The organism is Lysinibacillus sp. NPDC096418 (genome assembly GCF_044762775.1).
Classification (GTDB): domain Bacteria; phylum Bacillota; class Bacilli; order Bacillales_A; family Planococcaceae; genus Lysinibacillus.
Map to the genome: position 1 here is coordinate 1 of NZ_JBIWEY010000028.1, position 57,671 is coordinate 57,671.

Annotated in this window: 53 protein-coding genes and 2 pseudogenes (1 of these 55 running past the window's edge); 34 read left to right on the top strand and 21 right to left on the bottom strand. The window is 37.6% G+C overall.

Annotation, left to right across the window (positions count from 1 at the left end; translation table 11 throughout):
- Nucleotides 1-159 precede the first annotated feature (159 nt).
- Entirely contained in the window at nt 160-1,074 is a 915-nt protein-coding gene (locus ACIQZG_RS17780) for a C40 family peptidase (RefSeq protein WP_402756805.1), read from the bottom strand.
- Nucleotides 1,075-1,510: 436 nt separating this feature from the next.
- Between ACIQZG_RS17780 and ACIQZG_RS17785 the strand changes: the two are divergent.
- The 8 genes and pseudogenes from ACIQZG_RS17785 (at nt 1,511) to ACIQZG_RS17820 (ending at nt 9,002) form a co-directional block, all read left to right on the top strand.
- Nucleotides 1,511-2,059, top strand: a pseudogene (locus ACIQZG_RS17785) (isocitrate lyase/phosphoenolpyruvate mutase family protein).
- A 53-nt stretch (nt 2,060-2,112) separates the two neighbouring features.
- On the top strand, nt 2,113-2,640 hold the full coding sequence (locus ACIQZG_RS17790; RefSeq protein ID WP_402756856.1) for a bifunctional transcriptional activator/DNA repair enzyme AdaA: 528 nt from the start codon (nt 2,113-2,115) through the stop codon (nt 2,638-2,640).
- A 12-nt stretch (nt 2,641-2,652) separates the two neighbouring features.
- Nucleotides 2,653-3,570 carry a DNA-3-methyladenine glycosylase 2 gene (locus tag ACIQZG_RS17795; RefSeq protein WP_402756806.1) on the top strand — a complete coding sequence of 306 codons (918 nt, stop codon included), beginning with the start codon at nt 2,653-2,655 and terminating at the stop codon, nt 3,568-3,570.
- The gene (locus tag ACIQZG_RS17800; protein WP_402756807.1) at nt 3,554-4,036 is read left to right on the top strand and encodes a methylated-DNA--[protein]-cysteine S-methyltransferase; all 483 of its coding nucleotides are present in this window, start codon (nt 3,554-3,556) and stop codon (nt 4,034-4,036) included. Before ACIQZG_RS17795 ends, ACIQZG_RS17800 begins: the two co-directional genes overlap by 17 nt.
- Nucleotides 4,037-4,484: 448 nt before the next feature.
- Nucleotides 4,485-5,753, top strand: a complete 1,269-nt coding sequence (locus ACIQZG_RS17805; protein ID WP_402756808.1) for an alpha/beta hydrolase — start codon at nt 4,485-4,487, stop codon at nt 5,751-5,753.
- Between the two features lie 46 nt (nt 5,754-5,799).
- Nucleotides 5,800-5,934 carry a hypothetical protein gene (locus tag ACIQZG_RS17810; RefSeq protein ID WP_402756809.1) on the top strand — a complete coding sequence of 45 codons (135 nt, stop codon included), beginning with the start codon at nt 5,800-5,802 and terminating at the stop codon, nt 5,932-5,934.
- Between the two features lie 97 nt (nt 5,935-6,031).
- On the top strand, nt 6,032-7,048 hold the full coding sequence (locus ACIQZG_RS17815) for a hypothetical protein (RefSeq protein WP_402756810.1): 1,017 nt from the start codon (nt 6,032-6,034) through the stop codon (nt 7,046-7,048).
- A gap of 283 nt (nt 7,049-7,331) precedes the next feature.
- Nucleotides 7,332-9,002, top strand: coding sequence for a sensor domain-containing diguanylate cyclase (locus ACIQZG_RS17820; protein WP_402756811.1), 1,671 nt, complete (start codon nt 7,332-7,334; stop codon nt 9,000-9,002).
- Nucleotides 9,003-9,090: 88 nt separating this feature from the next.
- Here the strand turns inward: ACIQZG_RS17820 and ACIQZG_RS17825 are convergent, their stop codons facing one another.
- Complete coding sequence (locus ACIQZG_RS17825; RefSeq protein ID WP_402756857.1) at nt 9,091-9,492, bottom strand: GNAT family N-acetyltransferase; 402 nt, start codon at nt 9,490-9,492, stop codon at nt 9,091-9,093.
- A 158-nt stretch (nt 9,493-9,650) separates the two neighbouring features.
- On the opposite strand from ACIQZG_RS17825, the gene ACIQZG_RS17830 reads away from it, so the two are divergent.
- Nucleotides 9,651-10,082 carry an NUDIX hydrolase gene (locus ACIQZG_RS17830; RefSeq protein ID WP_402756812.1) on the top strand — a complete coding sequence of 144 codons (432 nt, stop codon included), beginning with the start codon at nt 9,651-9,653 and terminating at the stop codon, nt 10,080-10,082.
- Between the two features lie 3 nt (nt 10,083-10,085).
- Nucleotides 10,086-10,829 carry a hypothetical protein gene (locus ACIQZG_RS17835; RefSeq protein ID WP_402756813.1) on the top strand — a complete coding sequence of 248 codons (744 nt, stop codon included), beginning with the start codon at nt 10,086-10,088 and terminating at the stop codon, nt 10,827-10,829.
- Nucleotides 10,830-10,848: 19 nt separating this feature from the next.
- Here the strand turns inward: ACIQZG_RS17835 and ACIQZG_RS17840 are convergent, their stop codons facing one another.
- The 3 genes from ACIQZG_RS17840 to mscL form a co-directional block, all read right to left on the bottom strand.
- Nucleotides 10,849-12,009, bottom strand: a complete 1,161-nt coding sequence (locus tag ACIQZG_RS17840) for an aminotransferase class I/II-fold pyridoxal phosphate-dependent enzyme (protein WP_402756814.1) — start codon at nt 12,007-12,009, stop codon at nt 10,849-10,851.
- Nucleotides 12,010-12,011: 2 nt separating this feature from the next.
- Nucleotides 12,012-13,127 carry a methionine biosynthesis PLP-dependent protein gene (locus ACIQZG_RS17845; protein WP_402756815.1) on the bottom strand — a complete coding sequence of 372 codons (1,116 nt, stop codon included), beginning with the start codon at nt 13,125-13,127 and terminating at the stop codon, nt 12,012-12,014.
- Between the two features lie 619 nt (nt 13,128-13,746).
- On the bottom strand, nt 13,747-14,136 hold the full coding sequence (gene mscL / locus ACIQZG_RS17850) for a large conductance mechanosensitive channel protein MscL (RefSeq protein WP_402756816.1): 390 nt from the start codon (nt 14,134-14,136) through the stop codon (nt 13,747-13,749).
- A 176-nt stretch (nt 14,137-14,312) separates the two neighbouring features.
- Between mscL and ACIQZG_RS17855 the strand changes: the two genes are divergently transcribed.
- On the top strand, nt 14,313-15,005 hold the full coding sequence (locus tag ACIQZG_RS17855; protein ID WP_402756817.1) for a lytic transglycosylase domain-containing protein: 693 nt from the start codon (nt 14,313-14,315) through the stop codon (nt 15,003-15,005).
- Nucleotides 15,006-15,063: 58 nt separating this feature from the next.
- Here the strand turns inward: ACIQZG_RS17855 and ACIQZG_RS17860 are convergent, their stop codons facing one another.
- Both ACIQZG_RS17860 and ACIQZG_RS17865 read right to left on the bottom strand, forming a co-directional pair.
- A complete protein-coding gene (locus tag ACIQZG_RS17860) occupies nt 15,064-15,321 on the bottom strand; it encodes a GlsB/YeaQ/YmgE family stress response membrane protein (protein WP_402756818.1) in 258 nt (85 codons plus the stop codon).
- Nucleotides 15,322-15,441: 120 nt separating this feature from the next.
- The gene (locus ACIQZG_RS17865; RefSeq protein WP_402756819.1) at nt 15,442-15,987 is read right to left on the bottom strand and encodes a cysteine hydrolase family protein; all 546 of its coding nucleotides are present in this window, start codon (nt 15,985-15,987) and stop codon (nt 15,442-15,444) included.
- Between the two features lie 424 nt (nt 15,988-16,411).
- Here ACIQZG_RS17865 and ACIQZG_RS17870 point away from each other — a divergent pair, with 424 nt between their 5' ends.
- The 18 genes from ACIQZG_RS17870 to ACIQZG_RS17955 all read left to right on the top strand — a co-directional run bounded on the left by ACIQZG_RS17870 (nt 16,412) and on the right by ACIQZG_RS17955 (nt 39,146).
- Nucleotides 16,412-17,587 carry an amino acid deaminase/aldolase gene (locus ACIQZG_RS17870; RefSeq protein WP_402756820.1) on the top strand — a complete coding sequence of 392 codons (1,176 nt, stop codon included), beginning with the start codon at nt 16,412-16,414 and terminating at the stop codon, nt 17,585-17,587.
- Nucleotides 17,575-18,897: a D-arabinono-1,4-lactone oxidase gene (locus ACIQZG_RS17875; RefSeq protein WP_402756821.1), complete on the top strand. Its 1,323-nt coding sequence runs from the start codon at nt 17,575-17,577 to the stop codon at nt 18,895-18,897. Before ACIQZG_RS17870 ends, ACIQZG_RS17875 begins: the two co-directional genes overlap by 13 nt.
- A 346-nt stretch (nt 18,898-19,243) precedes the next feature.
- On the top strand, nt 19,244-20,914 hold the full coding sequence (ilvD, locus tag ACIQZG_RS17880; RefSeq protein ID WP_402756822.1) for a dihydroxy-acid dehydratase: 1,671 nt from the start codon (nt 19,244-19,246) through the stop codon (nt 20,912-20,914).
- Nucleotides 20,915-21,329: 415 nt separating this feature from the next.
- Entirely contained in the window at nt 21,330-23,093 is a 1,764-nt protein-coding gene (gene ilvB / locus ACIQZG_RS17885) for a biosynthetic-type acetolactate synthase large subunit (RefSeq protein WP_402756823.1), read from the top strand.
- The gene (gene ilvN, locus ACIQZG_RS17890) at nt 23,090-23,605 is read left to right on the top strand and encodes an acetolactate synthase small subunit (RefSeq protein WP_402756824.1); all 516 of its coding nucleotides are present in this window, start codon (nt 23,090-23,092) and stop codon (nt 23,603-23,605) included. The genes ilvB and ilvN overlap by 4 nt, the downstream gene beginning before the upstream one ends.
- Nucleotides 23,606-23,709: 104 nt before the next feature.
- Nucleotides 23,710-24,744, top strand: a complete 1,035-nt coding sequence (ilvC, locus tag ACIQZG_RS17895; protein WP_402756825.1) for a ketol-acid reductoisomerase — start codon at nt 23,710-23,712, stop codon at nt 24,742-24,744.
- Nucleotides 24,731-26,272, top strand: coding sequence for a 2-isopropylmalate synthase (locus ACIQZG_RS17900; RefSeq protein ID WP_402756826.1), 1,542 nt, complete (start codon nt 24,731-24,733; stop codon nt 26,270-26,272). The genes ilvC and ACIQZG_RS17900 overlap by 14 nt, the downstream gene beginning before the upstream one ends.
- A 232-nt stretch (nt 26,273-26,504) precedes the next feature.
- Nucleotides 26,505-27,605, top strand: coding sequence for a 3-isopropylmalate dehydrogenase (gene leuB, locus ACIQZG_RS17905; protein WP_402756827.1), 1,101 nt, complete (start codon nt 26,505-26,507; stop codon nt 27,603-27,605).
- Between the two features lie 16 nt (nt 27,606-27,621).
- Nucleotides 27,622-29,031 (top strand): 3-isopropylmalate dehydratase large subunit, encoded by a 1,410-nt coding sequence (leuC, locus tag ACIQZG_RS17910; protein WP_402756828.1) that lies wholly within the window; start codon nt 27,622-27,624, stop codon nt 29,029-29,031.
- A gap of 33 nt (nt 29,032-29,064) precedes the next feature.
- A complete protein-coding gene (gene leuD / locus ACIQZG_RS17915; protein WP_402756829.1) occupies nt 29,065-29,655 on the top strand; it encodes a 3-isopropylmalate dehydratase small subunit in 591 nt (196 codons plus the stop codon).
- 364 nt (nt 29,656-30,019) lie between these two features.
- Nucleotides 30,020-30,997 (top strand): LacI family DNA-binding transcriptional regulator, encoded by a 978-nt coding sequence (locus ACIQZG_RS17920; RefSeq protein WP_402756830.1) that lies wholly within the window; start codon nt 30,020-30,022, stop codon nt 30,995-30,997.
- Nucleotides 30,998-31,001: 4 nt separating this feature from the next.
- The gene (rbsK, locus tag ACIQZG_RS17925) at nt 31,002-31,883 is read left to right on the top strand and encodes a ribokinase (RefSeq protein WP_402756831.1); all 882 of its coding nucleotides are present in this window, start codon (nt 31,002-31,004) and stop codon (nt 31,881-31,883) included.
- Nucleotides 31,880-32,269 (top strand): D-ribose pyranase, encoded by a 390-nt coding sequence (rbsD, locus tag ACIQZG_RS17930; RefSeq protein WP_402756832.1) that lies wholly within the window; start codon nt 31,880-31,882, stop codon nt 32,267-32,269. Before rbsK ends, rbsD begins: the two co-directional genes overlap by 4 nt.
- Nucleotides 32,270-32,360: 91 nt before the next feature.
- Nucleotides 32,361-33,857 carry a sugar ABC transporter ATP-binding protein gene (locus ACIQZG_RS17935; protein WP_402756833.1) on the top strand — a complete coding sequence of 499 codons (1,497 nt, stop codon included), beginning with the start codon at nt 32,361-32,363 and terminating at the stop codon, nt 33,855-33,857.
- Complete coding sequence (gene rbsC, locus ACIQZG_RS17940) at nt 33,844-34,785, top strand: ribose ABC transporter permease (protein ID WP_402756834.1); 942 nt, start codon at nt 33,844-33,846, stop codon at nt 34,783-34,785. Before ACIQZG_RS17935 ends, rbsC begins: the two co-directional genes overlap by 14 nt.
- A gap of 15 nt (nt 34,786-34,800) precedes the next feature.
- Nucleotides 34,801-35,721 carry a ribose ABC transporter substrate-binding protein RbsB gene (gene rbsB, locus ACIQZG_RS17945; RefSeq protein WP_402756835.1) on the top strand — a complete coding sequence of 307 codons (921 nt, stop codon included), beginning with the start codon at nt 34,801-34,803 and terminating at the stop codon, nt 35,719-35,721.
- A 229-nt stretch (nt 35,722-35,950) separates the two neighbouring features.
- Complete coding sequence (locus tag ACIQZG_RS17950) at nt 35,951-37,810, top strand: dynamin family protein (protein ID WP_402756836.1); 1,860 nt, start codon at nt 35,951-35,953, stop codon at nt 37,808-37,810.
- A gap of 109 nt (nt 37,811-37,919) precedes the next feature.
- Complete coding sequence (locus ACIQZG_RS17955; RefSeq protein ID WP_402756837.1) at nt 37,920-39,146, top strand: RtcB family protein; 1,227 nt, start codon at nt 37,920-37,922, stop codon at nt 39,144-39,146.
- Between the two features lie 91 nt (nt 39,147-39,237).
- Here ACIQZG_RS17955 and ACIQZG_RS17960 read toward each other — a convergent pair whose 3' ends face one another.
- Nucleotides 39,238-39,921 (bottom strand): DNA alkylation repair protein, encoded by a 684-nt coding sequence (locus ACIQZG_RS17960; protein WP_402756838.1) that lies wholly within the window; start codon nt 39,919-39,921, stop codon nt 39,238-39,240.
- 137 nt (nt 39,922-40,058) lie between these two features.
- Between ACIQZG_RS17960 and ACIQZG_RS17965 the strand changes: the two genes are divergently transcribed.
- Entirely contained in the window at nt 40,059-40,568 is a 510-nt protein-coding gene (locus ACIQZG_RS17965; RefSeq protein ID WP_402756839.1) for a sigma-70 family RNA polymerase sigma factor, read from the top strand.
- A complete protein-coding gene (locus ACIQZG_RS17970; RefSeq protein WP_402756840.1) occupies nt 40,569-41,885 on the top strand; it encodes a DUF4179 domain-containing protein in 1,317 nt (438 codons plus the stop codon).
- Nucleotides 41,886-42,024: 139 nt separating this feature from the next.
- On the opposite strand, the gene ACIQZG_RS17975 is transcribed toward ACIQZG_RS17970, so the two are convergent.
- The 3 genes from ACIQZG_RS17975 to ACIQZG_RS17985 form a co-directional block, all read right to left on the bottom strand.
- A complete protein-coding gene (locus ACIQZG_RS17975) occupies nt 42,025-43,005 on the bottom strand; it encodes a DUF4030 domain-containing protein (protein WP_402756841.1) in 981 nt (326 codons plus the stop codon).
- A gap of 151 nt (nt 43,006-43,156) precedes the next feature.
- Entirely contained in the window at nt 43,157-43,666 is a 510-nt protein-coding gene (locus tag ACIQZG_RS17980) for a ferritin (RefSeq protein ID WP_402756842.1), read from the bottom strand.
- Between the two features lie 140 nt (nt 43,667-43,806).
- Entirely contained in the window at nt 43,807-44,442 is a 636-nt protein-coding gene (locus ACIQZG_RS17985) for a Bax inhibitor-1/YccA family protein (protein ID WP_402756843.1), read from the bottom strand.
- Between the two features lie 354 nt (nt 44,443-44,796).
- Here ACIQZG_RS17985 and ACIQZG_RS17990 point away from each other — a divergent pair, with 354 nt between their 5' ends.
- Nucleotides 44,797-45,555: an alpha/beta fold hydrolase gene (locus ACIQZG_RS17990; protein WP_402756844.1), complete on the top strand. Its 759-nt coding sequence runs from the start codon at nt 44,797-44,799 to the stop codon at nt 45,553-45,555.
- Between the two features lie 45 nt (nt 45,556-45,600).
- Here ACIQZG_RS17990 and ACIQZG_RS17995 read toward each other — a convergent pair whose 3' ends face one another.
- Complete coding sequence (locus ACIQZG_RS17995) at nt 45,601-46,359, bottom strand: TerC family protein (RefSeq protein WP_402756845.1); 759 nt, start codon at nt 46,357-46,359, stop codon at nt 45,601-45,603.
- A 466-nt stretch (nt 46,360-46,825) separates the two neighbouring features.
- Between ACIQZG_RS17995 and ACIQZG_RS18000 the strand changes: the two genes are divergently transcribed.
- Nucleotides 46,826-48,580, top strand: coding sequence for an ABC transporter ATP-binding protein (locus tag ACIQZG_RS18000; protein WP_402756846.1), 1,755 nt, complete (start codon nt 46,826-46,828; stop codon nt 48,578-48,580).
- Between the two features lie 173 nt (nt 48,581-48,753).
- On the opposite strand, the gene ACIQZG_RS18005 is transcribed toward ACIQZG_RS18000, so the two are convergent.
- The 7 genes from ACIQZG_RS18005 to ACIQZG_RS18035 all read right to left on the bottom strand — a co-directional run bounded on the left by ACIQZG_RS18005 (nt 48,754) and on the right by ACIQZG_RS18035 (nt 55,295).
- Nucleotides 48,754-49,908, bottom strand: a complete 1,155-nt coding sequence (locus ACIQZG_RS18005; protein ID WP_402756847.1) for a Ger(x)C family spore germination protein — start codon at nt 49,906-49,908, stop codon at nt 48,754-48,756.
- Complete coding sequence (locus ACIQZG_RS18010) at nt 49,901-51,364, bottom strand: spore germination protein (RefSeq protein ID WP_402756858.1); 1,464 nt, start codon at nt 51,362-51,364, stop codon at nt 49,901-49,903. Before ACIQZG_RS18010 ends, ACIQZG_RS18005 begins: the two co-directional genes overlap by 8 nt.
- Nucleotides 51,364-52,488 carry an endospore germination permease gene (locus ACIQZG_RS18015; protein ID WP_402756848.1) on the bottom strand — a complete coding sequence of 375 codons (1,125 nt, stop codon included), beginning with the start codon at nt 52,486-52,488 and terminating at the stop codon, nt 51,364-51,366. Before ACIQZG_RS18015 ends, ACIQZG_RS18010 begins: the two co-directional genes overlap by 1 nt.
- Nucleotides 52,489-52,655: 167 nt before the next feature.
- Nucleotides 52,656-53,546, bottom strand: coding sequence for an anti-sigma-V factor RsiV (rsiV, locus tag ACIQZG_RS18020; protein ID WP_402756849.1), 891 nt, complete (start codon nt 53,544-53,546; stop codon nt 52,656-52,658).
- The gene (locus tag ACIQZG_RS18025) at nt 53,539-54,057 is read right to left on the bottom strand and encodes an RNA polymerase sigma factor SigV (RefSeq protein WP_402756850.1); all 519 of its coding nucleotides are present in this window, start codon (nt 54,055-54,057) and stop codon (nt 53,539-53,541) included. Before ACIQZG_RS18025 ends, rsiV begins: the two co-directional genes overlap by 8 nt.
- Nucleotides 54,058-54,304: 247 nt before the next feature.
- The gene (locus ACIQZG_RS18030; protein ID WP_402756851.1) at nt 54,305-55,072 is read right to left on the bottom strand and encodes a TSUP family transporter; all 768 of its coding nucleotides are present in this window, start codon (nt 55,070-55,072) and stop codon (nt 54,305-54,307) included.
- Nucleotides 55,062-55,295, bottom strand: a complete 234-nt coding sequence (locus ACIQZG_RS18035) for a hypothetical protein (protein WP_402756852.1) — start codon at nt 55,293-55,295, stop codon at nt 55,062-55,064. The genes ACIQZG_RS18030 and ACIQZG_RS18035 overlap by 11 nt, the downstream gene beginning before the upstream one ends.
- 150 nt (nt 55,296-55,445) lie before the next feature.
- Between ACIQZG_RS18035 and ACIQZG_RS18040 the strand changes: the two genes are divergently transcribed.
- Complete coding sequence (locus tag ACIQZG_RS18040) at nt 55,446-55,871, top strand: hypothetical protein (RefSeq protein WP_402756853.1); 426 nt, start codon at nt 55,446-55,448, stop codon at nt 55,869-55,871.
- Nucleotides 55,872-56,006: 135 nt separating this feature from the next.
- On the opposite strand, the gene yfkAB is transcribed toward ACIQZG_RS18040, so the two are convergent.
- Nucleotides 56,007-57,119, bottom strand: coding sequence for a radical SAM/CxCxxxxC motif protein YfkAB (yfkAB, locus tag ACIQZG_RS18045; RefSeq protein ID WP_402756854.1), 1,113 nt, complete (start codon nt 57,117-57,119; stop codon nt 56,007-56,009).
- A 537-nt stretch (nt 57,120-57,656) separates the two neighbouring features.
- Nucleotides 57,657-57,671: pseudogene (locus tag ACIQZG_RS18050) on the bottom strand (MerR family DNA-binding transcriptional regulator) (its annotated part continues 90 nt past the right edge of the window); the annotation flags it as partial.

Genomic DNA, 57,671 nt, shown 5'->3' on the forward strand with positions numbered 1-57,671 from the left:
CCGTCCTTTAATCTTGAAAGTCTAGTATATAAAAAATACCGGCAGTTAGCACACTCTTTTTCAAGTGTCCTAACTACAGGTACCATATTAAATAGGGAAGTCCCTTATTTTAGTTTTATGTGAAATATTGAATCTATAAAGAATGGTTTAATAGAAGAACTATTTAGTCAAACGATCTAAGAAGACGTTTAAATGTTTTAATGTAACTTTGTCGTTAACCCCAAATGTTCCATCTTCTTTTCCTGTCGTAATCTTATTAGATGAAAGAATTGCTATATAATTACTTGCCCAATGAGAGCTAGGAACATCTTTGAATGTTGCTGCTTTCCCTTGTAAACGCAAATCAAAAGCTTCAACTAAAACTTTTGCTAGTTGAGCACGTGTAAGTGGAGAGCCTGGATTGAATTTTCCATTTTGGTCTCCGTTAAAAACACCAAGTTTGTTTAGTGCTACAACAGCACCAGCATATTTAGAGGATGGTTTGACATCTGGGAAAGGTGAATTCGTGTTACTTGTGTCTACTCCTAAAGCTTTAGCAAGCTGAAGAGCTACTTCGCCACGTGATGCGTATATTCTAAAATCAATTCCTGCATCTTTAACTTCTTCTATATCCTCTTCAGTGAAGTTTGCAACTCGCTTTGCACCTATATAACGAGATCCCCAATAATATGGGTCGTTTATGTTATCTTCTACAACACCAGCACTTGTTGTAGAAGATATAAATTTACCACTACCTATGTAAACTCCAACGTGAGAAACACCAGCTCCCGTAGTATTAAAAAATACTAGGTCACCTTCTTTTAAATTATCTTTTGATACAGCAGTACCCTGTTGATATTGTGTACCTGTTGTGCGATTTAATGAAATTCCTAATTTAGAAAATACTATTTGTGTATATGCTGAGCAATCTATGCCCGTACTAATATCTGTACCACCGTATTTATACGGAGTTCCGATAAATGATTTTGCAGTATTTGTTACTTCTGTAATAGTTGCTGCTTCTGCATTATTTACACCTACTCCTGTGAAAATCACGAAGGATGCGAAAACTGGAAGTAAAAACTTTTTTTTCACTGGAAATGTACTCCTCTCGAAAATCTAGTACTTTTTTGACTACTGTAATATTATCACAGAATAATGGTGATTGATTTTTCATTTATGTTACTTAGTGACAGAAAAGTGAAAAATGATTTATTGTTTTAAGATAGAAAATTTGTGTTTAAGATAGAAAATTTGTGTTTTGTTATTTAGAGTGTAATATCTCTGTAATATTGTTGGATTATAATTACCAAGTTATCGCCTAATAAATTGTTGATATTTATAAAATTTGGATAAACATAATTTTTAATTAAGAGAAAGCTCGATAGAATTTATCAGCAGAAAGATTAAGTGCCATCAAGTCCAGAGTTTTTTTCTGGGCTTTTTTAGACCATAAGCGCAAGAATGAGGACGAAACAAATATAGACTCCCTGTTAATATAATGACTAATAACTGCTAGGGAGGAATCAATGTGACGAACATTCAGAAATTCAATTAACTACATGCAGCACAAGAACTATTATTTATAGGAAAAGCTTGGGATCTATTATCTGCACTGACTCTGGAAAAGGCAGGGTTCAAGGCAATGGGGACAACAAGCTGGGGAATAGCCAATTCGCTAGGGTATGTAGACGGCGAATTAATTGATTTTGATAGACATTTAGCAATCATCAAAACGATTACGGAGAATGTAAAAATCCCTGTTTCAGCTGCTATTGAGGCGGATTACGGAAGTGACAAGAAAAATATAGTAGAGAATGTGTTAAGAACTGCAGATGTTGGCGTTGCAGGAATCAATATTGAGGATTCGCTCAAAAAACAGAAAGTCACGTTGAATGTAGATGCTCCCATTAATGTCCTATCTTTTTCTGGACTAACGAATTGTAATGAACTTAAAAAATTAGGGGTTAAACGTTTTAGCTTTGGTAATGCATTGTCAGATAAAATTATTTCCGATCTAACAAAGAATGCTACACTATTAATGAAGTTGCAGGATACTTCATTTTTATATAAAGACTAACTAAAAAGAAGGTGAATTCGTTGGTTGGTAACATCAATCTTTCATTTGATGAAATGTGGGATAAAATCATTGCTTGTGATGAGAAATACGATGGGCTCTTTTTTACGGCAGTGAAAACCACTAAAATTTTCTGCCGTCCTTCATGCAAATCAAGAAAGCCGAAAAAGATTAACGTTGAATTCTATCATGATATTCATAAAGTTGAAAATGCAGGTTTTCGTGCTTGCAAAAGATGTCAGCCTAAAGTGGAACATTCACCGCACACACAACTAATTAGAAATGTAACTTCCTTTTTAATTAATGAATATAAACAAAATCTAACACTCCAGGATATCGCCAATCATGTTGGAATTAGCCCGTTTCATCTTGAACGAGTATTTAAAGAAGAAACTGCTGAAACACCCCGAATGTATTTAGAAAAAATAAGAATTGATAAAGCCGCAAATCTTCTTAAAAATACAGATCAAACAAACCTTGAAATTTGTTATGATAGTGGATTTCAAAGTCCATCAAATTTTTATAAAGTATTTCGACGATTAAAAAATTGTTCACCTAGTGAATATCGAAACCTTCATAGATAAGGAGTTGCAGATATGAAATACTTTGATTATGAATCGTATATTGAAGTTTGGACTCCTGTAGAATTCGATTTTTCGGAGTGCTTAAAGTTTTTAGCCAGGTCTGATCAGGAAGTACTACATAAAATAGATGATGACAATTTATATAAATTGTTAAAGATAAATGAAGAATCAATTTTATGTAAAATTAGCAGTAATCGAACTTTTATTCAAGTTGACTTTCCATTAGGTACACCGACCAATAGCGTTCGTGGGAAAATTGCAGCTTACATTTGTGAATGGTTTGACTTAGAAAGGGACTTGAGTCGTTTTTATGAAATGGCTAGTAATGATAAAATTTTGCAACCTCTGGCTCAAAAATATTACGGACTACGAATGATTTGTATGCCTGATTTATTTGAAGCTCTGGTATGGGCGATAATGGGACAACAAATAAACCTAACATTCGCATACACGTTAAAGAAACGCTTTGTAGAACATTATGGAGAATGTTTAACTTTTGAAGGGGAAACCTACTGGCTATTTCCTTCATTTGAAAGGATTGCTTCTGTTAATGTGGATGATTTAAGAGAACTTCAATTTACTGGTAGGAAGTCTGAATACATCATAGACATCGCAAAGAGGATGGCAAATGGTGAACTGACAAAAGAAATGTTGCTGCAAAAAGAAAATATTCACCAAGTCAAAAAATTATTAATGGGGATTAGAGGGGTAGGTGCGTGGACTGCCGATTATGTAATGATGAAAAGCTTCTATGATCCAAATGGCTTTCCGATTGCAGATGTCGGTCTTCATAACGCATTAAAAACTCAATTAGGGCTAGAGCGTAAACCAACAATAGAGGAACTTAAAGAAATAGAAATACATTGGGAAGGTTGGCAGGCATATGCTACCTTTTATTTATGGAGGTCTTTATATGACGACACAGTATAAATTAGATTACGAATCTCCAATTGGTGTAATAGAGATCATAGGTACAGATGCAGCTATTAGTTCAATTATGTTTTCTGAACGAGATGCTTTAGTTAACGTTAAGCAAGATGAAACACTTAAGGTTTTAGTAGACTGCAAGAAGCAACTTCATGAATATTTTAAAGGTGAGCGCTATGAATTCACATTTCCATATATTTTAGAGGGAACCGATTTTCAAAAAAAGGTTTGGACTGCATTGACATTAATACCTTACGCTGAAACAGGCTCTTATAAGGAAATTGCGGCTTTAATTCAAAATGAAAAAGCTATCAGAGCCGTAGGAAGTGCAAATGGAAAAAATGTATTAAGTATTGTCATTCCATGTCATCGAGTTATTGGCTCTAATGGAACATTAACGGGTTATACAGGTGGTTTGTGGAGAAAAGAATGGCTACTTCAGCATGAAAAAAACTATAACAAATCTTAAGTTAATGCATTTTTCGGTAACTAGTGAACGGCAGAATCAGGAGTCTCCTATCCCTTCTCATTCGTCACAAAACAAAGTTTCGTAGCGCTCCATGCAGTGTCTCGGTTTACTTGTAATTTTCCATATGAACACAGCTGTTGCCATGAATTTATATGTTTTCTAGATAAGCATGAGATGAATGATAAGACTATGTTTAAAGGGAGCTGTTTAAACAATGCTCTTATAAATTATTGAAAAATTTGACTTTCAAAACACATCTGTAATACTATTTATATAACAGATGTGTTTTAGTTGTGGAAAAATCAGTTTGGAGGCTATGTTCTTATCTGAAATGTAATAAACGTTTTGACACCATACATATATACGAACCATTACAGCATACTTCTCGATAAATTACTTATGTTATTGTTGGTAGTATTTGTTATTTTTGCGTAAAGGGTGGAGATTTATGAAAAGAATATTACTTCTATGTGTAGTTGCGTTGTTACTAACGGCATGTACAAAAAAGGAGGAAGAAATCAAGATGAATGAAATGAATACAGATTTTGTAGGGAAGTGGTCTGGGAATATTGAAATTCCAAATACACCACTACCAATTATTGTGGAGTTAACAAAAGATGCTGGAACTCTTTCAGTGCCGGCACAAGGTTTGAAATATCTTCCTTTTCAAAGCATTACGTACGATGGAGATAAGGTAAACATTTCAATAGATTTAAAGGGCATGCTTATTAAAATTACTGGCGAGTTAAAGGATGAAGAAATTAAGGCGACATTCACACAGAATGGAGGCACATTCCCACTTACATTGACTAGATATGAGGAACAGCCTGTAACTTATGAAACAATTAGTATACCCGTTGAAAATGGGGATCTAAAAATAGCGTTAGAAAAGCCTACTGAGGAAAAACCTTCGCCAGTTGCACTGATTATTGCAGGTTCTGGTCCAACAGATAAGGATGGCAATTCAGTTATAGGTGGGAAAAATGACAGTTACAAAATGTTAGCAGAAGAGTTAGCAAAAGAAGGCATTGCGACAATTCGTTATGATAAACGTGGAGTAGGTGATAACACAGAGTTATTCACGAAGGAAGAGGATGTTTCATTTGAACTGTTTGTAGATGACGCTGTCCAAATTATTCAGTATCTCCAATCAAATGATGCATTTACAAGTGTACATGTCATTGGTCATAGTGAAGGTTCTTTAATTGGTATGCTAGCAGCGCAAAAAACAGATGTAGATTCTTTTGTATCTCTTGCAGGTGCGGGTAGAGCGATAGATGAATTACTACTCGAACAGTTAGCAGGTCAATTATCACCAGCACTAACAACTGAAGCAAAGAACGCGCTAGCTATATTAAAAAAAGGGGAACTTGTTGAAAAAGTATCACCTGAGTTACAAGGACTGTTTAGACCATCCGTCCAACCATATATGATTTCATGGTTAAAATATAATCCTGCGAGCATTATTCAAAAACTCGAGAAGCGTACATTGATTGTTCAAGGAACTAATGATATACAAGTGACAGTTACTGATGCAGAGATATTAAAAAAAGCTAAAAAAGATGCGACACTTCTAAATGTAGAAGGCATGAATCATGTTTTAAAAGATGCCCCAACAGACCGCGCAGGGAACTTAGCAACATATGCAAATCCAAAACTGCCTTTACATCCAGAGTTACTGCCAGCTATTAGTGATTTTATTAAGAATGATCAATAACCGAAAAATAGGGAGTTTCAATGATTTTTCCATCAAGGAGAGATTTATGGATGGGGATAGAAGCCAGTCCTTGTTTATTTTAGGTAAAGGAATGTTCGATTTGCATAGCGAAGCAATCTTTTTAGTTCTTATCATTTGTATGATGTTATCTGTATTTATTGGTAATTTAAAGTTCATCTAGCATGGATTGCAGGCGGAATATTCAAAAAATATTCAATAAATGGATAAAATTACCGATGTTATATGTAGTACATATATACAAGGGGGATTTGAATGCTATGAGAGTCACATCACATACAAACGTAGTAACTCTTTATCAATCAATGAATGTAACGTCGCACGCCAAAGAAACCAACGGGTCATCAATTACAGAAAATAATGATGCAGTAACAATAGGACAAGAGGCACGTGATTTATTTGGCGAGCAATCTCAACTCAAGGAAGTTCCTGAGGAGATGGCTCAAATAATAGCATCTCTCTTTACGAATGGAGGCAAACTAGACTATGTTGAAAGTGAAAAGGAACTTGCTATTCGTGCAGAGAAGCAGGCTGAGTTTGAGGCATCAATCCATCATAAAGTTGGTACACTAATTATTCCTCATATCCAAACAAATAGTAAATTGCAAGATAGTTTAGAAGGAGCAAGTCAACAAGTACGTGATGCTACCTTTACTACAATTTCTAAAAACTTTTTACTTCGAGATGTTGGGGACATGACCGAAGAGCAACGCCAAGCTATGATTTCACTAGGCATAGAAAAAGCACAGTATATTGCGGATAATTATCTAAATGGTCAACAAGCAAGAGACTATATGGAAGCCATGACCACTATTGCAAAATTTGCTGTTAATGGTGTGAAAGACGAGAATGGGAAATATTCTTTTGCTATTGAAAAAGGTCCGCTTAACAGTGCACCAGATGATAACGTTAATATGAGTGAAATTCTAAAAGAAGCATATCCAGAAGAATGGGAAGGCAATAGAGCAAAAAGGCAGGCAGCGCTTGAAAGTAAAGATTACGATGCATTGATAGCTGCTTTTAAGGAATATGATGATTTATTAAAAAATGTATTTAAAAATCAACAACATTTGGTGCAACAAAAGATTAGTAATTATAGTGAGTGGAAAAAAATGATTGAAAATACGACAGTTCCAAATCATTTTAGTAATCTAGATAAAACATCACTTTCTAACTTTATAGAAAATATTAAAACAGCCAATACATCATTATCCAACGCATTTTTAGAGGATGATTTAAAACAATTCCAAAATTTTCTCACTAGAAATAGTATCTAAGTGAAAGAGGGGCACTAGTAGTATCATTACTAGTGCCTTTTGTAATTAAATGAGAAAAGCAAATTGAGTACATATCGGTGAGAAAGTTAGACCATCAACATTGGATAGCTCATGACATTTTGCTGGAGCACATGAATAAATCAAAATTCAGCTTATTTGTTAACAAAATTGTTATAAAGGAATCACTCGTATCAATCCTAAAGTAGAGTACAATAAAATATAGTGCTTGTAAGGTTATAGATTAATATGAAAATATAGGTATTTGCTCTAGTGGGGTGATTTTTTGAAAATCTTTATAAATTTGAATTTCGAAAATACTATTAAAAGTCATTTGCGTAGATGGCTGATTGTTATTACGATTATTATAAGTTTATTTATTTTTATTCCTACACTTTATATTGAATATCGTCAAACGATGGAGCAGCAAGATGGAGAAATGACGAATTATTTAGATGCTCAAGCCTACTTTTTTGACAGTTGGGTAACTGAGCGTGCAATGGATATACATATGATTGCTAGTTTGGATTTTATCAAAAACTATAATTATGATGAATCGATAACATATTTCAAGGAGTTTAAAAAAAATACGGAGTTTACAGATTTAGTGTTTGTTAATAAAGAGGGAATTGTTCAGTTTGATACGGCTACTGAATACAGTAAAAATGGTGTTGGTGTCGATGTAACGGATAGGGAGTATTTCCAAGTGGCCAAAAAAACGAAAGAGCCACATATTACGGATATTATTATAAGTAAAGTTACAGAGCAGCCTATTGTTGCTTTTGCATCACCTATTCTTAATGAGGAGCAGCAGTTTAACGGAGTTATTTTTGGAACAATTAACTTAAATACGGTTGATCATTTACTGCATGAGTCGAGAGTAGGCTTTTTAGGACGTGCTTACGTTGTCAATCAGGATGGATTACTATTAACAGAGGTCAATCCCAAAAAACAAAATATACAAGATGAGATGAAGGATGATTTATCGCAAAATTTCCTGATTGATGAACAGGCTTTGGCGCTTGCAAAGGATGGATCAGTTCAATCTGCAGCACGCTATAAAAATGCAAACGGCGATTGGGTTATTGCAAAGAGTCAACCAATTAACCAAGAGAAATGGTATATCATATCTGAGTTAAATATATGGGATGCTTATATGCCGATGGTAAAGAAATTTATATTGCTAACCATTTGTATATTATTAGGATCATTTTTCACCATTAAAACTATGCTTTATATTACTCGGAAAATAGAGGAACCTGTACAACAGCTTTTAGAAGGGGTTGGTAATGTTGAAAAAGGATATTATGATTATAAAATCGATGAAAACCAAATTGCACCATATGCAATAGAATTTCAAGAACTATGCTGGGCCTTCAATCAGATGAGTGCAAAAGTGGAAGCGGATACTATTTTACTTAAGGAGCTGTCTATTACCTGTCAATTAACGAAACTGTATAATCGGCGCTACTTGCTAGAATACGGAGAGTCAGTGTTTGCTGAATGTAAAAAAAATGATGATTATTGTTCTTGTTTAGCAATCGATATAGATTTTTTCAAAAAGGTTAATGACACTTATGGACACCTAATAGGTGATGAGGTGCTGAAACATGTTGCTGAAATTATGATGAAATCAGTACGAGATACGGATGTTGTCACAAGATATGGTGGGGAAGAATTCATCATACTTGCTCCAAATACATCGCTAGAGAGCGCGAAGAAAATAGCAGAAAGAATAAGAAATGCAATTGAAACAAACCCATATGAAAGGGAAGGCAAGTGTATATATATTACGGTAAGTATTGGGATTGCTGAATCTATTATCTATGACAATGTGCCGAAGGTTGAAGCGTTGATTGATCAAGCCGATCAAGCCCTCTATGTCGCAAAAGAAAGTGGTCGAAATCAGCTTAAAGTTTATGAAAATGCTAAAGAGGATTTTTTATTCTCTAATTAATTAGAATATTATTGATATTGAAACGTGTTATAGTTGCCTTATTGGCATTTATAACACGTTTATTCTATATATTCTAGATGAAACCAAACTATTTTTTTTGTAATTCAAGCACCATACGGACCTTCTTTAAAACATGACCATCGAATGTATCTTCAAACTCATCCAAGATTTTAAAACCTTTTGCATTGTAAAAATGAATACCTTTCAGATTGTCTTTTTCGACACAAATAATGAGTGTTTTAGCACCTTGTAGCATTTGGATACCGTGCTGTAAAAGAGCTGTTCCGATACCTTGTCCTTGTATCTCCGGCATTAAATAAAAGGCAAAAAGCTCAGATTGTCCTTCTTTTACATGTGAAAAATGAGCAAACCCGACAAGTTTTCCATTAAGTTCAGCTACAAAAAATGGGCTACTTTGAAAGCGTTGCATTAATCGATTGGTGCTATAAGCATTTTGTAAAAACTTATCTTGAATCGGTCTAGGGATAATTCCTTCATAGGTAGTATGCTAACTGATTTTGGAAATTTCTTGCACAAAAGGGATGTCATCTAGCGTCATGTAACGTATAATTAGTGTCATCCATATTCACCTTCTATTCCGAATTTTTAATTATCGTAGCATGATAGCATGCAAAAGGGGATGATTTTATGAACGTTGTGGAAAAAGCATATGGCTATATTACGAGAGAGCATGAAGGGCGCTTACAAGTACTAGTTTTTGAGCAAAATACTGAAGGGGCAGGCATTCAAATTCCTAAAGGTACGATTGAGGAAGGAGAGACACCACTAGAGGCAGTTACTCGAGAGATGTTTGAAGAAACAGGTTTGACAGATTTAGTTGTTCACAAACTAATCGCACAAGATTATTTCGAGCATTATACAGGGGTTCTGCATAAACGATATTTTTATCATTTAACAACACATGAGTTGCGTGATACATGGCAGCATTGTCCGACAGGGATGAATGAGAGTGGGTTACAATTCTCATTCTACTGGATACACGGTGCGCAGGAAATACCGCTAGCAAAAGGACATGGGGACTATTTGTACCGTGTTCTATCAAAGGTGAAAAGTATCTAGTTGATGAGTATACGTATCCGACATCAACTAGTTTTTGTTCTATTAGTATGTTTGCTCAGTTTAGTACTAGGCGCATGCGGTGCAAAAAAGGAAAAGGCAGAAGCTTATGTGGAGGAAGTGCAAGAACGGGGACAAGTACTCGGTTTTCAAAAGGTCAACGCTTGTACTATCGAAAAAGAGTTGCGCGGCGTAATAAACGGTACGCGTTACATGATAGTAGATATTTTTGACCAAAAAGGCAATTATATTGAGACCGAAGTTGGTCATTATAATATAAGCGAGACAATCACCGTAAGCTCTCGTCGAACGATACTAACAGAGCCGTTGACGCTTTTCTTAAAAGATATACCTTTAACGCATTCTAGTACTATAACACTTAGTGCTAGTGAACAAGAAGAATTGCAAGAATATATAAATGCAACTGTCCAGAGTACGTTTCCACAACAAAATAATATGGCTTACAAAGAAGTTATATTTATTAATGTCATTATGTTAATAATGATTGTCAGCTTATTTATTTTAGGTCTTGTTTTTAAACGCTTCAAATGGCACATGAAATTTGCGCAAAAGATTATTACGGGCATACTAAGTACGATTGTACTCTATGTGCAGTTAAAGGGGATAGATGGATATAGTACAAAAATCTTCATTAGTTTTTTATTTGTATGTTATAGTATTTTAGGCTATCAGTTAGTAAAAGATATAAAGCAGCGAACAAAAGAGAAGGCGTCTCAGAGCGGAATCTGAGACACCTTTTTTGTTGTGTTTAAGCCTTTTCAGCAATTTCCAGTGCCTGTGTAAAGTCAGCGATTAAGTCATCTACATGCTCTAGTCCTACAGAGAATCGTAATAGACCTTCTGTAATTCCACGCTTTTCACGTTCTTCAGGCTCCATTGAGGCATGACTCATTTTCGCCGGATATGAAAGAATTGATTCCACACCACCTAGAGATACTGCAAATACAGGGATTTTCATAGCTTCAACAAGTGCCTTAGCTTTTTCGTAGGTTGGTAGACGGAAAGATAATACTGCACCTGAACTCGTAGACTGGCCATGATGGATATCGTAGCCAGGGTGTGAGTCAAGTCCTGGATAATATACCTGTTCAACTAAAGGATTTGCATCTAAAAATTCAGCGATTTTTTGTGCAGATTCACATGAACGGCTAAAACGTACATCTGTCGTCTTCATGTTTTGAAGTAAAGTAAACGAATCCTGTACACCTAGAATATTGCCAAATGAATTTTGGATAAAGTATAGATCGTTACCAAGTTGTTCATCAGCTGCTACCGTAAGTCCTGCGATAATATCAGAATGGCCTGATAAAAACTTCGTCGCACTATGAATAACAACATCAACACCAAGGTCAAGTGGACGTTGATGTAACGGAGTCATAAACGTATTATCTAAAAATGTAAGGCAATTATGTTGTTTTGCGATTGCAACAACACCACGAATATCCGTAATGCCTAGTGTAGGATTTGAAGGTGTCTCCAAAAACAATAGCTTTGTTTTTGGCGTAATCGCTGCCTCTACCGCTGCTAAATCAGTAAAATCTACAAATGTATGTGTAATGCCATAGCGAGGCAGGACCTTTGTTACGAAACGATATGTACCACCATAAACATCTTCAGTAATGACAACGTGATCACCTTGTGATAACAGCATTAAAGTTGCTGATACTGCAGCAATGCCTGATGCGAAAGCATGTGCGCGTACACCACCTTCAAGTTCTGCTACTGCTTTTTCTAATGCATCACGTGTTGGATTACCAGAGCGTGCGTAGTCATATTCGCCAAATTCATCAATACTTTCTTGGTGGAAGGTTGAAGATACATACATAGGGACGTTAACGGCACCTTTTTTATTTGCAAAGCCATCGCGTACACCTGCGTGAATTAATGCTGTTTCAATATGTTGTGTCATAATTAGGCCTCTTTTCTAAGCTTATCAAATACTTGCTGCAAATCTGCAATTAAATCTTCGGCTTCTTCAATCCCTACAGAGAATCGTAATAAACGGTCACAAACACCACGCTCAACGCGCTCTTCATATGGCATATCTGCATGTGTTTGTGTAGCAGGGTAGGTGATAAAGCTTTCTACACCACCAAGACTCTCCGCAAAAGTAATAAGCTTCATATTGCGTAAGAATGTATCTACCCATTCAGCTTTTTGTAAGCGGAATGAAAGCATTCCACCTTGACCTGTATATAGTACATCTGTTACAAGTTCTTCTTTTTCTAAGTAAGCAGCAATTGCTTTAGCATTTGCATCATGTTGTTTTAAACGAAGATGCATTGTTTTTAATCCACGAATGAGTAGCCAAGAATCCATTGCACCAAGGACCATACCACTACCGTTATGGATAAACGCAATTCGTTCTGATAGTTCGGCACCTTTAGAAACGACCAGCCCTGCTAATACGTCATTATGGCCACCAATATATTTTGTGGCAGAGTGTAGGACGATATCTGCCCCTAATTCAATTGGACGTTGGAAATATGGTGTATAAAATGTATTATCGACGATTAGCCATGCGCCATGCTTATGTGCAAGTTCTGCGTAAATAGCTAAATCAAATTCCTGCATTAATGGATTTGTCGGAGTTTCAATGAAAATGGCACGCGTATTTTCATTGATTAATGATTCTACTTTTTCTACCGACTCAAATTTTGAGTAGACAGGTTTAATGTTGTATGTTTCTCTAAAGAAATTAAAGAGACGGTATGTACCACCATATAAATCATCTGGAACGATTAATTCTTCACCAGGTTTGAAGAGAGATAATACAAGTTGGATCGCTGCCATACCTGAGCTACAGGCAAAGCCCGCATCGCCACCCTCTAAATCGGCTATACCAGCTTCTAAAATCGACCGTGTTGGATTTTTTGTACGTGTATAGTCGAAACCAGTAGATTCACCGATACCAGTGTGTTTATAAGCTGTCGATAAGTAGATCGGTGGGTTGACAGCACCTGTTGATGGATCACTTAAATTTCCTAGTTGTACTAACTTAGTTTCAATACTTCGCTTGTTTGTCATAACGTCACTCTTTTCTTCATCAAAATATAGAACGGGCCCATGTATCGTAAATGGGCCCGACTTAATAAATCACGCAATCATCACAATTTATAGTATTCTCTATAATTGTTATCAATTTACCATGTTAATACAAGAAGAACAAGGTGATTTCAGAAAATTAAAGAGATTATAAATGTTTAAAGATATTGTTTGAATAAAAAAAGCAATTGCATTGAGCAATTGCTTCAAACTGTATGCAAACACGGTGTTGTTTACATAACGCTATTTAGTTGTAAAACCGGCAAGCCTCGCCACTTCGTTTTTTTCGAGCTCGCCAGTCTCGCTTTTCTACAGAAGTCTACTTGACAAGGGTTTTCTTGTGAAAAAATGGGCACATCCTAAACTTAATAGTACTTTATCACAGCCGTAAAAGAATGCTATTTTTGGTTCAGCTTGGTGACTCATCTATGATATGAGAAATAGCTGATTGTTGCGGAGAGTGGAGACTCCAGCGGGATAAGCTTGTGTTGAACGACCTACAGGCACGCTGTGACGAGGAGATTGGCATCAAGTCCGCGGAAAGCGTCCACTCGTAGCAAAAATCAAACACTGTCTTTTATACACCAAAATACTTTTTCTCTTAAGCTTGTTCTTTTTTTAATAGGTCTCGAATTTCTTTGAGTAATTCTTCTTTTGTATCAATTTCTGGAGCAGGTTCTTCTACGACTGCCTCTTCTTTTTTACGAGAAAGTTTGGTCATTAGTCGTAGCGCTAAGAAAATTGCAAAAGCTATGATTAAAAAATCTATAATAGATTGTAAAAATACACCTAATTGAATTTGTGCATCTCCTGAGCCATATACGAAGCTTTTTGTTAAATCAACGCCACCTGTTAGTACACCGACTAATGGCATAATAATATTTTCTACTAAAGATGTAACAATTTTACCGAAAGCGCCGCCAATCACAACTGCTACCGCCAAATCGACAATATTGCCCTTCATCGCAAATGCTTTAAAATCTTTCCACATATATTTGTTCCTCCTATATTTATCCAAACTCTGTACGAACAACATTCTATTTTATAGGTATTTCCATCATTAATCAACTATATCTATAGGAGAAAAGATGTTTTCGAAAAAATTGTCACACATAACCTCAAAATTTGTTAATATTTAAGGTAACTACAAAAATATAGGTGTGACATATGAAGAAAAAGAAACAGAAAAAACCACTCCTTTCACCGGCGACAAAACTAGGTATGATATTTTTACTCATCCCTGTATCCATTACGGCGTATGTGCTCGCTTTTTTTGCGTGGAAGGAGCTTCAAACATTATCGATTTTCGAAAAACTAGAACAACGAAAAGCATTAGCTGAAATTCAGCAAAATTTTGACATTGAAATTCCAGAAGAATATATTTCGGTATACGTAGCGGCTGAAGACAAATATGGTGTACCGTGGACGTTACTTGCTGCACATCATCGAATTGAAACTAGGTTTTCGACGATGAAATCACTCGTATCACCAGCAGGAGCAGAAGGGCATATGCAGTTTATGCCATGTACATTTGTTGGATGGGATCACCCAACTTGTTCAGGTCTAGGTAAAGGCGACATAACTTCAAAAGAATTAAAAAATCCAGCTACAATTAGAAAGTATGGTGGCTACGGCGTCGATGCAAATGGAGATGGCATAGCAGATCCATATGATATTGAGGATGCTGTTTACAGTGCAGCGAATTATTTATCTAAGTATGGTGCAGCTAGTGGGGATTTAAAACGTGCTGTGTTCAACTATAACCATAGTGATAAGTATGTTGAAGATGTATTGTATTTTTATAATTTGTATAATGGTTTTAATTCAGAGCTTAAAGAAGCGGTGTTATCCAATACATAGTTAATACAGAAAAGCTAAAAAGAGCTACCCGAAATGGATAGCTCTTTTTTATGCATGATTATGTTGCTTTGTTCATACTTTTTAAAACAAGGCTTACGATAAAGATTAAGACGATTGCACCAATTAATGCTGGGAATACGTAGAAATCACTGACTTGCCAGCCCCAGTTACCAAGTACCAAACTGCCAATCCATGACCCGATAATCCCTGCGATAATATTCCCGATAACGCCACCAGGAACGTCTTTCCCTATAATAACACCAGCGAGCCAGCCTAGAACGCCTCCGATAATTAAAAACCAAATGAAGCTAAACATAACACCCATCTCCTTTAATTTTAGACATAATGGCGATTACTTAATTGTGCCCAAATAAGAAGATGTTAAACGTGAAATAACAGATTTTTTTTATAATAATTATCTGGCTTTTGGTCATAATTACTTTATAACTTTAGCTCCTAATGTATGTTCGAAGTGTCTTAATGCCCAGTCATGTCCAGCAGCATCAAAACTGGCTACACCATTTTCATAAATAACGGCTGGAATTCCTAAATTATATGCATCCACTGCAGTATGCAATATACATATATCTGTGCAAACACCTACTAAATGTATTTCTTCTATTTTTCGTTCTTTCAATAAAATGCCCAAATTTGTTCCCGTAAATGCACTGTAGCGTGTTTTATCTAGCCAAAAAACTTTCTCTTTAAGCGCCGCATATGTTTCACCTACTTTACCATACAGTTGGCGCCCAGCAGTACCGCGAATATTGTGTGGAGGGAAAAGTTTTGTTTCAGGGTGATAGTCGTCATTTTCCTCATGTAAGTCATTGGCAAATACGATCATTTCCTTTTCGTCAATAAATTGCTCAATAAGTGCAGCAATGTGATTGTCTAAAGCTTGACCAGGTTCCCCACATGTTAATTTCCCATCAGTTGCTACAAAATCATACGTATAATCGATTACAAGTAAAGCTTTTTTCATGTACTCCACACTCCCTTAGGTATTTAATCACTTTTATCATGCCATAATAGCTTCATTTTGTCTGAAATATAGTTATATTTTAATATTCAAAATATTTTGCAAATTGATATTTGCACTGGTATAATGTGTGAAAAGGTGAGGTGATAATTATGGATATGGCTGTTATGAAACGCTTAAATCGTCAAGGTTTTATCATCGCTGCACTACATATGGTAGTTATACTGAACTTAGCTGCTGAATTTTTATTCGTATCTTAATCTCGTGAAAAATAACTAGAAAGGTGAGTAAAATGCTAATCTTATATTAAAGCAATCGTAAAGACAATTTCAACGTCACTTACGGTTGCTTTTTTCATATTCAAATAAAGGATTTTCAAAAAGTATGTCTAATGCATATAACATATGTAAAAAAGGTGGTTATAAAAATGACAACAAGGTTTGATCACGCATTTACGAAGATAGAGCGTCCTTTTGCATGGTTGGACCTCGATGCACTCGATGAAAACATTTTGACGGTACAACAAGCTTGTGAGCAAAAGAAGATACGCATTGCAACAAAATCTATACGCTCTGTGGAGGTCTTGCATTATTTGCATCATCATCTTGAAAATACGCAAGGGTGGATGACGTTTACAGCAGCAGAAACGGTTTTTTTATTAGAACGAGGTTTTGATGATGTCTTGCTTGGATATCCGGTGATGGAAGAGGCGTCTGTTCGGCATTTATTGAAGTTCGTTAAAGAAGGAAAAACGATAACGTTTATGGTGGATAGACCTGAGCATGTTGCATTTTTAGCAAAGCTTGGCGGTGAAATGGAAGTTATAGTACCAGTTTGCATTGATGTGAATATGTCAACGGACTTTAAAGCGTTGTACTTTGGTACGAAACGATCTTCACTTCATTCGCTGGAGCAACTTACGCCGTTTTTAGAATATGTAAAAAAAGAACCTTTTATCGAGGTTGTTGGGGCAATGGGGTACGAGGCACAAATTGCAGGGGTAGGTAATAAGCCCACAAATGCTATCAGGGGTAAAGTTATTGAAGCGATGCAAACGCAAGCGAAGAAGCAAGTGACACAGTTTCGTAGATTTGCCATTGCACATATAAAAGCATACTTTCCACAGTTGCGTTTTGTAAACGGGGGTGGGTCAGGCAGTATGTCATATACGGCACAGCAAAAGGAAGTGACCGAAATTACAGTTGGTTCGGCATTTTATGCACCAGCGCTTTTTGATCAATTTACACATTTGCAGTTGGCAAGGGCTGCTGGTTTCGCGCTTCGAGTGACCAGAAAGCCTGAGAAGAACGTTGTCGTATGTCATGGGGGTGGTTATACGGCTTCAGGTGCAATAGGAGCTGATAGATTGCCGGCATTTTATGAGCCATCTCAATTTGCATTTATTGGTTTAGAAGGAGCTGGAGAGGTACAAACACCGGTACTACTTAAAGGAAAAGTGGTGGACGTTGGTGACACGATTTACTTCCGTCATGCGAAGGCTGGGGAACTCTGCGAAAGATTTCAAGTATTACATGCGGTAAGAGGGGATAGGTATGTAGGACCGTACACGACATATAGGGGGAATGGACAATGTTTTCTGTAGATAAGTGGAAAGATGGCGGTAAGTGGACGAATTGGGCAGGTAATATGATTTCGTATCCAGGCGAAATGTGCTTGCCACGTTCTATAGAAGAAGTTGCTTTGATTGTGAAACGTGCACGTGAAAAGAAGAAAACAATTCGTGTAACGGGTGCAGCACATTCATTTAGTGCAGTAGCTATGCCTGAGCACATCGCATTGTCTTTACATGAAATGCGGGGCCTCATTCATTTAGACAAAGAAAAGAAAGAGGCAACATTGTGGGCAGGGACGTATTTATATGAAATTGGTCCACTTCTTGCAAATCATGGCTTTGCGCTCATTAATATGGGAGATATTCAGGAGCAAACAATTGCTGGGGCGATTTCTACAGGGACACATGGTACAGGAGTTACTCTTGGTTCGTTATCTTCCACAGTGATGCGCTGGGGGTTTGTGGATGGAACAGGGGAATACAGGGAGCATACGCGAGGGGATGACGCGTTATCTGAGGCGCTACATGTATCTTTAGGGATGTTAGGTGTGCTTGTGAAGGTGACGCTTAAAGTAATGCCGATTTATAGTTTACATTATGTAGGAACCCGTGAATCATTACTGAATGGACTGACAACTTTTACGGATGATATTCGACGCAATCGGCATGTTGAATGGTTTTATTTTCCTGGGAGTGAAACGATTCAAGTGAAGCGGATGAATGCTGTTGCACCTGTTTTTCAAAGTGAATGGAATAAACGGGTTGAAACACTAAAGTTACAAATAGTTGAAAATGGTGCGTTTTTTGCTATGTCAGAACTTTGTAAATGGAAGCCTTCATTAAGTGGTACGATAAGTAAGTTATCAGCAGCTAGTGTCGTGGAGGGTGAAAAGACAGGCATAAGCTATGAAATTTATCCGTCTCCTCGTAGTGTGAAGTTCCAAGAAAGCGAGTATGCGATTCCTTTAACGCAATTTGAGGCATGCATGGAGGAAATACACGCTACCTTTACTAGTGGTGCATTCAATGTTCATTTTCCTTTAGAATGCCGAACGACAGCAGGGGAAGCGGGCTATTTAAGTCCAACTCAAGGAGTGGAATCGGCGTTTATTGCTTTTCATATGTATAAAGGTATGTCGGAGGAGCCCTATTTCAGATGGGTACATACGATGATGAAGAAGTATAATGGACGACCGCATTGGGGAAAACAAAATCATTTAACAGCAGAATATGTGAGAGAAATATATCCAAATGCAGAAGAATTTTTAGCTGTACGGGCAAAATATGACCCGGATGATGTATTTCTAACAAACTATTTAAAGAAATTGTTTGTGCTTTAAAAGATAGTGAAATAGATATTTCACTATTGGAATGTTGTTTATTTTTAAAAAATTAAAATTTAATAGAAATATCGAAATATTTATCAATACGAGATAAAAACTATGCTTATTCAGCATGAAAACGATTTCAAAGTATATTGTTTTTTTCTAATTGTTTAAACAATTCAAAAAATAGTGTTGACGAGACCCTATTGTTCGTACTATGATAACAACAATTTAATACATTCGTTTCAACAGACAGACGCATGAAAGTGCGGTTGATTATAAACAAAATCTAAAAAGACAGAACATTTTGTATATAGAAACGAATACAGCAATTGATAGCAATAATGAGGGGCGTTTAAAAATGAGAAGTGACATGATTAAAGTAGGCGTAGATCGTGCGCCACATCGAAGTCTTTTATATGCAACTGGCAAAGTAAAAGCAAAAGATTTAGGCAAACCATTTATTGGGGTTTGTAACTCTTATATCGACATTATTCCAGGTCACGTTCATTTACGTACATTTGCAGATGTTGTCAAAGAAGCAATCATCGAAGCGGGTGGCATCCCATTCGAATTCAATACTATTGGAGTAGATGATGGAATTGCAATGGGGCATATTGGTATGCGTTATTCATTACCAAGCCGCGAAATTATTGCTGATTCCGCAGAGACTGTGATTAATGCGCACTGGTTTGATGGCGTTTTCTATATTCCAAACTGTGACAAAATTACACCAGGGATGTTAATGGCTGCAGTTCGTACTAACGTGCCATCAATTTTCGTATCAGGTGGCCCAATGGAGGCTGGTACTTCTGCATCAGGGAAACAACTTTCCTTAACTTCTGTTTTCGAAGGTGTTGGTGCTCATAAATCAGGCAATATGTCAGCTGAAGAGTTACTAGATATTGAAAACAATGCATGTCCAACATGTGGTTCATGTTCAGGTATGTTTACAGCGAACTCGATGAACTGCTTAATGGAAATGTTAGGGGTAGCACTACCTGGTAATGGAACAATCGTGGCAACTTCTGACGAGCGCCATAAGCTCATTAAGGAAGCAGCAAAACAATTAGTTCGTATGATAAAAGAAGACATTAAACCTCGCGATATTATTACGAAAGAAGCAATTGACGATGCATTTGCACTCGATATGGCGATGGGTGGTTCTACAAATACAGTATTACATACTTTAGCTATCGCAAATGAAGCGGAAATTGATTATAACATTGAAGATATTAATGTAGTGGCAGAGAGAGTGCCGTATTTAGCAAAAATCATGCCAGCTTCTGATGTTTCAATGGATGATATTAATAAAGCAGGTGGCGTAAGTGCCATTATTAATGAATTAGCACATATTCCTGGCGCAATTCATCCTAACCGTCCAACTGTTGCAGGTGTGACAATGGGTGAACTTGTAAAGGATTACCATATTACAAATAATCAAATTATTCGTACAAAAGAAAACCCTTATAGTCCAGTCGGTGGTTTATCGGTGTTATTCGGTAATATCGCACCAGACGGCTCTGTTATTAAAGTTGGTGCAGTAGATCCTTCTATTAAAATATTTAAAGGTGAAGCAATCGTCTTCGAATCACAAGAAGCAGCACAAGAAAATATTGATAACGGAGTAGTAAAAGAGGGGCATGTAGTCGTCATTCGTTATGAAGGACCTAAAGGTGGACCAGGGATGCCTGAAATGCTTGCACCAACATCTGCCATTCAAGGTAGAGGGTTAGGCACAAAAGTTGCGTTAATTACTGATGGACGCTTCTCAGGTGCATCTCGTGGTATTTCTATTGGACATATTTCACCGGAAGCAGCAGAAGGCGGCCCGATCGCTTTAGTCGAAGATGGAGACATTATTACTATTGATCTACCAAATCGTACAATTAATTTAGAAGTTTCGGAAAAAGTTTTAGCAGAGCGTCGCACGAAATTACCAGTATTTGAGCCGAAAATCAAACGTGGCTGGTTAGCGAGATATTCAAAATTAGTAACTAGCGCTTCTACTGGAGGCGTAATGAAAATCTAGAAGAAAATAAAATACTTTAAAACGTTGATGAGGTTAAAGGTTCTAGAGCCTTGTATCTACCAGAGAGCCGGTCGTGCTGGAAGCCGGCGATACAACTAGATCCGACATCCCCTCGGAGTGAGCTATTAAACGCGTAATTGCCATTAGATAGCTCCGGGCATAATCGAAGTGCTCGTTATTAATGAATAAATGATTTATGACACCTTATTGAATGCACAATTGCATTGGTTCATAGATGCTTTCATTTATTCGCGAGGTAGCAAATTTTTGCTATAAACAAGGGTGGTACCATGAAAAGTCTTTTTCATCCCTACGTAAGGTTCTTCTTTGCGTGCGGAGTAAAAGGCTTTTTATTATTTTCAAGACATTCATAAGTATTTTACTGGTTGGACTAATATGAGGGAGGCGTATTTTGATGAGTGCGAATATTTCGTTAAATGAAAAAGAAGAATTAGCTGTAGCACAAGCTGAACAAACCTATAAACCTGAAGATGGTGCAGACGTTTTAGTACAGGCGCTACATGATCAGGGTGTAGATATTATTTTTGGTTACCCGGGTGGTGCTGTACTTCAAATTTATGATGCGATGTACAAAAATCCGATTCGTCATATTTTAACTAGACATGAACAAGGTGCGATTCACGCTGCAGAAGGTTATGCACGTGTAACAAATAAACCAGGTGTCGTAATTGCAACAAGTGGTCCTGGTGCTACAAACTTAGTAACCGGCATTGCGGATGCAATGATTGACTCGATTCCACTTGTTATTTTTACAGGTCAAGTGGCGACTTCAGTAATCGGTACTGACGCCTTCCAAGAAGCTGACATTATGGGGATTACAACACCTATAACAAAGCATAATTATCAAGTGCAAGATGTGAATGATATCCCTCGTATCGTTCAAGAGGCGTTCCATATTGCAAATACAGGTCGTAAAGGTCCTGTTGTTGTTGACTTCCCAAAAAACGTTTCAATGATGCTTTTCGATGCTGAGAACCCGCCACAAGCACCAGATGAAATTTACTTACCGGGCTATCAACCAACATACAAGCCGAATTATTTACAAATTCAAAAAGCAATCCAAGCAATTTCTTTAGCGAAAAGCCCACTAATTTTAGCGGGTGCAGGGGTATTATTTGCAGATGCTCGTGAAGAATTAACTACTTTTGCTGAAAAATATCGTATCCCAGTGACAAATACGTTACTAGGCCTTGGTTCAATCCACGGGGAACATGAATTATTTATTGGTATGGCAGGGATGCACGGAACAGTAACTGCTAATACAGCCATTACTAAAACGGATTTACTCATAAATATTGGTGCTCGCTTTGATGACCGTTTAACGGGGAATTTAGCTACATTTGCACCAAACGCGACAATTATCCATATTGATATTGATCCTGCGGAAATTGGTAAAAATGTACCGACAGATATTCCAATTGTAGCGGATGCGAAAGAGGCACTTAAATCTATACTAAAAAAAGATTTTGACGGTCCGCAAACAGAAGAATGGCTTTCTTATTTAAAAGATCACGCAAATGAATTTCCATTATGGTACTTAAAAGAAGCGGGAGACACAGAAGTTTTACCGCAAGAGGCGTTAGAGCTTGTGCATGCAATTACTGAAGGTGAAGCAATTGTTACGACAGATGTAGGTCAACACCAAATGTGGGCTGCACAGTATTACCGCTTAAATAACGATCACGGATGGATCACGTCTGGTGGACTTGGTACGATGGGCTTTGGCTTCCCAGCCGCTATTGGCGCCCAATTTGCGAAGCCAGACAAAAAAGTTGTTTCAATTGTAGGGGATGCAGGTTTCCAAATGACTGCTCAAGAACTTTCACTATTAAAAGAATTCAACTTACCAGTAAAAATTGTGATTTTAAATAATAGCTGTCTTGGAATGGTGCGCCAGTGGCAACAAACATTCTACGAAGAGCGTTATTCATCATCACTCATGCCAATTCAACCTGATTTCGTGAAATTGGCGGATGCGTATGGCATTAAAGGTTTCCGCATTAACACGATTGATGAAGCTGAGAGCATTTTCCGTGAGGCACTTCTTTCAGATGAGCCAGCTTTAATCGATTGTCGCGTGAAACAGCTTGAATGTGTATACCCAATGGTTGCACCAGGCAAAGGCTTACATGAAATGATTGGGGTGAAAAAGAATTGAAACGAGTAATAACAGTAACAGTGATTAATCAAAGCGGTGTTTTAAACCGTGTAACAGGTTTACTTATGAAGCGTCAATTCAATATTGAATCCATCACAGTTGGTCATACAGAGCAGCCAAACTTCTCAAAAATGACATTTGTCGTACATGTAGAAGATGAAAGCAAAATTGAACAACTAGTGAAGCAATTATCGAAGCAAATTGACGTATTAAAAGTCAATGATATTACTGATAAATCAATCGTGCTTCGAGAGTTAGCGCTTGTAAAAGTCATTTCACCACCGAATGTTCGTCTTGAAATGAATTCAATCGTCGAACCGTTCCGTCCACAAATTATTGATACAGCAAAAAATGTTGTGACATATCAAGTGGTTGGTAATCCTGAAAAAATAGATGCCTTTATCGAATTAATTCGTCCATATGGCATTAAAGAACTTACACGTACTGGCGCTACTGCTTCTGTTCGTGAAGTACAGAAAACCGTAAATACGCAGCTCTCTATTTTAAAATAGTTTGCATATAAAACTGAACGGTTTCAGAAGCGTTTTCTATATGAGAATTCAAGCAGATGGAACTGGACAAAAATAAACCCACACATATTAGGAGGAAATTAACTATGGCTACAATGTATTATGAACAAAACATCAACGAGGACGTACTAAAAGGAAAGAAAATTGCAATTATCGGTTACGGATCACAAGGTCACGCACACGCACTTAATCTTAAAGAATCAGGTTTCGATGTAGTAGTAGGTGTTCGCCCAGGCGGATCTTTCGATGCAGCTAAAGCTGACGGTCTTGACGTAAAGACAGTTTCAGAAGCAGCAAAAGAAGCGGATGTAATTCAAATCTTACTTCCAGACGAGCGTCAAAAAGCGGTATACGAAGCAGAAATCGCTCCGTATTTAGAAGCTGGAAAAGTACTTATGTTTGCGCATGGCTTCAATATTCACTTCGGTCAAATCACACCACCAGCTGATGTTGACGTATTCCTAGTAGCTCCTAAAGGCCCAGGACATTTAGTTCGTCGTCAATTCCAACAAGGTGCTGGTGTTCCAGGATTATTCGCAATTCACCAAGATGCATCTGGTCAAGCAAAAGATATCGCTCTTGCTTACGGTAAAGGTATCGGCGCTGCACGCGGTGGTTTACTAGAGACTACATTCAAAGAAGAAACTGAAACTGACCTATTCGGTGAGCAAGCGGTACTTTGTGGTGGTGCAACTCAATTAGTCAAGGCTGGTTTCGAAACATTAGTAGAAGCTGGTTACCAACCAGAACTTGCTTACTTCGAAACATTACATGAACTTAAGTTAATCGTTGACTTAATGTTTGAAGGTGGTATGGCTACAATGCGTTACTCAGTATCAGATACAGCTGAGTGGGGTGACTATGTTGCAGGTCCACGCATCATCGATGAATCAGTTAAAGGTCGTATGAAAGAAGTATTAACAGATATCCAAGATGGTACATTCGCTCGTCGTTGGATCGCTGAAAACGAAAATGGTCGCCCAGACTACACTAAATTCAAAGAAGCTGGCGCAAACCACCAAATCGAAGAAGTTGGTGCTAAACTACGTGCTATGATGCCATTCATTAATGAAGGTAAAGAAACAGTAGTGAGAGAAGTGGCTGCTAGTGCGAAGAATTGATATTTTTGATACGACATTACGCGACGGCGAACAATCAGCAGGAATTAATTTAAATACTGCTGAAAAGATTGAAATCGCCAAGCAACTTGAACGCCTAGGTGTCACTATTATTGAAGCAGGATTTCCTGCTTCTTCACCTGGTGATTTTGAAGCAGTCAACCGTATTGCCGGTACTGTCAAAAATTCAATCGTTACAGGGCTTGCACGCTGTGTACAAAAAGACATTGATACAACATGGGAAGCTATTAAAGTAGCGGAACAACCACATATCCATATTTTCTTAGCGACATCTCCAATTCATATGGAATATAAGCTAAAAAAATCGCCGGACCAAGTTGTTGAACAAGCGGTAGAAGCTGTGAAGTATGCGAAAAAGTTCTTCCCACTTGTGCAATGGTCTGCAGAAGATGCTTTCCGTTCGGATCATGAATTTTTAGTTCGTATTATGAATGAGGTTGTAGCAGCTGGTGCAACAACGATCAACGTGCCTGACACTGTTGGTTATGCATCGCCACAGGAATATGGTGCATTATTTAAGTTCTTACTTGAAAATGTAAAAGGTGCTGAAAACGTTAAATTCTCTGCGCACTGTCATGATGACTTAGGAATGGCAACTGCCAACACAATCGCTGCAATCGAAAATGGAGCCACGCAAGTAGAAGGTACAATTAACGGAATCGGTGAGCGTGCGGGTAACGTTGCACTTGAAGAAATAGCTGTTGCACTACATATTCGCAAAGACATTTACCCTGTAGAAACAGGCATTAACCTACAAGAAATAAAACGTACGTCTCAATTAGTAAGTAAATTAACGAATGTTGTGATTCAACCGAATAAAGCAATCGTTGGGAAAAATGCATTTGCCCATGAATCTGGTATTCATCAAGATGGCGTGCTAAAAAATCCTGAGACATATGAAATTATTTCACCTGCACTTATTGGTGAGGGGGAAGTTCCTTTAGTTCTTGGTAAACATTCTGGGCGTGCAGCATTCCGCGATCGTGCAGAAACAATGGGCTTCAATTTATCAGATGAAAAGCTTAACAAAGCATTCGATGAGTTTAAAAAGCTTGCTGACCGCAAAAAAGAAATTACCGAAGAAGATCTAATGACACTTCTTACTGAGCAACAAGTACAAATTGAAGATGTACCGTTATTTGAGCTGAAAAGCGTACAGGTACAATACGGTACAGAAAATATTCCAACAGCTACTGCAGCTGTAGTCACACCTGAAGGTCATGTCAAAAATGTTGTGGCGACAGGGGCGGGCTCTGTGGAAGCTATTTTCAACACACTTGAACAGCTAGTTCCAGGAGATATTCATGTCATTGACTATCGTGTGAAATCGGTTGGAAAAGGTCGAGATGCACTTGGAGAAGCTGTTATTAATATTCGATATGATGATGTTTCGACAACTGGTCGTAATTCATCACAAGACGTATTAGAAGCATCTGCGAAAGCTTACTTAAATGCCATTAACCGTCATTTAATACAAGCAAGCCTTCGTGCGCAACAACTAACGGTTTAATTATTTACTCTCACCTGTCAAATGTATGGGTGAGAGATTTTAACCTATGAAATAGGTTAAAGCCTCCGGCGGATGCCACAGATTTTTAGAGGAATTAATCGAGCAAGCTCGATTAAAATCTGGGCGCAATTACGCTGTGGCGTAATTGAATAAAAGTAGAGCGCGTTTCTAGCGCGAATTTATTCAATAAGAAAAAAGGCGCATGCGCTATACAAAGAAAGGTGTTTTTACGATGGAGAAAAAAATAACAGTACTTCCTGGTGACGGAATTGGACCAGAAGTTGTTGCTTCTGCTGTTCGCGTATTACAAGTAATTGGCAAGCGATTCAACCACACGTTCCATTTAGAGTATGCGACAATCGGAGGTGCTGCTATCGATCAGTATAATAATCCACTTCCTGATGAAACAATTGACATGTGTGAAGGCAGTGATGCCATCTTACTAGGAGCCGTTGGTGGTCCTAAATGGGATAATAACACACCTGAATTACGTCCAGAAAAAGGGTTGTTACGTATTCGTAAGCACTTTGATTTATTTGCAAACTTACGTCCAGTAAAGGCGTTCCCGAGTTTACTAGATGCTTCACCATTAAAACGTGAAGTAGCCGAAAACGTAGATTTAATGATCGTACGTGAATTAACAGGTGGCGTATACTTCGGGGAACCACGTATGCGTACTGAAAATGGCGCAATTGATACAACAGTTTATTCAACTGCAGAAATTGAGCGTATCGTTGAAAATGCCTTTGAATTAGCACGTTTACGTGGAGGCAAATTATGCTCTGTAGATAAAGCAAACGTTCTTGAAACAAGTCGTTTATGGCGTGAAGTGGTAGAAGCGAAGAAAAAAGACTATCCAGATGTGCAAGTTGAACATAATTTAGTGGACTCTGTTGCGATGAAGCTAATTACAAATCCAGGACACTATGATGTCGTGGTAACGGAAAATATGTTTGGTGATATTTTAAGTGATGAGGCTTCTGTTATTACAGGATCGCTTGGCGTATTACCATCTGCATCAATTCGTGGTGATAACTTTGGCCTTTACGAGCCGGTTCATGGTTCAGCTCCGGAAATAGCTGGTCAAGGCGTAGCAAACCCAGCTGCAACAATTCTTTCTGTTGCGATGATGCTACAATATTCATTTGGTTTAAAAGAAGAAGCAGCAGAGATTGAACGTGCTGTAAATTCAGTGTTTGAAGATGGCTACTTCACTGCTGATCTAACTCGTGATGGTGCTCGCACACTTTCTACGAATGAATGGACAGATAAAGTAATAAATGAAATTGATACTAGCTTTGTATCAGAAAGCATTATGACAACATACATTTAAGAAATAGGTGAAGACAATGGGAAAAAATATAATTGAAAAGATTTGGGATAAACATGTTGTTTATCAGGAAGAGGGCAAACCGGACCTGTTATATATTGATCTTCATTTAATTCATGAAGTAACATCTCCGCAAGCTTTCGAAGGTCTACGTATGAACGGAAGAAAAGTACGTCGACCAGATTTAAGCTTTGCTACTATGGATCATAATGTTCCAACAAAAAACTTACCTACAATCAATGATCCAATCGCGAAAAATCAAATTGAAACTTTAGCAAAAAATGCTGCAGAATTTGGTGTTGAGCTAGCTGGTATGGGTCACCCTGATCAAGGAATTGTGCACGTTATCGGACCTGAATTAGGTTTAACACAACCAGGTAAAACAATTGTTTGTGGTGATTCTCATACATCTACACATGGGGCATTTGGTGCAATTGCGTTTGGTATCGGTACATCGGAAGTTGAGCACGTAATGTCCACACAAACATTATGGCAAAACAAACCTAAAACAATGGAAATCCGTGTAGAAGGGGAGCTTCCTGTTGGTGTTGCTGCAAAAGATATTATCTTAGCAATCATTTCAAAGTTCGGCATCGGCGTTGGAACAGGACATATTGTGGAATTCACTGGAGAGGCAATCCACAAGCTTTCAATGGAAGAGCGTATGACAATTTGTAACATGTCAATCGAAGCAGGAGCAAAGGCTGGTCTTGTATCACCAGACCAAATTACAGTGGACTATATTCGGGGACGTCGTTACGCACCACAAGGCGAAAAATTTGAAGAAGCAACGGCCTACTGGTTAGGTTTAGCTTCAGATGAAGATGCAACTTATGATGAAGTTCGTATCATCCAAGCGGAAGAAATTGAACCAATTGTAACATGGGGTACAAACCCATCAATGGGCTCTGGCGTCTCACAAAATGTGCCAACTCAAGCTGATTACGAAGACGAATCAGATAAAGCTGCACTTCAAAAAGCACTAGCTTACATGGGCTTAGAAGAAGGGCAGTCACTTACTTCAATTGATGTTCAACATGTATTTATTGGCTCTTGCACTAACTCTCGTTTAAGCGATTTACGTGCAGCTGCAAACGTTATTCAAGGGCGCAAAGTACACGAAAATGTAACAGCTATCGTAGTACCTGGTTCTCATACAACGAAAAAACTTGCGGAAGAAGAAGGTTTAGACAAAATCTTTACAGATGCTGGCTTCGAGTGGCGTGAGACTGGTTGTTCTATGTGTTTAGCGATGAATGACGATGTTGTACCAGCTGGGGAACGCTGTGCATCAACTTCAAATCGTAACTTTGAAGGTCGCCAAGGAACAGGAGCACGTACACACTTAGTGTCACCTCCGATGGCAGCTGCTGCAGCCATTGCAGGACATTTCGTGGATGTACGTGAATTCATTAAGGAAACAGTGTAAGAAATTTCTTCGCATTGGAAGGATGATAAGAATATGGAACCAATTAATATCGTAAATAGTGTCACTACACCACTTGATCGTAAAAATGTAGATACAGACCAAATTATTTCAAAAGAGTTTTTAAAACGTATTGAACGTACTGGCTTCGGAGAGTTTTTATTTTATCACTGGCGCTTTGATGCAGAAGGTAATGAAGTAAAAGACTTCGTACTAAACAAACCAGAATTTAAAGGTTCGAAAATTTTAGTAGCGCAAGATAACTTCGGGTGTGGTTCTTCACGTGAGCATGCACCATGGGCAATTTTAGACTATGGCTTTAACGTTGTTATTGCACCATCATTTGCAGATATTTTCCATAATAACTGCTTCAAAAATGGAATTTTACCGATCAAATTGACAGAAGCAGAGTGTGATGAAATTTTAGCAAAAGGTTTAAAAGCACCTTATAGTGTGGAAGTAAACCTTGAAAAACAAACTGTAACTGGTGAAGATGGGGTTGCGTATAACTTTGACATTGACTCTTATTATAAAGAGACTTTACTGAATGGTTGGGATGAAATCGCCCTAACGATTAAGTATGAAGAGCATATTGCTGCATACGAGGCACAACGTGTAGCTTATTAAGTTTATATGATAGCTGATTGGTAAGTCTCTCTTGACTTACCAATCAGCTATTTTTTATTTTTAAAGAAACTAAACATTTTTAACCTGTGGAAAACCTAGCTTATTAATTCTACGAAATTCGATATTTTGGTCGAAATGTTTAACGTAAATTAGGTTCTTTGTTATAAAACAGAACAAAAAAATACTAATGTGTATCATTTTTTGTTGACAAATTAGAATGCCTATTTTATATTTGTGTAACTGATTACACATTTAAGTTATACTATTTTGGTATTTGCGTTATACTCAATGCGTTAGAAAATGGTAAATGTGTGAATGTGTAACCGATTACATATTTTAATATACCTCCTTAAGGATGATAGCGATGGCGAACATTAAAGATGTTGCAAAGCATGCGGGCGTATCTGTAGCAACAGTTTCGAGATTTTTGAATAAAAATGGCTATTTGAGTGATGATGCAAAAGAAAATATTGAAGAGGCGATTGCAGCACTTAATTATCGTCCAAATCAAGTGGCTCGTTCTCTTAGTACAAAACAAACGAATTTAATTGGTCTTATTGTTCCAGATATTACGAACCCATTCTTTCCTGAGCTAGCAAGAGCGGTAGAAGATACTGCGCTTGCTCATGGCTATACGATTGTGCTTTGTAATTCGGATGAAAATGCAGAAAAAGAAGAATTATATATTAATATGTTGACGCAAAAATATGTCGCAGGTTTTATTGTCACGACCAATTTGTTAAAAGCACCACATTATGAAGATATCTCAGTTCCTATAGTAGCACTAGACCGTGCTATTAACTCAACAATTCCAACTGTTTCAACAGACAACGTAGAAGGGGCACGTCTTGGCACAGAATATTTACTTACGTGCGGTGCGAAGAACATTGTTTGTATGCGTGGTCCCGTTGGCTTAGGACTGGCAGATGATCGTGTAAAGGGATTTTTGCAAGCAACTTCAGGCGAGGATGTAGAAACACAAGTTGTTGAATGTCCGTTTTCGTTTGAAATCGCTGAAAAAATTACTGAAAAGATATTACTAGAATCTCCTGAGATCGACGGTATTTTTGCTAGTAGTGATACATCTGCTATTGCTGCACTAAAGGTTGCACAGGCGATGGGTAGAAAAGTACCAAATGATTTGCAAATTGTCGGTTTTGATGGTGTGCAGCTTGGAAAAATGGTGTCGCCAGGCTTAACGACTGTTGCACAAAATATATATAAGATGGGTGCCTCTGCAACAAAAATGCTCATAAAGATGATTGAAGACGATTCTTTACAAGAGAAAAACGTCACAGTTTCCGCTGAGTTGATTGTGCGTGGCACGACGAGAAAGGACTAAAAATATGATTACAATCATTGGCAGTTTAAATATGGACTTAGCAGTGCAAATGAATGTTTTCCCGATGCAGGGAGAAACGGTTCTTGGAGAATTATTTAAGACAATTCCTGGGGGGAAAGGTGCAAATCAGGCAGTTGCTGCAGCACGTTTAGGTAGTCAGGTGACAATGGTCGGCTGTGTAGGCGATGATAGCTTCGGAGAAACGATGCGTACGATTTTGCAAAATGAAAATATTAACGTAGACGCAGTAAAAACAACAAGTGCCCCGACCGGCATTGCAAATATTTTAGTACATGAAAACGATAATCGTATCATTGTCGTTCCAGGTGCAAATTATGAAATGAGCAAAGCGCATATCGATGCAGTGAAGGATGTTATCACAAATAGCCAAATGGTTATTATGCAGTTGGAAATTCCTGTTGAGACGACTGAATATGCACTGAAAATGTGTAAAGAAGCAAATGTTCCGGTACTCTTTAATCCGGCACCAGCAGCAAATTTTAATAGCAAGTGGATGGATGATATTACGTATATCACGCCAAATGAAACGGAATGTGCTCTACTATTTGGAGAAGATTTTGAGCAAGTATTAGAAAAATACCCAAATAAATTGATTGTAACGCTAGGTAGTGACGGTGCACGTTTCTTTGACGGAGAACATCATATTCATGTACCAGGCTATATGACAAAAGCAACTGACACAACTGGAGCAGGCGATACATTTAACGGGGCGTTAGCACATGCTTTAGTAGAAGGACAATCGTTGGATGAGGCTGTATATTTTGCGAATATTGCAGGTTCTTTATCTGTTGAAAAATTTGGCGCTCAATCGGGTATGCCTACGCTGAATGCGGTATATGCACGTTTAGGGGGATTTGAAGAATGAAAAAACAGGGAATTTTAAATCGTGAGCTTGCAGGTATTTTTGCAAAGCTTGGTCATACTGATCAAATTGTTATTGCGGATTGCGGATTACCAATTCCAAACGGCGTAACGTGCATCGATTTAGCTTATAAACTAGGAGAGCCAAGCTTCTTAACTATTTTAGATACTGTTTTGGATGATTTGGAAGTAGAGCATGCTTATTTGGCGGAAGAGATAAAAACGGGGAATTCTCATGTTTATGGAGTAGTACAAAAGAAATTTCCTCAAAGTACGTACATCACGCACGAACAATTTAAAGAACAAACAAAAAAAGCAAAAGTTATCATTCGCACGGGCGAAACAACGCCTTACGCGAATGTGATTTTACAAAGTGGTGTTATTTTTTAATGTGAATTAGTGGAGCTTTAATTGACTGCTTAGTCAGATTGATACCTCAGCGACAAGCTAAGGTGTAAGGGAAGGAAGAAGGTTCGTAAACATGATTGAAATGTCAGGTATATCTAAGGCTTTTAGTGGAAATGTCGTGTTACAAGATGTTCAGTTTTCGATTGGAGACGGTGAAATCCACGCACTGATGGGTGAAAATGGAGCTGGTAAATCTACGTTAATGAAAATTCTATCTGGTATTCATTCGCGTGATACCGGAGAAGTAAAAGTAGATGGACAGTCTGTTGTTTTTCAATCACCTAAACATGCAGAAGCGCTTGGTATCGCAGTAATTCACCAAGAATTAAACATCCTGCCTGCTTTAACAGTGGCCGAAAATTTGTTTTTAGGTAAAGAAAAAACCTATGGCCGTACAGGTATTTTAAAAACAAGAGAAATGAATAAAGAAGCAAGCCAGATTTTAGCAAAACTTGGTCTTGAACTAGATGTTCGTCAACTGGCTGGGGAACTGTCTGTCGGCAAACAGCAAATTATCGAAATTGCCAAGGCGATTGCTAGTGATGCGAAATACATTATCATGGATGAACCTACTGCTGCACTAACAGATCGTGAAATCGAAACATTATTTACGACGATTCATGAGCTAAAGGCAAAAGGTATTTCCTTCGTATACATATCTCACCGAATGGAAGAGATTTTTGCGATTTGTGACCGTATTACAATTTTACGTGATGGTCAATACGTTGGTGTACGCACGATTAAAGATACGACATTCGATGAAATTGTGCAAATGATGGTAGGGCGTGAGTTAGGAGAGCGTTTCCCAGAACGTCGTGCAAAAATCGGGGAAGTCAAATTGCAAGTGAAAGACTTGTGTTGCGACAATGTATTCCAAAATATCGATTTTTCAGTGCGAAAAGGTGAAGTGCTTGCGATTGCTGGTTTGATGGGTGCTGGACGTACGGAAGTCGCACAAGCGATTTTTGGCGATCGAAAAAAAGCTTCAGGTGAAATTCTAATTGATGGCCAAAAAGTGTCGATAAGTAATCCGATGCAAGCGATGAACCATAAAATTGCATTTGTGACGGAAGATCGAAAATCAGAAGGCTTGGTATTGGATTTCTCCATTAAAGACAATATGATGTTGACGAACCTAGAAAAGATTTCAAAAGCTGGTGTTGTGAATAAAGTGCGTGAGGAAGCGATTTGCCAAGGTTACATTGAGCAATTACGCATACGTACTTCAAGTGCCAATTTAGCCGTTAAATCTTTAAGTGGTGGGAATCAGCAAAAGGTTGTTATCGCTAAATGGTTGGGGACAGAGCCTGAAATCCTTATTTTAGACGAACCCACACGTGGCGTGGATATCGGTGCGAAAAAAGAGATTTATTCAATCATTAATGAGCTTGCCGAAAAAGGCGTGGCAATCATTATGATTTCATCGGAGTTACCTGAAATTATTGGAATGGCAGACCGCGTACTCGTTATGCATGAAGGTAAACAAACAGCTATTTTACAACAAGACGAACTAACACAAGAAACTATCATGCATTATGCGACAGGAGGGGAAAAAGATGTTCAAATCTAATTCCAAAGCGTTGCTATCCAAGCTTGGTCCACTATTAGGGCTATTAATAATTGTTATTATTTTAACGATTTTAAATCCGAGCTTTGCGACAGCTTCAAATATTTTGAACGTATTACGTCAAGTATCCATTAGTGCACTTATTGCCTTTGGTATGACATTTATTATTTTGACGGGCGGTATCGATTTATCGGTCGGCTCAACATTAGCACTAACAGGGGCGGTCGCAGCAAGTATGCTGGCAAGCGGCATGGATCCAACTTTAACAATGTTTGTTGCATTATTATTAGGAACAATTCTAGGTGCAATTAACGGAATCATTATCGCTAAAGGGAAAGTGGCACCGTTCATTGCAACTTTAGCAACTATGACTATTTATCGTGGGTTAACTCTTGTTTATACAGAAGGTCGCCCGATTTCAGGTTTAGGTGATTCAATTTCGTTCCAAATGCTAGGGAAGGGCTATTTCTTTGGAATACCAGTTCCTGTTGTTACGACAGCAATTGCTTTTGGTGTTTTATATTTCATCTTACACAAAACAACATTTGGTCGACGTGTGTATGCAATCGGTGGGAATGAGGATGCTTCTCGTTTATCTGGCATTAATGTAGACCGTGTAAAGATTGCAGTGTATTCATTAACTGGTACGCTTGCGGCGTTATCCGCGCTTATCTTAACATCTCGTCTAAACTCCGCTCAGCCAACAGCGGGAACATCTTATGAACTGGATGCCATTGCAGCTGTTGTACTTGGTGGTACGAGCCTTACAGGTGGACGCGGTTGGATTTTTGGTACGTTAGTGGGCGCGTTAATTATTGGTGTACTTAATAATGGACTGAATTTAATCGGCGTATCTTCATTCTTCCAACAAGTTGTGAAGGGTGCTGTTATATTAATTGCGGTATTACTCGATCGTAAAAAGACGGTGTAGGAAAGAGGTAAACACATGAAAAAGTTTAACTTATTATTCGCTGCGTTCGCACTAGTATTTGTGTTGGCAGCTTGTACATTAGAGAATGGAAGTTCATCAAACAATAGTGATAAAGCAACAACAAATGATACGCTTACAATTGGCTTATCAATTTCAACATTAAATAACCCGTTCTTCGTTACATTAAATGAAGGTGCACAAGCAAAAGCAGATGAGCTAGGCGCAAAATTAACAGTAGCAGATGCGCAAGATAACGCATCGAAACAAACTAGTGACGTGGAAGATTTAATTCAACAAGGTGTAGATGTACTTCTAATTAACCCTGTTGACTCAGCGGCGGTGGCTTCAGCAGTTGAAGCGGCGAATGCAGCAGGTATTCCTGTTATAACTGTGGACCGTACTTCTGAAGGTGGAGAAGTTGTGTCTCACATTGCGTCTGACAATGTTGCAGGTGGAGAACTTGCAGGTGAATATTTAACTGAACTAGTTGGTAAGGGCGCAAAAATTGTAGAACTTGAAGGTGTGGCAGGTTCATCTGCGGCACGTGATCGTGGGGATGGCTTCAACAAAGCAATCGATGGACAATTAAAGGTTGTCGCAAAATTAACTGCAAACTTCAATCGCGCAGAAGGTTTAACAGTTATGGAGAATATACTACAGGCAAATCCTAACGTTGTTGGTGTATTTGCTCATAACGATGAAATGGCTTTAGGTGCTGTTGAAGCAATCGCGGCAACAGGTAAAGATATTAAAGTTATCGGCTTTGATGCAACAGATGATGCACAAGCCGCTGTAAAGGCTGGTACACTGGCAGCAACAGTTGCACAAAAACCTGAAGTGATTGGTTCTAAAGCGATAGAAACGGCCATCCAGTATTTAAAAGGTGAAACTGTAGATGCAAGTATTCCAGTAGAGCTTGAATTAATCAAAAAATAATTGGTTATCGAATAGACCTCTCTTTCAATTGAAAGAGAGGTTTTCTTATTTTTTTTCGGGAATTTAATGTAAATATGAAGAAATAGAAAAAACGGTTATGCTATAAATCCTATTTGTGACAATCTCAAATAAGTATATTATCCTTTTTTACGGTATATTGTAATTACTATATAAGGAATGGGAGAATCTCATTTATAATAGAAGTATAGTTATATAAGGGGGTTTTGGTATGACGAGTTTAGATGAAAAGTTAGTTGAGAATCTAACTTCTACTAATAATGTTCTGCCGCAGCTAGTTGATAGTTTACGTCAACTGCATAGCATGATATTACAAAATACATATGTAAAAGATACATCTAAGCATTTAAATCGGATTATTCAAGATGCCAATAATCAGACAATGGTTTTAATTGTTGGGAAAGAGCGCGTTGGAAAGACGACGCTAGTAAATGGTCTGCTAGGTCGTGCGGTTTTACCAGTTAATGACTGTAATCCAACTGGAGTTAATACGTTTTTACGTTATGGAGATCGAGAGGAGATAAAAGCCTATTTTTCAGACGGCGTGATAGCAGTTTTTGATATTAGTAAACTTGAGTTGCTCACAACTGGCGATACATTTGCTTCTCAAATTTTACGGGAGCATTTGGATTATTTAGAAGTCTATGTGAAACATGAATTACTAAAATCAGTGACGATTATTGACTCCGTTTCATTAGAGGCTGGGAATGGGGATAAAGCCTATTTTCCAGAATCACTTTTTAATCGAGTGGATGAGATCTTTTGGGTGTTACGCAGCGGTTCAATGGCGGTTGATGCAGAAATTAAGTTAATAGAATCGTTAAAAAATAAAGGTAAAGAGCCACTATGTGTTGTCAATGCTATTGATATTAAGACAACTGAGCCAGAAACATTTATCGCATCAGAAAAGGGGCGTTTTGGTCATTTAATAAATAATTTCGTGACAGTTTCTGCGAAAAATGCGCTAGAAGCCCAACGGACGGAAAATGACACACTCTGGCTAGAGAGCCAATATGCTGAACTCATTGAACAAATAAACCGTATAGCAACGAATAGCGATAAAAAGATAGCTGCTATTTTAATCCGCTTTTTACAATGGTTAGAACGATTCCGCTTCGAATTAACGATTATTCCAGAACGTGAACCTTTCAAGTCTGCGGTGCAAAACATTGAAAGGTATACCGATGATTCGCAATATGAATTTTCTCGCTATCAACGAGATTTAGCTATTGTTGCGGAGTATGAGCAAGAATATCAACAAGTAACAGAAGTATTTACCAATGTACATACGCTCTATCAGCTTTTACAAACAATAGCACAATACGATTTCTTACAGGATCGAATTGTTGATGTCTTTTCTGAAAAAGCAATTGCCTATCAACAAGCTCTTCGAGAATACCGAAGTATACATAGTGAATATATTCGTGAATATGATCGACTTGACGCTCAGCATAAAAAGATTCATGGCAAAGGGCTCATGAAAGCTATTTTCGGTCATCACACACAAAATGAATTTTTCAAAGAGCGTGTTGATAAATTAAATGAACAGCAAGAGATTTGTGTTACTTTATATAATCAGATACATGTAGCAGAAACTACACTGCTAAAAGATATTGATGTTATACAACGCTATTTAATGGGATTAACGAAAAATCGTCTATCACAAATTGAGCAAAAAGTAGTTGAACTGAATAATCAACGTGCAAAAGAAAAAAAGCAATTACAAGCGTATGCTGCAAAATTAAATGAGTTCACATGTTTAATTGATGCACAGCAATATTTAAAGGATTCCATTGAACCGTATTTAATGGATGAAAACTTGCCATTGCGGGACAAAGATCGTGTGATGCTTAAAGAAACAATCGATAGCATTTCTAGCATTGATTTATCGAATAATGGTTTATTGGTACGTAGTCGTATGAATAATCAGATGGAAAGTAAAGCAATCCCTTTTGATTTCCAAGAAAAGTATCCATTACATGTACTAGAACTAACAGAATTAGATGTAAAATCAAATGATATACCCGACATTCCGAAAAAACTGGATATTCAATATAATAGTGAAGCTTAAGCAAAAAGAGGTTGTCTCAAAGAAAGAAGAGATAACCTCTTTTTCTAAAAGTGGAATATAAAAACTATTCCAATTAAGAATTTCATATAAATAAGCAGGAGGAGTTTGGATGATTCATGTAAAGGGGAAGTTTACGGATGCAAAGATTTATGCAAATACGTCACTTCAATCGGCTATTGAACAAATTGAAGAGCTAACAAATCAAGCTTTCATGGCAGGGACGAAAGTACGAATTATGCCTGATTATCATGCAGGAAAAGGATGTGTCATTGGGACAACGATTCAACTCAATAACCGAGTAGTGCCGAATCTTGTGGGCGTTGATGTTGGCTGTGGTGTATTTGTAGCAGAAATAGTGGCAAAAGATATAGACTTTGCTAAACTGGATGCAGCGATTCGAGCATATGTGCCTAGTGGCCAAGAAATTCATAAAGAGGTATCGTCAGCACGAGACTATGCTGAATTTGCAAGTGCGAATTTTATTGTAAATGGCTTGAAAGATGAGTACATCAATTTATCACTTGGTACGCTTGGTGGCGGTAATCATTTCATTGAGCTAGCTAAGGATGATGAGGGGACGCATTATTTACTGATTCATACAGGTTCTCGTTATGTTGGAGCTAGGGTAGCAAATTGGCATCAAAAACGTGCTTTTGAAACATTGCGTCAGGATGATCTAAAAGAAAAGATTGCTGTCTTGAAAAATCAAGGGCGGACACAAGAAATTCAAGCAATGATAGCAGCATATAAACAGGAAAATCCAATAGTGCCAAAAGAGCTAGCATACTTAGAAGGCGAGTTGTTTGATGATTATATTCATGATATGAAAATTGCACAGCACTTCGCTCGTATGAATCGTTGGACAATCGCACAGACAATTGCGAAATATATGGATTGGTCCTATACAGAATCATTCGATACGATTCATAACTATATAGAAACAGAGACGATGACATTGCGTAAGGGTGCCGTGCGTGCTAATCAAGGTGAAAAACTTGTTGTGCCTTTGAATATGCGTGATGGTTCGCTCATTTGTATTGGCAAAGGAAATCCAGAATGGAATTATTCCGCCCCACACGGAGCGGGTCGTACGTATTCACGCCGCGCCGCCAAACAAGCGCTCAATATGGATGAGTTTAAAGAGACGATGCAAGGCATTTGGACAACATCTGTAAGTGAGGAAACACTAGATGAAGCACCAATGGCTTACAAGCCGATGAATGAGATTACATCTGTGATTGAAGAAACAGTAGACATCGTCAAAGTCATCCGTCCCGTTTATAATTTCAAAGCAAGTGAGGCAATGAAGCCCTATGAGCGAAGAAAGAAAAAATGAAAAAGAATGATGATATACGATTTACTGTTAATGAAGTCGTATATCATAATCCTAAATTTAAAGAAAAGTGAATGAACAAATTCTCGCAAGATTATTTCCGTCGCATTGCCCGAATCATTTCTTTCGTATCTTTATCGATGCGTAATGATTCCGTAATTTTTTGTAGTGCTTTATTGTACGTAAATAGGTCGAGGTTGTTGTTTTGCAAGTAAGGCATCGTTTCCTGAGGCATTTTTATGTAACAAATGGACACTGCCCAAGCAACAGCCATTTTTACATAATAGTCCTCATGAGAAATCCCATCGAGTAGCTGCAATGTTTTTTGAAGATATTGCTCATCAACATAATAATTCAGTAGCATCACTACAGCAAAGCGTATATCGTAAGCTTCTTTTGATTTAATGTAGCGCTGCAAGAAATTCCAGACAAGTTCCTGATTCGTCTTTGTAAATTTAAGGCCAGAGCAAAAGCTATCACAAACCGACCAGTTATCGATTTTTGGGATAAACTGCGCGATCAGTGGTAGCTTTTCTTGCGGTGATACTTTCATATAGCCAATGACCATGCCTTGTAGTAATAATTCCTCAAAATATGTATCCTCAGCTGTTTGTAAAAAGTGTAGTGGTTCACTTTTTGCGATGTCTTTGGCAAGCGTTCGTAGTAGTGGAACACGTACACCAATCACTGTGCTCGCGTCGATATTGGGAATTAATGCAGATGAAAATTTTTGATAGCCCAGATCTTGTAGGGCGAATAATTGTTCACGAATTATCATAAAAACACTCCTTCCTTTGTATTGTACTTGGAAAAATGACCTTTGAAAATAAAAGCACGAGAAAACAAAAAAAGATTGAACGATTTCATATGGTTGGCTGTCTAATAGGTAGAAGGATGATGGAAGAGGTGAGGGCCTTGGATGAGATAACATTAGTGAAACGTGCGATGGCGGGGGATGAGGCTGCATTTTTACAAGTGCTAAAGATATATGAAAATACAATGTATCGCACGGCATATGCATATTTGAAAAATGAACATGATGCCATTGAAGCGGTGCAAGAGGCGACATATCGTAGCTTGAAAAAGATACATACGTTAAAAGAGCCTAGTTATGTCGGAACTTGGCTTGTCCGCATTTTACTTAATATTTGTACTGATATGCGCGAAAAAAGCAGTCGTCATGTGCTGAAGGAAACGATTGAACAGCGGGGAGAAATACCGGATGATAGTCGCTTTGAAATAACAGAAGCCATTGCCAAATTACCAAAAGAACAGCAAGAACTTATTTTTCTAAAATATTTTCAAGACTATAAAAATCAAGACATCGCTACATTGAAAAATATTCCTGAAGGTACCGTTAAATCACGCTTGCATACTGCACTAAAAAAGCTGAAATTTTACTTTTCAGAGAAGGGGGAGATGTAGATGAAGCAGATAAATGATCAAGATTATGAAGTCTTTGTAAAGGAATTAGAATGTGTGCCAGTGCCTCATGATGCTCTATCAGAGGCTAGAACAGCTAGTTTTTTACGTAGAAAAAAGGAAAGAGTCCGACGTAAACGCGCTTTGAAAAGTGCAGCGCTTATAGCCGTACTTGTGCTTATTTTTGTAGTGTCGATTCGCGTCTCTCCAGTATTTGCAAGTACTGTGGCAAAAATTCCTGGCTTTGCCCCAATCGTTGACATGATTACTTACGACAAAGGGATAGAGGACATTTTATCGAACGACTATTTTGAAGAAATGGGTATTACAAAGACGAAAAACGGTTTAACGTTCACGCTCGCTGGGGTGATTGCTGATGAAACGGGTATGGTATTGTCATATCAACTTTCTGCGCCCTATAACATTCATGAGTTAGAAACCAAGAACGTAGAGATTTTACAGAATGGGAAACCAGTAATAGAAAGCATGACTTATGGCTGGGCATCAATACCACCTACTAAAACAATAGAATCCACTATTCAATTAATGTCAACAAATCGAGTGATTGATTATTCAAATCCTAATTTCGAGTTGCAGATTACATTTAAGGATGAGCATCTAACATCATTCGTTTTTCCTTTTTCGATTGAAAAAGCTGTGGCGAAATCAAAGGAATATAAAATCAATGATGTAGTGGAAATTGACGGACAAAAGATTATTATAGAATCATTGAAAATTTCTCCACTACGCACGGAACTACAGCTTACTGCTAGTTCTTCAAATTCGATGCGTATTTTAGGATTTGAAACAATTGAAGTTTTCGATGAACGAGGTGAGGAGTGGGGTTCTATCAAAAATGGTTTCTCAGGTACTGGCACACTTCTAGAGGGGAAAGTATCATACTTCATTCAAAGTAATTATTTTAGGGAGCCGAAAAGCTTAACGATTCGTCTTGGAAAAGTGCAGGCACTACCTAAAGGTCAGGATTATATTGATGTAGACTTTTTGGCGAAGAAAGTACTCTATGCGCCGAAATTTGAAGGATTAGCGATTCGAGTAGGAACTTACAATACGATAGAAGTTAAGGTGCCTACTGCCCTAGAAGATCGTATGCTCAATCATTTCTATCAAGCAGTGGATGCAAATGGGGAAATTTATCATCCAAATGAAAGTAGTTTTTTGAGTCCAGATAAAGCTAGGCTTGTACAATCCACATATACATTCGATATGCCAGGCGCAGTAAATCCTGTACGCATTTATTTCCACGAGTATGAAAATTATTTACAAGGTGAAGCAGAGATCAAAGTGCCTTTACAATAAAAAGCTTATTGGGCTGATCAAAAAGAAAAGAGTGGAAATAGCACAAGAAGTAAGACGCAACAGACCGTGCGTAGCGAGCGTCGCGTCTTACGCTATGCCCCGCGGAAAGCGGAGCGGATTTTTTACCATAGTAAGCTTTTTAGTTCCACTGAAAGTCTGCTAGCCGAGAGTTCACGTTTTCAAAGGGTGTATTATCTCTGCTATAAACGATAATTTTATATTGACCATCTGGTAAAATATTTGTTACTTCTTTATTGTGAAGAACATCCTCTATCATTTCTTCGATTTTCTGTGCGTGCTTCTTAGAGTTTGCATCTGTTGTACTGAGTCCCGTTTTTACAGAAAAAGTTAGGGGTGTGTCAAAGGCATAGTAAATGCCTGTTACTTGGTATTCCTCATTTCTTTTAAATTCCTCACTAAGCGTGTTGATAACTGGTTGTAACTTTTGTGCAATGTTCTCTTTTTCGGAATCCACATAAAATGGCTTAATGGTAAATGGCTCCATACCTTGCTCTTTTACTATGCTATTGACTATTCGTATAATATCGCCGATCTTCCTTTCTTTATCGGATAATACGAGTGGAATATAGTTTTCTACATCATTTATCCGTACAAATGCTGAGATGAGCTTATACTCTTGTAATCTAGGATCATTCATAATTGCTTTTTCTAATTCTTGCGATTTTTTGATTCTTTTCATTTCTTCGTCAATTAGCTTATCCTCTAATTGTCTCTGGGGATAATGGGCAATTTCGACTTTGTATGTATCGAGTTCGATTGAATGTAAGAAGACATTTACTTCTTTTTCAATTTCTTTTTTTGAAATATTGAAATAGTTTTTTGACCCACTAATATTTACGGTGATGACTTTTTTTAGTAGGTTCAATCCGACATTCTCAACCTCATAATTTTTACTGCTTAATTGTTTATGAATAGAATTAACAATTGTGTGATTGTCAGGCTTAGGGTCAAATAGTAGATGGAAGAAAGCGGCCTTTGCTAGTGCATTATTAATCGTTGGAGAAACAAAGTTACAGGCTATTAAAAGTGTAAATAATATGACAGTAATACTGATTGGTACACGTTTACGTATTTTAACTTTCTGTGTCTTTTGCTCCATAAATGTGTAACCTCCTCCCTTATTAGATTCATATGAAAGGAGGTATCGTATTACCACTACAATCGATAATTTTTTACGGCACCGTATACTACAAATGAAGGGGGACCATAAAAAAACCCATCCACAAAAATGCAGTGGATGAGTTTGCCCTTTACGCGTTGGTTGGAGGTGTGAAAGTGCGTGTTGCTAGTTCTCCATCAAGCATAAAAATCGCATTAGAGTCTTTTTCAATACGCTCGATTTTATGGATCAATGTATCGAATGTAGCTTCTTCTTCTACTTGTTCATCGATGAACCATTTTAAGAATGCCATCGTCGCATGCTCTCGTTCATCTAAAGCGATGTCTGATAAATTATAAATACGTCGCGTCACTTCTTTTTCATGAGACAGTGCAGTTTTAAACGCATTTAAAATGGAATCGAAATCATTTTCTGGACTGTTAAAGCCTTGAATTGTAGCACGGTAGCCCATATCACTTAAAAAGTTATAAAACTTCATCGCGTGGAAGCGTTCTTCTTCAGCCTGTACTAAAAAGAAATTCGCAAAACCGTCATATGCTTCAGCTGTACAATAAGCAGCCATTGCCATATACGCATGTGCAGAGTAAAATTCAAAATTCATTTGTTCATTTAATGCTGTGTGTAGTTTTTCAGATAACATAAAAGTATTCCTCCCTTTGAAATAAATACCGTACGATTACTTTATTAGTATACAGCGAATGGAAGGAGACGTACAAAAAAACATGTTTTTCATAGGAATTGTTGCGTAAAACGATTGATATTAGTTCTCAATTAGAAGAATTAGTCGAATTCATTTTTTAATCGCCAAATAACTTCTAAAAGATTAGTAAATAGGTTGATGAAGTCTAAATATAGATTTAAGGCCATTCCTACAACCTGTTCGTCGGATACATAATTATGACGAATTTGGTTAAAGTCATACACAGTGTAGACGCAAAATAGCAGCACGGTAATAGCGGCTAAAGTAAGGGCAATCATATTGCTAACTGGCATGAACATAAAAACTAGAGAAAATACAATGACCACAATTAGCACGGTAAATAAATAACTTCCCCAATCTGAAATATCTGCACTCATCATCGTGCCAATTAGCGCTAGTACAATGAAAATGGCCACCGTTGCCCCAAATACGAGTAAGACTAACTCTTGACCTAATTCACCTATGAAAAAATGTGTTGTCCAAAATAATAATACGCCCATTAAAAATGGAATGGAGTACATGATGGAATTGGCAAGTTGTACACTTCGTACAAAGCATGCGATGATGAGGAGCACTATACAAATAATTGATAATGGCAAAACAATTGAAGATGGTAAAAGTGTTGCGATAAACAGTCCGACTACGGTTAAAACCCACATGAAGGCAAAGTGTTTTAAAACTCTATTTAAATTTCGGCTGCGTTTCGTAATTGCCATTTGCTTAACTCCCTCTATATATGAAATAACTTCATAATATGTATACGAATGAGTGTATAAAAAGATGCAAGGTTCTTTGTTTTTTGGTGAATTTTGTTACTTGGTGTGGATGGAGTGAAAGATTTGTTAAACTTATCTAGTTTTATTGTATGGTGATTCATCATTATAACTTGGGATTCCCCAGTTTGCTTTCCAGGGGGCGTCGGATAAGCTGCTTCACTCGCTCCAAGATCTGATAATTCCCAAGGAGTCAGGCTGGCTCCACGCCAATCAACAAAAGCTGTATTTAAAATATCAACCCCACCTTTGGGTGAAGAGCCTGTATAATAGAGTTTACAGAGGGAGGGAATTGTTTTGTTACCTATACAATTTGAAGAATATGGACAACCTGATGCACCGCTTTTAGTCTTTATTCACGGTGGCGGAGTGGGTAGCTGGATGTGGGAGGAGCAGGTAAAGTTCTTTCAAGATTACCATTGCGTAGTGCCCACTTTGCCAGAGCATGGTGGACAGAAGGGGGGCATTCCATTTTCAATTAGGGAGAGTGCGAAATTATTAAATGACTTGATTATCGAAAAAGCGAATGGACAAAAAGTCAATGTTGTTGGGTTTTCAATAGGGGCACAAGTGTTAGTAAAAATGCTTAGTTTACAGCCGACACTTATCGATAAGGCGATGATTAATAGTGCACTTACCCGCCCGATTGCTGTGCCGAAGCGTATTTTGGGCATTACATTAAAACTTACATATTCATTTATTCGGCAAAAGCCGTTTGCAAAAATGCAGGCCAAAACACTTTATATTCCACCTAATCTCTTTGAGCGTTATTATGAAGAAAGCTGTGCCATTACTGTGGAAGGTCTTACGCGTGTATTAGATGAAAATATGTCTTTCAAAATACCAGAAACCTTTTCATCAGTTAAAAGTAAAATGCTTGTGACAGTTGGCGAGAAGGAGAGGGGGATTATGAAAAAATCTGCACATGATTTATCCGCGTGTAATGCTAATTGCCATAAAATTGTGTGGCCGGATATTGGACATGGAATCTCTTTAAAAGAGCCGAGACTATTCAATGATATACTTTCAAAATGGTTGCGTGATGAGGTCATATAAAAAATCGCCAAGACTTAACGTCATGGCGATTTTTTTCATACATGATTATGCATGTTTCTTTTGATTTTTTATTCCGATTAAATATCCACCTAGCGCAATTCCGATTAAAACAACCCAGAATGTTAATTTCCATACTGTTGAGTGTGGGAAATCGTGTGGAATGATACCAAGTTTATCATGTGCTAACGTAAGTACGGCAAGTTTTACACCTACCCAGCCAACGATTAAAAATGCAGCTGTTTCTAGTGATGGGAATTTTTCTAAGACTGTCACGAACCAACGAGCAGCGAATCGCATCATAATAACCCCGATAAGACCACCTAGGAACATAACACCGAATTGACCAGCATTAATACCACCGATATCAAAGTTACCTAACGCTGGTAGTGTTACTGCAATTGCTACAGCAGCTAAAATAGAATCGACTGCAAACGCGATGTCGGCTAATTCAACTTTTACAACAGTCATCCAGAAACCAGATTTTTTCTTAGGTTCTTTAATTTCATCAGGTTCGTTATTCCCTTTAAAGGTATCATATAAATGCTTACCTGACATAATTAATAAGTATGCGGCACCAATTGCTTGGATTTGCCAGAAGTTGACTAGTATTGTAATTAAGAATAGAGCAGCAAAACGGAAAATAAATGCCCCAACTAACCCGTATAATAATGCTTTTTGTTGTTGTTCTTTCGGTAAATGTTTGACCATAACAGCCATTACGACAGCGTTATCTGCTGCTAGTAAACCTTCAAGAACGATTAATACGACAAGTACCCATGCGTATTCTAATAATATTGCTTCCAAAACTTTTCCTCCTTAAATTAAATGGTAGAAAAAAGAATATTTCTCTTTTATTCAATTTCTTCCTATTTTAGACAAAAGAAAAAGACCCATGCCTAATAAATAGGCAAAGGTCTTGCTAAGCAAATATCGGTCTATTATGTAGACAAATATTTTGTACCTGTCGCTACGCTTTCGGTACAGAAACCCTGTATGCTGTGGCGCACAGGATTTTGCTATCACACCCGATGGCAAGAGCCATGTAATGACGAATGTGAAACCAGATGCATCGTTCGCATCTGCTAGCTACTCCCCTTTGACAAAATCGTCAAAAGATATTCTATTCTTCTTATAAGGATTATAGCATGCGGAGATGAAAAAGCAAATAAAAAGTAATTATTATGCAGAAAAAATTATTAGTAGAATCTATCTAACTAATGTTACTATAAGTAGTAAATGATATTATTTCTCATCTAGAAGGGAGCCGCGTATGTATAAAAAGTTTTTTTCATACTATAAACCGCATAAACGATTATTTGTCATTGATTTTTCCAGTGCTATTATCGTTGCGATTTTAGAGCTAGCTTTCCCGCTAGCTGTACAGTGGTTTATCGATGAACTACTACCAACAGGGGAGTGGGGCATGATTGTTAAAGTCAGTGTCCTTTTATTACTTGTGTATATTCTAAGTACAGGATTGAATTTCATCGTCAATTATTTAGGCCATAAACTTGGAATCAACATTGAAACGGATATGCGACAGGAGCTGTTTAATCATGTGCAACGTCAGTCGTTCCGCTTCTTTGACAATACGAAGACAGGCCATATTATGAGTCGTATTACAAATGATTTATTTGATATTGGTGAATTTGCGCATCATGGTCCGGAGGATTTGTTTATTGCCATTATGACATTTGTCGGTGCATTTGCCATTATGTTTAATGTGAATCCAACACTTGCACTTATTGCAGCTATCATGGTGCCATTTTTAACATGGTTAGTCACATTTAGTAATATGAAGATGAATAACGCGTGGAAATCGATGTACGGCAAAATTGCTGATGTCAACGGACGTGTGGAAGACAGTGTTTCAGGCGTACGCGTTGTGCAGTCTTTTACAAATGAAGCATTTGAAATGGAACGTTTCCGCGAGCAAAATGGTAATTTCCGTTCGGCGAAATTATATGCCTATAAAATTATGGCAGGCACACATTCGAGTATTTATATGATGACGCGCTTGTTAACGCTAGTTGTGCTAGTGGTTGGTGCATGGTTAAGTTTTAATGGGAAGTTGTCATACGGAGAGCTAGTAAGCTTTGTGTTGTATACAAATGTACTAATCAAGCCTATTGATAAGATCAGTGCACTACTTGAGTTATATCCAAAAGGAATGGCTGGTTTCAAGCGATTCCGAGAGTTGGTCGAGCAAGAGCCTGAAGTACAAGATCGTGAAGGGGCAAAAGCAGTCATACATTTATGTGGTGATATTGTCTTTAATAACGTTGATTTTAGCTATGATGACACAAAGTCCGTCTTAAAAGATGTCTCTTTAGATGTCCGTGCGGGGCAAACGATTGCTTTCGTTGGCCCAAGTGGCGCAGGGAAGACGACCATCTGTTCACTCATTCCTAGATTTTATGATGTGAGTAGGGGAGCAATTACGATTGACGGTATCGATGTGCGAGATATGACACAAGCGTCACTTCGTGCTCAAATTGGGATCGTGCAGCAGGATGTCTTCCTATTCACTGGAACGATTCGTGAGAATATTGCTTATGGACGTTTAGATGCTAGTGAGGAAGAGATTGTCGAAGCGGCAAAAAAAGCACATTTAGAGGCATTTATTTCAGAGTTGCCGGATGGCTATGAGACACAAATCGGTGAGCGTGGTCTGAAATTATCGGGTGGACAAAAGCAACGACTAGCTATTGCACGCATGTTCTTAAAAAATCCACCGATTCTTATTTTGGACGAGGCAACGTCTGCACTCGATACCGAAACAGAGATGATTATTCAGCAGTCATTAACGGAGCTTGCTGAAAATCGCACAACGCTTGTGATTGCGCATCGTTTAGCAACAATTCGTAATGCTGACCGTGTGCTTGTTGTTACACCGAAAGGCATTGAAGAGGACGGTACGTATGATGAACTTGTCGCTCAAGGTGGGATATTTGCGAAATTGCATCATATTCAATTTCGTAAAAGTGAGAGTATACAGCTAGGAAAAGAATTCGTTGATATATAGATAAACAAATTGACCCCGAATATATATGTTATTCGGGGTCAATTTGTTTACTTATACCTTTAAATGAGTGAATTTAATTCAATTAATTTCCATTAAATAAAATCAAAAGACAGAATCCGCTCTTTTGGTTAAAATGTAAACTCTGCCCCAAATATCCACCAAAGGACTTATAATTACTTTTCGACGGTCTCTTTAAACGTTTTTCTTCCTGAGCTTAGTTTACTAATCGTTATATTCAGTTTGCTGATAGAATCTTCTGTTAAGTCGATTTTTCCGTCCTTTTGTAGATTTTTCCATACCTTTACATTTTCCCTGTATAGCACTTCCGAAAGACGATAAACATCAATATCCTGTTTCAGTGCTACCTCATAGGTTGTTTTTATTTCTTTTTCGATTTCGTTGAGAACACCTTTTCGAATTTCATCAGTTGTTACCGCCGTCTGTAAGCCATTGACGGTTACTTCAAGTTTTACATCAATGTCAAATGTCACATTGTCATTGTGTACAACTGAGTCGACTTCGACACTTATTTTCTGGAGTGTAACTGTTAGATAATTTTTATCACCTGGTCCTACTTTGAGTGTCATCTCACCTCTTACTGTTTCATCTGTCATCCATTGCATTCCTCGTATTTGATCACTTTCAATAAAACCTTTAAATCCATTTTTCGAAATGAAGCCAACACCGGAAAATTCAGTATTTTTTGATGCTTCTTTTGCAGTTTTCCAATTTTCTTTAATTTTTATTAAAGGGAGTCCTATCTCATGACTAGGTTCATTTAGTCCAATAATTAATTTTCTTAAATCAATGGGTTCTACTAAGGATTCTTGTTCGTATATATTTAAAGGATTACTAAGTTTCGATACGGTAATTGCTTTATTAATAATAGGTGTTATTAGTAGCACATCTTCAATAGATTCTTTTGTACTATAAGCCCAAATAAGATAGCGTGTGTCTTTATGTCGAAGAAAACTGTCGACAATTTGATTCACGTGTCCACTTTTTAATGCTTCCTCTGAGAAAAGAAGATAGGACATATGCCCCCAAAAAACTCTTTGGTCGATGGAATGATACAATTTAAATATTGCTTCTTCCATTGTTTTGCCTTTTGCATATCCAATTTCAGCTTGCGTAGCTTCAGGATTCGGTTGTTCAGATCTTGCGATATTTGTGAAATCAATAATTTGTGCATATATTTCGAACTGATCATCATTAAAATCAATGCCAACCCCTTGAACATAGTACATTTTCTGTGGCTCTGTTAAATCCCAACATCCTGCAAGAAGAGTAGTGAACAATAAAAGAACAAATATTACTTTCTTATTCATTTTTATCTTCTCCTTCACTAGTTCGTGTTTGATCTTGAGGAGCTAGCACTTTTGGTCTCTTCGCATATCCTTTAGGTGAGACTCGGAAGAAAGATTTTTTGATAGTGGACCAATCCAAGTCTGCCGCAAGATTCATGTAAGGGTAGCCAAAAGTTCTGATGTTGGATAAATATAAAAGCGTAAAGTACAGAGAAATAAAAAAACCAAACAAACCTAAAAATGCACTCATCAGGATAAATAGAATGCGAAGTATGCTGATGGCTGCTACAAGTGACTGATTTACGAGTGTAAATGATGCAATAGTCGAAATAGCTATAATAACAATCATTTCTGGACTCGTAACACCTGCACGGATGGCCGCATCACCAATAATTAATCCACCCACAACGCTAATGGTTCCACCAATAGCAGAGGGTAGACGTAAGCCGGCTTCACGAAACAGTTCAAACATAAGCAACATGAGTAGCATTTCCAGAGAAGAAGGTAGGGGAAGTCCTGTTTTTGCTTGTACCACTGTTGCTAACAACTGTAGTGGCAATTGATTTTGATGATAGGTGGTTAATGCAAGCCAAAACGCAGGTAAAAGCAAGCCAATTAGAATACCTGTTATACGTAATACCCGTTCAATTGAACTAAAAAAAATAGGGGATTCATTATCTTCAGCGGACTTTAATAGTAAAAATAAATTTACCGGCGTAATCATCACATAAGCAACGCCATCAACCAGGATAAGAAATCGACCTCTTACAAGGGCTTGGATCGCATAATCGGGTCTTCCGGTATAATCAAACATCGGTAATAATCTTGAATTTTTAACAATGTTATCCATTAATGTGTCTCCACTAAAAATGATGTCCGTATCGATGGTTGCTAGCTGCCTTTTGATGCCCTTTAGAATGTCCATATCGACAATATCATCAAAATAAAGAATGGCTACCGCCGTTTTCGAACGTTTCCCCAATTCCATTTTTTCTACACACAGGGAATTCGTGGGGAGTCGTTTTCGTATTATAGCGATATTGACTGCAATATCTTCAATAAAGTTATCACGTGGTCCTTTTACAAGTACTTCTAAACGAGTCTCTTCAGGATTTCGATTCGGTTTTTTAGCAATATTACTTGAAAACAGAAGCTGCTCATTTTCAAAAAAAAGTAGTAAATATCCGGTATATACAAGTGTAATGGCTTCTTCTTTATTGACTACTTTTTGGATGTTTGGAATGTGTAATTCTGATATCACGATATCTTCTAGAGACTTTCCCTCTAAATTATCGAAAAGAAGTCGGACTCGCTGAACGATGACATCATTTAGTAGCTGCCGATCAATCATCGCTTCACAAGTAATAAAATGCACATTATGTTGATTGAAAGTATACTTTTGGAAATGAACATCGGCTGATTTTTTGAATAATTGCTTTAAGGTATATAAATCAATTGGCTTATCCATCGATTGCATCATACTTCACCACTTTCCGTGTCTTGTTTATCAGTCTTGCCCTTCTTGGATGACTTCTCCGACATGAAAGCAATAATCGCTAAAAATATTGATAGTATGAAAAAGAATATGAACGTAGTCATCAATATATAATTTCCCTTTATCTTAAGAAATATGTTCTCATTCAACAGATTAAGCGATAAGCAAAGAAAGAAAAATGGTGGGGCAATCATCTGCCAAATACGTTTATTATTTCCGGCTATATTCAACAAATCTGCAACAACATATAACAGGAAACCAACACGTATAAACGTCCCTGTAAGCCATTGGTAAATCGAAAGAAAATCAAGATGTTCAACATAACGTCCAATTGTCACAAGACCCCATTCTTCAAAAGCAGGATAGCGTTGCTTGGCCGCTTCAATTGGTCCGAATTCTGTAATTGATCCAATCAGTGGCCCAATCGTTAATCCCATCAAAATAAAAAGAATGATGGCAAGATGATACCAACGCATACGATCTTTAATATGGTGTTGAAGAAATAAAAGTATCATCAATTCAACAAATCCTGAAGCAGGATAGATCATGCTTTTTAAAACTGGTTGGAATCCATGCTCAAAAAAAGGGCGCAGTAGCTCATGATCTTTGACTTGTATATTGGTGAAGGCAACAAAAAAACCAAAGACCACTACTCCAAATAATACGAATACATTCACAATGACAATAGTTTGTATATTTGTGGAAATAAGTAGAGTGCAGAGTATTACATAAATGAATAGCAATAAAATGAATGGAGTTAGTGATAAAAAGGTTATATTTACCCATTGTAATGTTTCGACCATCGTAAAAGCAGCTAGTATCATTAAGAAAATAATAACGCTATAAATGACGATGGAGGAGCCGACTTTACCGATTTTTTGTTTTAGCCAATCTTTTAATGGTTCTTGATTTGTTTTTGTATGAATATACACTAAAAGAAACAACCATGGGAATAATGAGACAGCTGAGAGTAAGACTGATATCCAGCTATCTCTCCCTGCATTATCTAATAGTGGTGGAAGAATGGTTACGTGATTTTTCAAGCCAATAACTGTCATTGACAGGAAGATTACATGTAAAATACTAATAGGTCCTATTTTTTTCATATGATAACCCTCTAACATTTATTGTTATCAATCAGTTTTGACAAAAAAATGTAGGATTATAAGTTTTAACTTTATTCGGTAGGCGTTCCGATGTTGGCTAGTATTGCTGCTTCGATTTTTTTAAAAAATAGCACTATCTCATATGAAATGTGATAGTGCCATTTTTATTAATGAATGTATTCGTTACTTACAAGGGCATCTTGTAATACTTCTGTTGGAATTTCAAATTCCACAATGCCCATATAACCTGGTGCAACTTCGTATTTGTCGAAGGAAATAACTAGCTTGCCGCTATTGTTAATGTAAAATTCTTGCTCAGCATCAATGGCTGTAAAATCGTCAAATAGATCTTCGTCGGCAATACCTGCACCTTTGACCCAGTATGTTTTCTCTTGATTTGTAGCTTTCATTTCTGCGCGCATCTGCTCCTTAATATTTTCGCTAATAACGTTAATATAGGAATCGTCTTTAAAGAGCATTGGTAGGCTCAATAAAATTTCGTTTTTCTTATCAATTGTGTCGTATTGCATGACTGTAGAGGAAGAAGCAACTGTGTTTACTACATAGCGACCAATCGATAAGATCTGGTCGTTATCTGTTTTGATTTCATAGCCACTGTCGACACCTAAATGTCCGCCACCATTCGTTTTTAAATCACCTACTTCTGCGATGAATTGTTCGTAAAGGGCTTTACCTTCTGCACGGTACTGTTCATTTAATGTATTTGCTAACTCTTTATTTTCTAGATTTTCAATAGAAGGAACTTTAATGTCTGCATCATACGTTTCTTCAGCTACCTCATATTCCGTCCACGTTAATACTTTTACGACACTACCAACTACGGGGATGTCTGAAAGTGTACGTGCCATTGCTGGACTAATATTTAAGCTAGCAGTAAAAAGCATAGCCGCTGCTGCTGTTCCAAGTAGCCACCTAGGTGAACGCCTTTTCTTTTTCTTTCCTTGCTTTAACGCATTTTCCACGATAGAGTCTAACTCCTTTGGTATTGGCGTATTATCATATTGTTTTTGTAAATCCTTTAATTTTTTATCATTCATTCGTCATTTCTCCTTCTGTATCTTGCAGTTGTATTTTAAGTATTTTTAACGCCTTATAAAGACGTGACTTAGCCGTGCTGAGCTTAATACCGAGAATCTCTGCCACATCAGATATTTTTAAATCTTCAAAATAGTGCAATATAACAACTTCGCGGTACATTTGTGGTAATTCGGCTAATGCGTGTTCTAAGTCGACGTTTTCATATACGTCCTCTTGTGCAGGTGTTAAGTGATGAAGTGTTTCATCATCCATGATTTGTAAACGTTTATGCTTGCGTAAAAAATCTATAGCAGTACGTACGACGATTTTGTAAAACCAGCTTTTCATATAATCGACTTTTTCGATGTTGCCTAGTGCAATCATCGCTTTTTGAATGCTGTCCTGTACGACATCGAGTGCATCTTGCTCATTTTTCGTATAGCTATAAGCTAGCAAATAAAAACGTTTCTTATTTTCACGTATGAATTGGACAAACACCTCTTCATGTTGAAATGCATTTCTGGTTTTCATGTCCAAAGAAGCTCCTTTTTTGATCAATTTCATCTGTATACAATTACTAGACGTATGACAGGGGAGAAAAAGTTTATTTTAATAAATTTTTCCTTAGCGTAAGTGTATCCAGATCTTGAATTGTGTTTAGGCCCGCAGGACGAAGTTAACTCCTTTCAAAATCTGTGACATCCATCATAGGTTTTAACGTTATTCAATTAAATAACGTTAAAAAAATCTTACCCAACTTTGGGTAAGATTTAATGATTTACGAAAAATAATCATATGTATTTTTCACAAGTAATAAAATTGTAACGACGATAAACAACTTGCGGACATAGCCACTACCGCGTTTAATGGCAAATTTAGAACCAACAATAGCACCAGCTATTTGTGCAAGGCCCATTGGTAGACCGTAGGCGTAATTGATTTGTCCTAAGTACATAAACATTAGGAGAGCAGCAATGTTACTACCAAAGTTTAAAAATTTAGCATTACCAGCGGATTTTAAAAAGTCAAAGCCAACCATTAAAAAGGCGAAAAGTAAAAATGAGCCTGTCCCAGGACCTAAAAAGCCGTCATAAAAACCAATCAACGTAATAGCGATGATAAACAGTACATAACGTTTGGGTGTGAGCGTTTTATAAGTAGAAACGCCTCCCCAGTCTTTTTTGAGAATCGTATAAACTGCTACAGCTGCGAGCATAATCAGCATTAATGGCTTTAAGACACTAGGGTCCATTAGATGGACAATCCATGCGCCAACCATGGAGCCGATGAATACAAATGGAAACAGCTTATAGACAGATTTAATATCTAGTTTGCCTGAACGGTAAAACGTAATGGTGCTTGTGAGAGACCCCATCGTACCAGCTAGTTTATTTGTCGCCACGGCTGTTGAAGGTGGAAGCCCCACAAACATTAGGGCTGGAAGCGAAATTAATCCACCTCCACCAACGACGGAATCAATAAACGCCGCTAAAAAGCCAAACAGAAGGAGTATAAGTAAAATATTAAGGTCTAAATCAAATGGCAAAATAGGTCATCTCTTTTCTAGTTGTAATAATTTGATAGTAGCGGAACAATGGAAGGCTGTAAATAGACTTTGGTGAAAAATGGTTATGTATTTTGTGAAAATCATCATTTAAAGCATGGCTTTTGGATATTGTGCTTATAATGTTTTGGGAACGATCGTAAATGATTACGCTATAGTTTTCAGAAGCAATGCCAATTGAAATTTTTAAAATTGGGTTGTTCATTTTTTTCTCCCAATTATTATATAGGAATAAGCAAATTGTTTTTAGAGAGATTATTTTCTCTTTTAAGTTAAAATATTCTGTTTTGTGTAGTGTATTTAATGGTATTATGTAGAAAATGATGTTTTTTGCGTAAAGGGGACGTGATGACATTTGAGTTTAGGGAATCATATTAGAGTCTTTATTTGTGTTGTCTTTATGGGTGTTCTGGTAGGCTATGTTTATACAGCGAAAAGGGATGTCACGGATGGCGTGTACATTGACGCTGTAAAAGAGGGGTATGTGACCGAGTTCTCGGATGTAACCGTCAGTACTGCGTTCAATTATTATTTTTCAGAACCATATTGGCGTTATTATGAAGCAAAAACAGGTGAACATGTGGTAGAGCTTTCTGGGGAGATTACACATTCTGGCGAAAGCGGGCATGCGGTTTTGCAATTTATCGTCAATGAATCAGCCACTGAATTCAAAGTGGGAGCTATGAAATTTAATGATGTTGTCCAGAAAAAAGAGGACAAGTTTGCGCTTGTTGCTCGTGTGTATGAGGATTGGTATGCGAAGCAAGTTGCTCGTCAATAAAATAGTTGCATCTAGTTTGGATTTAATACTCTTGGCTAGGTGTTTTTTGATTGCTAAGTATGTGCACAACAGATTTTATCGATATAAAAATGTCCAATGCAGTAACGATTTGAACTGCATTGGTCATTTTTATGTTTATGCTTTTGCAGAGCCACTAACGAAAGTGGCGTCTTTATAGTACATATTTTTTACAAGTACGTTTGGCCCTAAGCATTTTACGGCCGGACAGTGGCAATTTAGTGATTTAGCTAAATCTGTAGCCATCCATTTATCGAAAATTGCTGGAAGTTCGTCGTTTAAAATATTGCCGAGAGCAGGTGTGTCACCAAAGTCCGTGACAATGACGTCGCCTGTAAAGATATTAATGTTAAGGCGAGAGCGACCGTCTGGGTCATTTCGCATTGTGACGTTTTTCGCCGTACGTAGACGTTTTAATAGTCTTTGATCTTCCTCGTTTGTGCTGCATGGATAGAATGGTAGTGTGCCAAACAGCATCCACGTGTTTTCATCACGCACATCAAGTAAATGATGAATGGCTGCGCGTGTTTCTTCTAGGCTTAAAGTAGTCAAACTTGAGGCGAAATCTGATGGATACATAGGGTGAATTTCGACGCGAGAACACATCATATCCTTTACAGCTTGATAGTGGATATGCTCTAAATAAGGCAATGTTTTTTTGTTAAGCATCGTTTCTGCCGATACCATGACACCATGCTCGGCCAACATACGAGAGTTATCAATCATCCGTTGGAAAAGAGCAGCACGTTGTTCATATGTTGGTTTACGGTCCATCATTGCAAAGCCTGTTTCAACGAATTCATCGACTGTACCCCAGTTATGTGAAATATGTAGTACATCTAAATATGGTGCGATGAGTAAATAGCGTTCTGGCTCCATAGTCAAGTTGGAGTTAATTTGTGTACGTACGCCACGTGCATGTGCGTATTTTAATAAAGGGAGTACATAGTTTTGCACGGATTTTTTGCTCATCATCGGCTCGCCGCCTGTAATGCTGAGTGTTTTTAAATGGGGAATTTCGTCAAGACGTTTCGTGATTAAGTCCATTGGCAATGCCTCAGGATCTTTATTTTGCAATGTATAACCGACTGCACAGTGAGCGCAGCGCATGTTGCAAAGGTTAGTCGTTGTAAATTCAATATTCGATAGGGTCATTTGTCCATGCTGTTCAACATCTAAATACGCTTCCCATGGATCAAAGACGGGTGTAAGTTTTGGTAAGGTCGTCATAATTCGTACATCTTCCTTTCTAGCATTCTATTCTCTCATATTAAGCGCTATTTTCAAATATGAAACTCTTGGAAGGGCTGATTTTGGACTAGGCGAACATTTTTTCAACGTCTTTAAGATAATTGTATGCTCATTAATCATGTAGTTTAACAAAAAATCGTTTACTAATGGTCGTGAGCTTAATCAGCACAGACAGAATTTTATCAGCGTCGTCGAGGTAATTCAATACTCTCGAAAATAAGTCTTCCTTTTGCTGTAGGGTTTTTGAAAATAGCATAGGTACTCTGACTTTTTGAGTTAAATTTCCAATATTTATCATTTGCAAAAATGTTCTATGGTGAGTATAAGGAATGCTAAGTGAGCTGGGGGATGACAAATAATTTGCCAGAGCGTTCGATTATATGCAAGATAGAAACGGGAAATCGTCGTTATATTCATAGCTTTTTAGGAGATGAATTGATTTTCGGAAAATTAACTTAAAATCGACTCAAAGTGTGCATCGGGTCATTTCACACTTTATGCGGACGAGAAAATCTGCCCTGCAACCTTTGA

Excerpts from the sequence above, each read along its gene's own strand:
- ACIQZG_RS17840 (WP_402756814.1), bottom strand. The coding sequence starts at position 12,009 with ATGACACAACATATTGAAACAGCATTAATTCACGCAGGTGTACGCGAT.
- ACIQZG_RS17795 (WP_402756806.1), top strand. The coding sequence starts at position 2,653 with ATGAAATACTTTGATTATGAATCGTATATTGAAGTTTGGACTCCTGTA.
- ilvC (WP_402756825.1), top strand. The coding sequence starts at position 23,710 with ATGGCTACAATGTATTATGAACAAAACATCAACGAGGACGTACTAAAA.
- rbsK (WP_402756831.1), top strand. The coding sequence starts at position 31,002 with ATGATTACAATCATTGGCAGTTTAAATATGGACTTAGCAGTGCAAATG.
- yfkAB (WP_402756854.1), bottom strand. The coding sequence starts at position 57,119 with ATGACGACCTTACCAAAACTTACACCCGTCTTTGATCCATGGGAAGCG.
- rbsB (WP_402756835.1), top strand. The coding sequence starts at position 34,801 with ATGAAAAAGTTTAACTTATTATTCGCTGCGTTCGCACTAGTATTTGTG.
- ACIQZG_RS17865 (WP_402756819.1), bottom strand. The coding sequence starts at position 15,987 with ATGAAAAAAGCTTTACTTGTAATCGATTATACGTATGATTTTGTAGCA.
- ACIQZG_RS17920 (WP_402756830.1), top strand. The coding sequence starts at position 30,020 with ATGGCGAACATTAAAGATGTTGCAAAGCATGCGGGCGTATCTGTAGCA.
- ACIQZG_RS17870 (WP_402756820.1), top strand. The coding sequence starts at position 16,412 with ATGACAACAAGGTTTGATCACGCATTTACGAAGATAGAGCGTCCTTTT.
- ACIQZG_RS17875 (WP_402756821.1), top strand. The coding sequence starts at position 17,575 with ATGTTTTCTGTAGATAAGTGGAAAGATGGCGGTAAGTGGACGAATTGG.
- ACIQZG_RS17830 (WP_402756812.1), top strand. The coding sequence starts at position 9,651 with ATGAACGTTGTGGAAAAAGCATATGGCTATATTACGAGAGAGCATGAA.
- ACIQZG_RS17935 (WP_402756833.1), top strand. The coding sequence starts at position 32,361 with ATGATTGAAATGTCAGGTATATCTAAGGCTTTTAGTGGAAATGTCGTG.
- ACIQZG_RS17800 (WP_402756807.1), top strand. The coding sequence starts at position 3,554 with ATGACGACACAGTATAAATTAGATTACGAATCTCCAATTGGTGTAATA.
- ilvD (WP_402756822.1), top strand. The coding sequence starts at position 19,244 with ATGAGAAGTGACATGATTAAAGTAGGCGTAGATCGTGCGCCACATCGA.
- ACIQZG_RS17960 (WP_402756838.1), bottom strand. The coding sequence starts at position 39,921 with ATGATAATTCGTGAACAATTATTCGCCCTACAAGATCTGGGCTATCAA.
- ACIQZG_RS17950 (WP_402756836.1), top strand. The coding sequence starts at position 35,951 with ATGACGAGTTTAGATGAAAAGTTAGTTGAGAATCTAACTTCTACTAAT.
- leuB (WP_402756827.1), top strand. The coding sequence starts at position 26,505 with ATGGAGAAAAAAATAACAGTACTTCCTGGTGACGGAATTGGACCAGAA.
- leuC (WP_402756828.1), top strand. The coding sequence starts at position 27,622 with ATGGGAAAAAATATAATTGAAAAGATTTGGGATAAACATGTTGTTTAT.
- ACIQZG_RS17805 (WP_402756808.1), top strand. The coding sequence starts at position 4,485 with ATGAAAAGAATATTACTTCTATGTGTAGTTGCGTTGTTACTAACGGCA.
- mscL (WP_402756816.1), bottom strand. The coding sequence starts at position 14,136 with ATGTGGAAAGATTTTAAAGCATTTGCGATGAAGGGCAATATTGTCGAT.
- ilvB (WP_402756823.1), top strand. The coding sequence starts at position 21,330 with ATGAGTGCGAATATTTCGTTAAATGAAAAAGAAGAATTAGCTGTAGCA.
- ACIQZG_RS18035 (WP_402756852.1), bottom strand. The coding sequence starts at position 55,295 with ATGAACAACCCAATTTTAAAAATTTCAATTGGCATTGCTTCTGAAAAC.
- ACIQZG_RS17955 (WP_402756837.1), top strand. The coding sequence starts at position 37,920 with ATGATTCATGTAAAGGGGAAGTTTACGGATGCAAAGATTTATGCAAAT.
- ACIQZG_RS17975 (WP_402756841.1), bottom strand. The coding sequence starts at position 43,005 with ATGGAGCAAAAGACACAGAAAGTTAAAATACGTAAACGTGTACCAATC.
- leuD (WP_402756829.1), top strand. The coding sequence starts at position 29,065 with ATGGAACCAATTAATATCGTAAATAGTGTCACTACACCACTTGATCGT.
- ACIQZG_RS18025 (WP_402756850.1), bottom strand. The coding sequence starts at position 54,057 with ATGAAAACCAGAAATGCATTTCAACATGAAGAGGTGTTTGTCCAATTC.
- rbsD (WP_402756832.1), top strand. The coding sequence starts at position 31,880 with ATGAAAAAACAGGGAATTTTAAATCGTGAGCTTGCAGGTATTTTTGCA.
- ACIQZG_RS17855 (WP_402756817.1), top strand. The coding sequence starts at position 14,313 with ATGAAGAAAAAGAAACAGAAAAAACCACTCCTTTCACCGGCGACAAAA.
- ACIQZG_RS18000 (WP_402756846.1), top strand. The coding sequence starts at position 46,826 with ATGTATAAAAAGTTTTTTTCATACTATAAACCGCATAAACGATTATTT.
- ACIQZG_RS17790 (WP_402756856.1), top strand. The coding sequence starts at position 2,113 with ATGTGGGATAAAATCATTGCTTGTGATGAGAAATACGATGGGCTCTTT.
- ACIQZG_RS17835 (WP_402756813.1), top strand. The coding sequence starts at position 10,086 with ATGAGTATACGTATCCGACATCAACTAGTTTTTGTTCTATTAGTATGT.
- ACIQZG_RS17845 (WP_402756815.1), bottom strand. The coding sequence starts at position 13,127 with ATGACAAACAAGCGAAGTATTGAAACTAAGTTAGTACAACTAGGAAAT.
- ACIQZG_RS18005 (WP_402756847.1), bottom strand. The coding sequence starts at position 49,908 with ATGAATAAGAAAGTAATATTTGTTCTTTTATTGTTCACTACTCTTCTT.
- ACIQZG_RS18010 (WP_402756858.1), bottom strand. The coding sequence starts at position 51,364 with ATGCAATCGATGGATAAGCCAATTGATTTATATACCTTAAAGCAATTA.
- ACIQZG_RS17985 (WP_402756843.1), bottom strand. The coding sequence starts at position 44,442 with ATGGCAATTACGAAACGCAGCCGAAATTTAAATAGAGTTTTAAAACAC.
- ACIQZG_RS17860 (WP_402756818.1), bottom strand. The coding sequence starts at position 15,321 with ATGTTTAGCTTCATTTGGTTTTTAATTATCGGAGGCGTTCTAGGCTGG.
- ACIQZG_RS17970 (WP_402756840.1), top strand. The coding sequence starts at position 40,569 with ATGAAGCAGATAAATGATCAAGATTATGAAGTCTTTGTAAAGGAATTA.
- rbsC (WP_402756834.1), top strand. The coding sequence starts at position 33,844 with ATGTTCAAATCTAATTCCAAAGCGTTGCTATCCAAGCTTGGTCCACTA.
- ACIQZG_RS17980 (WP_402756842.1), bottom strand. The coding sequence starts at position 43,666 with ATGTTATCTGAAAAACTACACACAGCATTAAATGAACAAATGAATTTT.
- ACIQZG_RS18015 (WP_402756848.1), bottom strand. The coding sequence starts at position 52,488 with ATGAAAAAAATAGGACCTATTAGTATTTTACATGTAATCTTCCTGTCA.
- ACIQZG_RS17815 (WP_402756810.1), top strand. The coding sequence starts at position 6,032 with ATGAGAGTCACATCACATACAAACGTAGTAACTCTTTATCAATCAATG.
- rsiV (WP_402756849.1), bottom strand. The coding sequence starts at position 53,546 with ATGAATGATAAAAAATTAAAGGATTTACAAAAACAATATGATAATACG.
- ACIQZG_RS17810 (WP_402756809.1), top strand. The coding sequence starts at position 5,800 with ATGGATGGGGATAGAAGCCAGTCCTTGTTTATTTTAGGTAAAGGAATG.